Source organism: Pirellulales bacterium (assembly GCA_033762255.1).
In the GTDB taxonomy this organism is placed as follows: domain Bacteria; phylum Planctomycetota; class Planctomycetia; order Pirellulales; family JALHPA01; genus JANRLT01.
Map to the genome: position 1 here is coordinate 1 of JANRLT010000014.1, position 57671 is coordinate 57671.

The window sequence follows — 57671 nt, forward strand, 5'->3', positions numbered from 1 at the left end:
CTAGAGCGCTTTTCATGCTAGTGTCAAATTGTAACCACAGTGGCGTAGGTAGCGGGTACATTCTGCTGGCTTGAATTGATCTTCGATGAGTCCCACTCTATCCCACAAGCCTTCGACCGTTCTTTCAGCGGCGCTTGCTAGCAGCCATTTGATCTTGGAAAAAACCATTTCAATAGGGTTCAGATCGGGACTGTACGGCGGCAGATAAGCCAACTCCGCGCCGGCCGCTTCGATCAGTTGCCGCACTTTGGGCGACTTGTGGCTGGAAAGATTATCCATGATGACGATGTCGCCCGGCTGAAGCGTTTTCGCCAACACTTGCTCGACGTACGCCAGAAAGATCGTCGTATCGATGGGCCCGTCCACGACCATCGGCGCGGTGAGTCGATCATGCCTCAGCGCCGCGACGTAGGTGGTCGTTTTCCAGTGGCCGTGCGGAGCATAATCGATCAGCCGTTGGCCGCAAGGAGCACGCCCGTACCGTCGCACCATGTTGGTACGCAAACCGGTCTCGTCGATGAAGACTAAACGTTCAAGAGGTAGCCCACGTTGTCGAGCTTGCCACTCTCGACGTTGAACCTGTACATGGGCACGCCGTTGCTCGGCAGCGTAAAGTACTTTTTTTTGAAGGTGAATTTCAGCCGCCGGAGAGCACGCCAGAGCGTACTCACGCCGACGGCGAGGCCTAGCTTATCGCGTAGTTCTTTGAGCGTCGCGTCGGGATGCCGTTCCGCCAGTTGTTTGAGCTGCGGCAGTGCATCGTCGAGTTTGCCACGCTGTACGGTCCGTTGTTGTCGCGGGCCAAAGCTGCCCGTCTCGCGGCGCAGGCGTTTGAGTTTATAAATCCAATCCTTACTAACACGAAACTTGATGGCAACGTCTTTGACCAGCATGCCAGCATCCACGTCCGCCATCACGCGAACGCGTAAATCATTGGAATAAGCGTGCATCGAAAATCCTCCTTTTGGGATTCTACGCCCGGCACGCACATTTGGTCAAAAAAAACAAAGATGCTAGCAAAGGATTTCCGCCAGTTGTTAGCTAGCTAAAAAGCGCTCTAGTTCTTTGTGATTCACTGAGAACACTTAAACTATGCCTACTTATTTACGCAACGCATGGAAAGTTAAATGGATCAGTTTACAAATCCTTATGAAGCCCCTCAGTCAGATGTCTCAACCTCCTCAAGTGTGAATGTAAAGGCACTAGGAAGTCGAGGTATTTGGGTGACATTGAATGTTCTATTTGCGCTGAATGCAATTTTTCCAGTCTTTGATGGAGTGTTATTTTCAAATCATTACGCAAGATTCGGCGTAGTTGCCGGGCTGATTCTGCTGTACGGAATTGGTACTTATGTGTGCTTTCAAAAACCACGATTTAGAGCATGGCTGATAATTGGAGGCAAATTGGTCGCGGCAACACAAGTATTGCCATTACTTCAACTATATATAGTATTTATTGGTTCACATGCATCATCATACCTAGAGAGCCATTTAGTTGAAGAAGAGATTTTGTATAATGGCACTGTCCTAATTTCCCAAACATTCCTAACGGGTTTCGTAAAAACGATGATCTCGGGTGGCATGATTATGATGCTAAGCTTATGTATTGGTTGGGTTTACACTTACATTAAGCAACTGCGACGCGGCGCATAACCGCCCGCCGCACCCTGTGCCAAAATTCATGCAGCAGGTAGCACCGGTTGGCGCAGCCTACCGGTGTCGCGCAGCGACCAGAGGGAGTTGTGAGAGGGTAGAAACCTCAATCAAGGTTTATTCCCCTTTTTATTCCCTCTTGCGGCTGCGCCGCCGTGGTTGACAAGCCATCTGGGCCACCCGCGATGGATGTGGCCAAAAAACCAAATACCAGCAACCAAAAACCATTCTTCCATACTCCTGTCCCCTCACCCCGGCCCTCTCCCGATAAGAAGATTTTATTAATAGGGAACGTCGCAATCGGGAGAGGGGGAAGACAACCCTTCTCCCGCAGGGTGGCACTGACGATTTCTATATTTTATTATAGCCTTGCCCTGTTCTTGCTGACAGCTATTTTCTTGCACTCACAGGAACAGCCAAGCAAGTTGGCCATCTTGAAACACTGTCGAGTGCCACTGGCGTCCCGCCAGTGCTGAGACGTGAGCTTGATGAATTGAAACGGACGATACTTCGGAAAAATTTCGATTATAAATTTCCTAGCTAGTAGTTACTGCAGGCCCTTTGGCTAGCACTGTCGGAACGACAGTGGCACACCATGTTTGTCATAATGGATAGGTCTGGAGCAAGGAAAATGGAACCGGCAAGAACAGGGCGAAGGCTAGCTGAAAAGGGAAACTGCGAAAGTGCCACCCCACCATTATCTTGGTAGGCATGCAACCACACCCACACCTCAAAACCAGTTATCCATTTCCCTCACCCCGGCCCTCTCCCGATAAGACGTTATCACAAATGGGAAGCCACTGTCGGGAGAGGGAGAAATGCGGAAGGCAGAATTCAATTGCAGTAATTCTGACTTCTTCATTCTGAATTCTTACTTTGTCCCCAGCCCTCTCCCGCCTCCCATCTCCCCTCCTAGGGCAGTTCCTCGATTTGCAAATGGTCAAACAGCGCCGCGCCGCCGGTTCGACCGCTACGGATCAGCATGATGCGGCTCAAGGGGCCGGTGATTTCCCGTTCTAGCACGATTTCGTGCGTAAAGATTTTGCCGCTGCCGTTTCCCTCTTCGATGCTAATCAAAAATTTAACCTCTTGGTCCTTGAGTTGCCGGATCTCGAGCGTCATTTCGTGCAGCACATTCGGCGCGGGCGTAAAGCCCATCTCGACATTTTCGCTGAGGAAATGATGCGAATCATCCCGCTCCACCCGAAACAACCCCCCGGCCTGACCCGGATGAAATAAGAATTTGGCGTTGCCGACCGCCACCGCGCAGTGCCAGGCCCCGTTGCTATGTTCTTCGCCCCCTAGTTCCACCCGCACGCGGCTGTTGGTCGGCAACTCCACCCCGCCAAACAGGTCGGTCGCGGTGATCATCAGGCGTTGGTCGGTCTCGGGATGATCGCCAAACAGCCGCAGCCGCCCATCGACAATTTTGGCCGTGGTGGGGATCGGCGAAAGATACTCAAACAGGCCGTATTTTTTTTCGATTGTCTGGTCAAGTTGAAATTCCTCGACAAAAGCGGCCACATTTCCCCAAAAATAACGTTGCTGGTCCGGCAGTTGCAGAAATTTGGTGGCGGCGGTCAACTCGGCGATTTCCCGGCCCCAGGCTTCCGCCGATTGATTTCTTTTTAAGCGGGAAAACTGATGCCCAATCATCAGCGTCAAAAATTTTAGGCTTTCCTGCTTGAATTCCTGGTCGGCGGTGGCCGTCAGTTCCACCAGGACCGGCAGGCAAGCCCGCGGCTGCGAATTGCACAGCACGCGGCAGGCGGCCAGTCGTACCTCGGCACTGGAGTCCGCCAGGGCCGCTTCTGCCAGCGGCAAGTTTTGTTCCCGGGATAATTTGCACAGGCCCACCAGGGCCGCGGCGCGCAGTTCCTCGGGGGGGCCGCGCCAGGCTTTTTCTAGCAGGGGCAGGTCGGCGGGTTGGGCGCATTCATAAATGGTCTCTTGGGCGGCCCGCCGGAGGCTGGCGGACTCGAGATTGGGAAAAACCAGAATAGCCCGCGGGGTTCCGCCGGGGACGCGTTGCAGGGCCAATTCGCGAAAGACGGCTTTTAGCTGCAATTCATCAACCTGGCGGTTCTCTCCGGATTTTATGGAGCTAATAAGCAGTTTGGCCCGGTAGGTTACCTCGGCATCGGGGGATTTGGCCGCGTCATATAATCGGCCCAGCGCGAGCGCGCCCGCGGAAAGCAGGGTTTTGGTCGCGGCTTCTCGCTGGTCAAAAATCCCGCTCCCCAGATCCTGGATCGCCTGCTCTATTTCCGCTGCTTTGTCCGCGGTCATAACCCGCGTTTCCAGCCGGGCTAGCAAATCCGCGGGCTTTCCCGAGATGTCATAGGTTTTAAGCACTTGCTGCTGCCAGGGAGCCTGCGCGGCGGGGGAAGCGGCAAATATGGATAATGGCGCGAGCGCACACAAGGCTGCCGCAGCGAGTAAGATAACTATCCGCCAAGCGATCCGCATGCCAGAAATCCTGTGCGAAAACAGCAGCAGTAAATTCGATGAATCGCTCCTGATTGTAGCAGCGCGGAATACTGAATTACAAATTACAAATTACGAATTAGGTAGGCAGCATTGTCGATTGAACTACACTGCCAAAAATCAAAAACCAGAAACCAAACTCCATCCTAGCCCCTGTTCGGCGACGAATTCCCCTCCTACAGTCAAAGAAATTGCCGTTTTTATTGCTCCGCTGCGCGTCGCGGCTTTCCGCGTGCGCACTACGCACCCCCCGTCCACCCGCACCCCAGCCACTCTGCACCCATGCCTGCGCCCACGATAGTCTGGTTTCGCTTGGATTTGCGCTTGGCGGATAATCCCGCGTTGGTTGCCGCGTGCGAGCAGGGGGGCCCGGTGGTTCCGGTGTTTATTTGGGCGCCTGAGGAAGAGGCCCCCTGGCAGCCGGGAGGGGCCAGCCGCTGGTGGCTGCATCATTCGTTAGCCGCGCTCGAGCGAGAGTTGCAAGCCCGCGGCTCGCGGCTGGTGATTCGCCGGGTGGATAGCTCCACGGGACAGAGTAGCTTGACTATTTTGCAAGAATTAGTTGCTGACACCGGCGCGGCGGCCGTTTATTGGAATCGCCGTTACGAAAAGGAGATCATTGAGCGTGACTCGTCCATTAAGAGCGAGCTGCGAGGGGTGGGCCGAGAGGCGGAAAGTTTTAACGCGAGCTTGCTGTTTGAACCGTTTGAGGTGGCCAATCTGCAGGGCAAACCGTTTCAGGTCTATACGCCTTTTTGGAAGCACTGCGTCGCCCGCGCCGCGCCGCCGCTAGCCACGCCTGCGCCCAACGCGCTTCCCGCGCCCGTTGATTGGCCAAAGAGCCTGCCCCTTAAAGAGTTAAATTTGCTCCCGCGCATTCCCTGGGATCGTCAGTTTTATGCCGCCTGGCAACCGGGAGAGCAGGGGGCGACGGCCCAATACAACCGCTTTGTCGAGAACTGCCTCAATGAATATAAGGACGCGCGGGACTTTCCAGGGGAAGCAACCACGTCGCGGTTATCGCCGCACCTGCACTTTGGCGAGATCAGCCCGCGATCCATTTGGCATGAGATCTGGGGGATGATCCGCGAACAAGGGGGCGCCAAAACCTTGTTTGGCGCGCAGGCCGAGCATTTCCTCAAGGAACTTGTATGGCGGGAGTTTGGCTATCACCTGTTGTATCATTTTCCGCATACCGACTTGCGGCCCCTGCGTCCCCAATACGAAAATTTTCCGTGGAAAGATCCGCAGCAGGCCCAAACCGAATTGCGCGCGTGGCAGCGCGGCCAGACCGGCTACCCGATCATCGACGCCGGGATGCGGCAACTATGGCAAATAGGCTGGCAGCATAACCGTGTGCGGATGATTACCGCCTCGTTTTTGGTAAAGGACCTTTTGATCTCTTGGCAAGAAGGAGCCAAATGGTTTTGGGATACGCTGGTCGATGCCGACTTGGCTAGTAATACATTGGGCTGGCAATGGACCGCCGGTTGCGGTGCGGACGCGGCCCCGTATTTTCGTATTTTTAATCCGATCACCCAGGGTGAGCGGTTTGACGCGGCGGGGCACTATGTGCGGCAATATGTACCCGAACTGGCCCAACTTCCCGATGAGTGGTTGCATCGCCCCTGGGAGGCTCCAGCAGGGGTCCTATCCACCGCCGGAGTAACGTTGGGAAAGACCTATCCCCACCCGATTGTCGATCATAGCGCCGCGCGAACTGCCGCCCTGGCCGCATTGGCAACGATAAGTGCCGAAAAGTAACAGCCGTACAGTAGTTCCGCCAAATGTAATTTCTGTGAGACGTATTTTATGTTTTCGGATTGTCGGATCACGATCCGACCTACAAAAAATTGAAATTGCCTAAATTCGCTGAATTTGCTATTTACTCGCTTTAACGTTTGCAGGGACGTACATATTGATATCCCAGAACGAGCCAACAGCCCGATTCATGGCGTTGTCCGCCATCCATTCAAAGACACTTTATGGCGATCGAGCCTTGGCCCGTGCCGCATAGATTCGTAAACCCATGCTATCAATTTCCCTACCCCCGCAACCCCGATTCTTGATCGTGCGGCTCAGCGCTATTGGCGATTGCGTGCATGGACTGCCGGTGGCTTGTGCCTTGCGGCGGGCGTTTCCCGCCTGTCACATCGGTTGGGTGGTGGAGGGTCGGACGGCCAATCTATTACAGCGGCATCCGGTGATTGATCAAGTTTTGGCCGTTCCCCGCGGTTGGTATCGTAGTCCCGGGCAAATCTGGCATTTGCGCCACCTGGTGCGGGCGTTTGAACCAACCTTGACGCTGGATTTACAGGGTTTGACCAAAAGCGCGGCGGTGGCGTGGCTAAGCGGTTGCCGTACGAGGATCGGATTTGCGGGTGCCGAAGGGCGGGAACTCAGTCCCTGGCTCAACACGCATAAAGTTGCTTCCTCCATCACGCACGTGGTGGATAAAAATTTGCAATTGCTGCAGCCGTTGGGCATTGACCCGGCGCCAGTGGAATTTCAGTTGCCGCACGATCAAGCGGCGGCCGTGAGCATGTCCGCATATTTGCAGTCGCGGCTCACACCTTCTGGCGTAACGCAAGTTAAGAATGCGTTCGTTACCCCCCGTTTTGCCCTCTTGAATCCAGGGGCGGGTTGGGGATCAAAGCGTTGGCCCCGCGCGCGATTTGCCGCCGTGGCCCGGGAATTGGCTAGTCGTTTTGACCTAAAAAGCGTTATTGCCTGGGCACCTGGCGAAGAGCAGGGCTGGGCAACGGAAATCACGCGGGAATCGGCCGGAGCGGCGGTGCTGGCACCGCCAACGGACCTGCAGGAGTTTATCGAACTGGCGCGCCTGGCAACCGTGGTGATCAGCGGCGATACAGGCCCACTGCATTTGGCGGCAGCTGCAGGAACCCCCTGTGTCGCGCTTTTTGGGCCCAGCGATGGCCAGCGCAATGGCCCCTATGGCACGGGTCACATCACATTGCAAAAGACTAGGCTCATTGGTTCTAGCCGGGAAAGGCGTCATGCCGACGATGCGGCGATCCGCGCAATACAAGTGACGGACGTCATGGCGGCGTGTCAGCAGTTATTGGCGGTGGAGGCCACTATAAAACCAATCGCCGCATGAAGTTAGCGAGAATTCTTAGTTAAGAAAAAGCTTGTAACAACAGTTAACGAAGGCAGCTTAGCTGTTATTCCGGCTATCCTGTCTATCTCCGTTTTATCCTGTGCACATCCAAGCCGATTCGTTTCTATAAAAGGTAGCAAAGTTAACGAAATTTGCTTTTTGTGCTTAACGTGAGTTACGGGCTAAATCCACCCTGCTTTTTCCTTTCCTAATTTCCGTATTCCTCCTAGTTTCTCTTGTCAGGGAGGGGAAGTTTTTCTTACAATCCCGCTCCAATTTTTGGCCATTCCCCATTCACTGGCAGCCGCACTGGCGGACCAGGGTTATTTCCCATAGTTATTATGCCCACGATGATTTCGCGTTCGCGTTCGTTAAGTTTGATTGATGTGCGTTTGATTACATCACTGCATGCCACCACGGTAAAGCTGTGGCATCATCAAGCGTTGGAAAATACGCACCGTGATTTTTTGTTTCAGGTTTGCGAGCAGCACAAATACAATTTTTTGCTGTGGCACGAGGAAGACAAAGCCCGTTCCTCGTCCGCGTCGGATCTGGAGATCGCCGCGGTTAAGCGCGCGATCGATAAGCTGAACCAAAAGCGCAACGACGCGATCGAGCGGCTGGATGACATGCTCAAAGCGCTGTTGGAAGAGCGGGGCATCACGCCGCAACCAGGGGCCCGGCATAACTCGGAAACGCCAGGCAGCATCATCGACCGGCTCTCAATTTTGGCGCTGCGGATTTACCACATGCAGGAACAAGCCGACCGCGCGGACGCGACGAGTGAACACGTCGCGAAGGCCCAAGATCGGTTGGGCATCCTGCATAATCAGCACGACGATCTGACGACGGCTTTGGCGGAACTACTGGCGGACCTGCAAACCGGCCGCAAACGACTAAAGCTGTACCGTCAAATGAAGATGTACAACGACCCGACGCTCAATCCCTACTTGTACAAACGGGCGGCGGCATAAACGTGGTTTGTCCAGCGCGCCTTTGGCAAAGGATAAATAGCCGGGGGGAACCTCCCTTTTTACATTCCGCCTAAGGCCTGCTTTAAGTCGGAAATTTCCTGCTCGGCGGCGGTTAGCCGCTGGGCGAGTTGCGCGCACTCGGCGCGCAAATCCGCCAGTTCATTGCGCAGGGTGGATAGCTGGGCCAAGTCCGCTGACGGAGCCAACTCTGCCGCGGCGACGTTTCTGCCCGCCGAGGGGGACTGGCTAAGATCGTCGCGATCATGCGCCGCTTGCCGGAAAGGTGAGCCGCCCCCATCGATCTCACTCGCCCGCACGGCCCCCAATGAGGCGCGTTCCCTTTCTAGTTCGGCGGCGTCGTACAGGTTATGGGTGACCACCTGGCCCCGTCCGGCGGGGGTCAGTTCCACCAGCAGTTTACGCAGCCGCAGTTTTTCCAGATGTCCCGCCAAGGCTTCTTGGTCGGGGATGTTGTCCATGCGGCTGACCCGCGTGCGCAATTCGCCCAACGTTTGCGAGCCGCGCAAAAGCAACTCGGTCATAATCGACAGTTCGGCCTTGTCGACACCGAGCCACTCGTGGGCATAATGCCTGTACCGGGGAACGCGACCCCCTCCCTGGACTTCGGCAACGACCGCCATCGAGCGCAGGCGATCGACAGCACGGATCACCGCTTCTTCGTCCAGATCCATGATGGGATGCCGGTTGGATTTTTGGTTGCAGCCGGTGATCAGCGCATTCAGCGACAGCGGATATTGGTCGGGCGTGGTTTTGGCTTTTTCGATCAGCACGCCCAAGACCCGCCGATCGATGGCGTTCAGGGGTTTCCACTTTGCGGCGGGGGATTCTCCGGAAGTCATACGCGCGGGCCCTAGGGGAACAACGAAAGGTGGAATGTCAAGGAAGTTTTACTGTATCAAAATAGTTGGATTTTGCCCAGTAAATTACCGCCTACCAAAGCGGGGACTGTTTGTTAAGATAAATGGGGACTACGGGAAAGTTGCGGCTACTTTTTTTACCTGGACCTGCCATGCAGCCACTACTCGACAAACGTTTTTTGATGTTTGTGGATGACATTTATGAAGATCTGGAATTGTGGTATCCCAAGCTGCGACTGGAAGAGGCAGGCGCGCATGTGACCTTGGCGGGCCCCAGGGAAAATCATATTTATCAAGGAAAGCATGGTTATCCCTGCAAGTCGGACGCCGCCCTTGGCGATATGGTGGCCGCGGATTTTCATGGGCTGGTCATACCTGGCGGATTTAGCCCGGATAAGCTGCGCCGCGATCACAAGGTCTTGGCCCTGACGGGCGAATTTGCCACCGCCGGCAAGCTGGTTGCCGCGATTTGCCACGGGGGGTGGATTCCCATCTCCGCCGGTGTGTACCGCGGTGTGCGGGTAACGGGGTCGCTGGGAATCAAGGATGATTTAATCAATGCCGGCGCGATCTGGCAGGACGCGCCGGTCGTGATTGATCGCAACTTTGTCAGCAGCCGCAAGCCCGACGATTTGCCCCAATTTTGCCAGGGAATTTTACAGGTCATGCTGGGGAAGGGGTAGCAGCCTAATCACTGCGCTCAGGGGGGATCCACCGCAAATTTGGTGACCCGCCACTGGATTTCCCGCCCGGTGCTCCAATCAGTGCGCTGGTATTGCGCCGGAAAACCCCACTGGGGATCAAACGTGGCCCGCATGACGATGTTCGCTGCGGGCTGATCAAGGTCTTTATCCGCGTTGTGCGGCGGAGGGACAGCGGGAGGGGCAAAAGCCGATAGCTCGTCGTCGATCACGCGCAGTAGCCCCCCCACTGTCCAGTATTCCCAGGTGTGGCGACGCAGTTCCTGGCCATTGCGAGTGACGGAAACGGGCTTCCCCCCTGCGACTCGGGTTTGATATTCTCCCGCTTGTGTGCCTGTGACGGTCAATTCCAGCGTATAAGCCGCCGGATTGCGGGTTTCCCACAATTGGCGGGCTTGGTTCAGTTGCGCGCGGGTAAGTTCTGGCAAACGGGGGGGCCGCAGCATCCAGCCGGTAAATAACGCTCCCGCCACCCCGCACACAAGTATCAATGCCCAAAACCTCCACCGCTGGCTAATCGTGACACGGGAAGGGGGAGTTATTCGTGAATTGTCAGGATCATTTGTGCTTTGCATGATAAATTTTACTAATAGTGGCGGGACTATCCCCCAGACAAGAAAGAACTTGGATAAAAAGCAAACTTCCTCTCGCGAATTTTCGTGCAAGAAGGTAGTTTGATGATACTAGGTGCGCGGTATTTTGGCGAATCACAAATACCCCGCCCCTCCGCCGCGCACTCTATTCCCCCAACGCGCCTGGCGGCACACACGGATTGTTCATCACATTCGACCATCGTGGTCACGAAGTGGCAGACATTTTTTTGTCTCTCGTTTATCCGCATATTTTTTTGGTAAGGAACGGAAACTATGAGTACGGGGATACTGCCTTTGATCCAAACCCGCACAAAAATTGTCGCCACCGTCGGTCCCGCCTGTCGGAGCGAAGCGCTTCTAACCGAGTTGGTCCAGGCCGGGGTCGATGTGTTCCGCCTCAATATGGCCCACGCCAGCCGCGATGAGCATTTGGAAGTCGTCCGTTGGGTGCGGCAAATCAGCAAAAACATCGGGCGGCCCCTGGCTTTATTGGCCGACCTGGCAGGTCCCAAAATCCGCTTGGGGGAAATCCCCAATGACGTACTCGATCTGCGTGAAGGGCAGCAAATCCGATTTGTGCGGGGGCTGACTTCCGCCAATCCCCATGAATTGACCACCACGTATCAGCCGTTGGTGGATGAGTTGCAGGTGGGAAACGCCGTCATGCTGGCGGACGGGACCGTCGGCTTGGTGGTGGAGGAAAAAGCCGCCGATTCCGCGCTTTGCCGCGTCGTGCAGTCCGGTGAAATCCGTTCTCGGCAGGGGGTCAATCTGCCAGGCGCAAAACTCAGCGTCCCCTCGATGAGCGACGAGGATTGGGCCAATGCCGTGTGGGCGGCCGAAGTCGGCATCGACTTTGTCAGTCTCAGCTTTGTGCGCTCGCCCGTGGAAGTACGCCTGCTGAAGGAACTCTTGCGCACCCGCGGATCAAAGGCCAAGGTCGTGGCAAAAATTGAAAAACCCGAAGCCCTCGAACAATTGGAGGCCATTGTCGAGGCAACCGACTGCGTGATGGTGGCCCGGGGCGATCTCGGGGTCGAAATTGACGTGGCCCGCATGCCCATCGTGCAAAAGCAAATCGTGGCGGTTTGTCATCGCTATCAGCGGCCGGTGATTTGCGCCACGCAAATGCTGGACAGCATGCAAACTTCCAAGCGCCCCACGCGCGCGGAAGTGACTGACGTGGCCAACGCGATATTAGATGGCTGCGACGCCACCATGCTGTCTGGGGAGACGGCTATCGGCAAAAACCCCAGATTGGCCGTGGAAATGATGAACCGCATCGCCCAGGCGACGGAACAAGCGTTCTTGGGCAAATCCACGCTGCCCGATCCGGATAAGCTGCCAGAAGGGTTGTTGCAGGTCACTCAGGCGGTGGTGCGGGGAGCAGACTCCATCGCGCTGGAACTTAATGCGCGGCTGCTCGTGGCAGCCAGCAAGACCGGCGCCACTGCGCTGGCGTTGTCCAAGTTGCGGGGGGCCACGCCCATCATCGGCGTTAGCGATTCCGAATCCACCTTGCGGCAAATGTGCCTGTATTGGGGAGTTACACCGCTCAATGGCGTCAACGCCAAGGACTTTTTGCAAATTAGCGAACATGTCAGTAAATGGGGCTTACTGCAGGGGCGGCTAAAAACCGGGGACAAGATTGTCCTGGTGGCAGGGCACGGCCTCGGTACCGGCGGACATAATATGGCGATCGTCCACGAGGTGACGTAGGAGAAGGTGGAGTGCTGGAGTAATGGAGAGGTGTAAAAACCTGGCACAACTTTTGAAACGGATCATGTAATAGCGGGGTTCAAAATCTCAAATCTAAAAACCAAACACCAACAACTAAAAACCAATCTCACCCCCGCCAAAGCCGTACCAGCCAGCGTCTGGTCCGTTCCGCCAGCGATTGCCAACCGACGTTCATGCGGGCTTCTCCCGTCTGGCCATACACCAATTCCCCGGCGGGAGCGTCCAACTCAATTCGCACATAATAATGGGGGATCAGGGGTTGCGCGAGGCTGTTCCGGAACGGTTCGTTAGCGGCGAGGGAGGGAACATCTGTTTGAAACTTTGCTCGTTCCCGCCGTACCAGCTCGGGAGGGGGATCGCGAGTGGGGTTGTGGGAAATTTCGGCCACCGTGCCCAAAAAGATTTTTCCTGGATCTGCCGCCAGCATGACCTGCACGGCTTGGCCTGGCTGGACCAAGGGGACTTCGGACTCGGCGATCAGGCCCCAAAGCTCGGCCTTGATTCGTTGATCATCCGCGGATACCGCAACGACCGCCCCTAGGTCAGTTCCAGCCCGCAGCCAAGCTCCTAAATTTTGCTGATCCAACGGAAGTCCCTGCCATTCCAGGGAGTGATCGGTAGGGGCCGCGCGGGGCACGCCAGAACTTGAAAGGCCAAGGTTCTTTGGCCATGTGCCGCGGGGCGGGACCAAAACCCCCGCTTGGTCGGCTTTGATCGTCAATCGCTCTTGCTCGGTTTGTGCTTGCCGGAGCGCCGAGGCTTTTTCCCGTAAGGCGGTTTCGATCGCAGGCAACTGCGCTGTGGCCTGGGGATCGTGGGGTTGTCGTTTTAACACATCGGCGCGTTGTTGCAGTTGTCGCAATTCTCCCGCCAGCCGTTCCACGCTTTGGCGTAATTCGGGGTTATCCAGTTTGGCTAAAATTTGTCCCGCGGTTACCCGTTCGCCAGGCGTCGCGCTATAAAGTAATTTTCCCGCCACGCTGGTGACCACGGGCTGCGCGGCGGCGGTTTCAACATAGACCGTGGTGTATATTCTCACTGGCCAGGGAATCAATAAGATCCCCGCCAACAATCCCGCTAATATCGCCAATCGCCATCGGGCCCGCTGGCGTTGCGCGGCGGGGGAGGCTTGCTCGCTGGCGGCTAGTTTGGCGATCATTTGCAATGGCGGTCCTAAAAATAACACTAAAAACAGCCCCCCCAGCAACCACGCCACGCTACGAATACCCCGTGGAGCTAAATACTGGCCAACCAACCACACCATCCCCCACGCCAGCGTCCACCTGTAAACCGCGCTGGCCAAGCTATATAAGATTAGTAACATTCTGCCGGGCCAGGCATGCGCGTGCCACCAAGCCCGACCCCGCAAGTCGGGAGCATAGCCCAAGAATCCCCGCGCGGCGTGCCAGGTCACGCTGGCGGCTTGCTCACGCAGGTTGGGCAAATTCAAGCTGTCCGCCAGTAAATAGTATCCATCATATCGCAGCAGGGGATTTCCGTTCAAAAAGAGCGTGTTGACACCGGCCAAGAGCGCGACTTGCCACGCCAAATCCCGCATAAGTCCGGGGGTCAATGCGCTCCACAATAAAATCCCCCCTCCGACCAGCCACAGTTCCACTAAAATCCCCGCTCCATTCACCCACAGGCGGGTCCCGCGCGGCGCTCGCCAGAGGTGGTTGACCTGACAATAAAGGGTCGGCACGCCCAAGAGCAAAAGGACTCCGCATCGGCGGGGGGGGTAACCCAGTCCGGTCGCCACCAAGGCGTGTCCCGCCTCGTGCAATCCTTTGACAGCGGCCAACAGCGCCAGCCAGCCACCCCAGGACATCAAGGGCAAAAGGATCGTTAATCGTTGGGAATCGATCACCGCCGCTTCCCAATTTTTCCACAGGGCCATACTTGCCAGAATTAAACAGCCCAATAATCCCGCCAGCATGGTGGAAGTCGCAAAGGCCCGGCCCCATCCGGCCAGCGGTTGCAGCCAGGGGGTGGGGTCAAACCCCGGTCCCCGCCAAGCCAGAATGTTTTGCCACCATGGTCCGCGCTCGGTCGGCGCGGGTTCGGACCGTTGCCGCAGTAATTCAGAGACAAAGCCCGACTTGGTGGAACTGACCAGGCCTTCTTGGGCTAATTGGCCCAACCACGGGATTAAGGCTTCCGCCGTCAGTTTTTGCGGGGCAAATCGCCGTTCCCAGGCCCTTTGCAAATCCCGGACGGACGCTTCCGGCTGTAACAGCTGGCACAGGTGTGCTTCTTCTCCGCGCAAAATCCAGTGCCGTTCGGAAATGGGATCATAGACCATTTGCCAGACATCCCCCCCGCGGGCTGGCAACGCTTGCCACCGCAAATCGGGCCGCAACAGCAATCCTAGCGGCCGTTGATCCGAAGCTATTAGGCTGCCAGCGGGCATTTCCAGGTTTTAGTAAGGATATTTGGTGTTGCGCAGCCGCGCGGGGCCTCTGCCCGACTACTTTAACGGCGCCCGGACCGCGCGGCGATAGTACGCGCCTTCCACATGGCTTTTTTGATTATGCAGGGGAATCGTCCGAACCGCCAGCAGTTCCTTGTAGAGGCGGGAATAACCTTCGGCGTACGCTTCCCAGGCTTGCTGTCGGGGGGGCAAGCCGCCGATCTTGCTGGCGGCGGCACGCAACTGCGCGTATTTTTCGGGATGGGATAACAATCGGTAAAGCGCGCCGGCCAGTTCCGCGCGCATGTCGCTGCGGCACAAAATAGCGTCCACTCCGGGCCGGCACAGTCGGCGCAGTTCTGGCTGATCATGGCCGATAATGGGCAGCCCGGCGTCTTGGGCTTCCATGATCGCCTGCTTTGGTCCTAGTTGCGGATCAGCCGTGAGATAGAGATCCGCCGCCGCCAGGGGGGGATCCAAGTTCGGTTGATAATCTAAAAACCTGACGCGCTGATCAATGTGAAAGAGTCGCGCGTATTTGCTTATTAAGTCTCGCGCGGGACCCTCACCGACAATCAGCAAATAGACCTCCGACAGGACGCAATTCACTTGATCGAGCGACCAAAGCAATTCCACGATTCGTTTTTCCGCGGTCAACGGACCCACCGTCAACAGCACCGGGGCCGTGGGGGGGATATTCAGTTTTTGCCGCAGCAACAGCCGTTGCTCTGTGTGCGCCTGGTGGTTAGCTGCTGCGGAGTCGAGCCTGGGGGGGGCCGCCGCGGGGATCACGCGCACGGAAAACGCCGCTGAGCGTTGAATATTCTGGCCCGAGGAAATGTAGCGTTCCGCTAGGCACTCGCTTTCAATAGCCACTTCATCTGGCAAGTAGGATCTTGCCCACGGCCAGGGGACGCGTTTGTCCAATTGAGACAATTCCGTGGCTTGATTGCAGGTGGCGATGATTTGGACACCCGGAACGATCTGCCGGGCCAGCCAGATCGCCCGTGAATTTGTCCCTCCCCAAAAATGGATCAGATCCGGCCGTATTTTGCGCAAAATCTGCCCGTATCGCCACCAGGCGGTTCCGTCGTGTGTTCTATCGCAGGCCGCCCAGGTGGGTGCCGTTTGTAAAAATCGCTGTCGCCAGGGACCGACTCCCCGCCACGCCAGGAATTCAGGTTGGGGAAAGTCCCTGGTAGCTTCACGGGATAAGCCTAAAAGCCGGGACCCCATGCCACTGCAGCTAAACTGGGGCAGGATGTGCAAAATTCGATCTTGGCGGGAATCCGTTCGCACGTTCTGACTCCTGTTTCGTTCGCGGGGCGTCATGTATTGCCCTAACTGCTAGATATTACACAACTTACAGACGGGGGAATATCCCCCTTCGGTGGGGAATCCGGCACAAAATAAGCTAGTCACCGGGGGGGAAGTGGGGCTGTAATGACCGCATTTCATTTGTTCCCGGCTATTTTGTGCAAAACGAAGGCATTTTTGTGAAACTTGGTCAAACTTGGCAGGTATAGGTAAAAAGCGGATTCTGACAGGTAGTAACTGCTGAAATATCCACAGTTTGTGTCGCATGTCCCTGGTTACGAGCCCGCAATTTGTTAATAGTAGTGGCAGTTATGCCTTGCGCTTGGTGATGGCGAACTGCCCTGCCATCCACTCGTAAACCGTTTTTCAAGTATTCCTTGAGGAGTTTTTTGTGAAGAAGTTTAGCCTGTATGCCCTGTTGTGTGGCCTTTTTTGGGCGTGTGGTTTTCCCGCCGCCGCCGCCGATAAGCCCGTGGCCGTGATCACGCTAGCGGGAATTGACGCAATCATGTCGGATGTCGACTACATCGGCACCGTCACCAACAATCCCGTTGTCAAGGGAGAAAAGCTGGAGGGAGTGTTGCTGTTGCCGACCAATGGCATCGGCCTGAATGCCTTTGACAAAAGCAAGCCCTGGGGCGTTGCGGTGTTTGCCGCCGATGGAGAGTATTACGGCATTGGCATGCTCCCCATCAAAAGCCTGGATGATCTGATGACCGCTACCAAGAACTTTGTCCAGGGTCCCACGGATGAAGGGAACGGTGTGCAATCCGTGCAGCTTCAAAATGGCGCCACGCTAATGATTAAGGAAGTGACCGGCTATTTGTTTATCTCGGACAAGGCCGAGCATCTGGCTGATTTGCCCGCCGATCCGGTCGCTTTGCTGGGCACCCTGCCCAAGGAATACGACTTTGGCATGCGGGGCTTTATGCAAAACGTGCCCGAGAAAGACCGCGAGGAAATTGTCAGCCAGCTCAAGATTGGCATGGATCAAAGCCTGCAGCAGCGCGAAGGGGAGGACGACAACGCCTTTGAATTGCGCAAAAAGTACGTCGAAAAGATGAGCGCCGACTTTGAGCAAGCAGTCAACGAGCTAGAGACAATCACCATTGGCCTGAATATCGACAGCGCCAAGCGGGCCGCGTATCTGGACTTTGCCGCCACGGCCAAGCCGGGCAGCAAAAGCGCCCAACAAGCCGCCACCCTGGTCAATGTCACCAGCCTGTTTACCGGCTTTATTAATCCCGACGCAGGCATCACCGGCAATATGTCCAGCCAATTGTCCAGCGAGGATATCGAGACCGCCAGCATGCTGATCAAGTCCGGCAGCGAGGCCCTCAAGAAAGAACTGGAAAAGGATGGCGAATTGTCCGAGGACAAATTGGCGATGGCCAAGGAAATTGTCAACGAACTGGTCGAGGTCGCGATCAAAACCGTCCAAGGGGGCCAACTGGATACCGCGGGGAATGTGGCCATGGGCGAAAAATCGCTCTCCGTGGCCCTGGCGGGTTTGGTGGCGGATGGCACCGCCGTGGAAAATGTGGTCAAAAAAGTCGTGGACTTTGCCAAGGAAGACATTACCGATGTCAAACTGAACAGCGAAACCTACAAGGATGTCCGCTTTCACTCCTTGGGAATTCCCCTTCCCGAACCCGAATTGCAGGATGTCTTTGGCGAGAACATGCCGATTGTCGTCGGCATCGGACCCAAGGCGGTCTATTTGGGCGTGGGAAAAGATGGCGCAAAGCTGATTAAGGAAGGCTTGGATGCATCCGCCGCCGCGGGACCAAAACCGGTCGACCCCGTCGCGATCAATTCCGCGTTGACCCCCGTGGTCACATTTGCCCATTCCATGAAGCCCGATCCCATGGGCGAAGTGTTGAAGGAAACCCTGTCGAATTCGAGTGGCAAGGACCACGTGCAGTTCTATATCAAGGCCATCCCCAATGGCTCCCAAGGACGCTTTCAAATTGACGAAGGAGTGATCCAACTCATTGGCGTGGGGGCTAGCCAGGCCGCTGATTTGGCACCGGGTTTGTAATTTTATTGCATGTTTGTTACGGGAATGTTAATTCCCGTTACTATAATTAAGCGCGACGACAGGGAACTTGTGCCAACAAGTTCCCTGTTTTTGTTGAGGAATTGATTCGTTGGATGTAATACGCTTTCTAGCTAAACGTAGCGCGGCTAGCAATTTATGAAGGCATGCAGTATTACTGGGTTATTTCCGCATGACGCAACCGCGTTGTGGTAGAATTTTTTGGCTTGCGGTATTCCCAGGGTAGCCGCTTCGCGGCAACCCTGGGCTGAGTTATATAACCGCGTTGCGGTAGATTCCCTCACCCCGGCCCTCTCCCAGAGGGAGAGGGGGTACCGCGAAGCGGTTTCGGAATATAGCCCAGTGGTTACAGCGCAGCGAACAACCCTGGGAAAAGAACAAAACCAGTGAACTCCTACTCCAACGGAGTTGCGGAATCCTTTGGTAAACTGGGTGAATACCGCGCTATAATTACTTTAAATTAGTATAAAAAGCTAGTTTCTTCCATTAATATGTGGCATCCAGGCTGAAATTTGTGGTAAATATTCAATGACTGGTTGGGGAATGATTTTCGTATTCCCAAACATACTTGCCATCGCAATCGTGGTTTTTTAGGACTCATGCCCACATCGACTCCTCCGCAGCCTTCCTCGGCTCTTACCCAATCTTTTTTTCAATGGGCAGGGTATTTCAGCCGTCAACTTCCCAGCAAGCGCGTGCAAAAGGCGATAGTCGCCCGCATCTTGCGCTGGCGTGAATGCAAGCTGGATTTCCCGTTTTATTGCGCGGGGGCGGGCGTGACCTGGTCCGCCAGCGGATTTCCCGACTTGCTTACCCGCGTCATGCTCTTTGAGGGGGCCTACCAACAGGACGTGCTCTGGGCATTGCGGACGTTTATCCAGCCCGGCGACACGGTGTTTGATATCGGCGGTCATCACGGACTGATGAGCGTGGTCAGTGGACAGGCGGCGGGACCAACCGGGCGGGTGTTTACCTTTGAGCCTAATCCGCATGCGCGCGAACACATACGTCGGCATTTAGAGCTGAATAAACTGCGCAATGTAACGATCGAGGAAATTGCCTTGTCGGATCAGGTGGGGGAGTTTCCGTTTTACATCCAATCCGGCAATTTGTCGTGGAATTCGACCTTGGTCAAGGACTTTGCCAATTTTAAAAACCGCGAGGCGATCACTGTCAGGACGGAGCCGCTAGATGCGTATGTCGAACGGACGGGTCGCATCCCGCGCGTGATGAAAATTGACACCGAGGGGTCGGAGTTTATGGTGCTCCAAGGGGCCAGGGGGGCCATTGCCGCCCACCAGCCACTGATGATTATGGAGTTTAACCCGGCCTCGGCCACGTCCGCGGGCACCACCCTGGAGGAGTACGCGGAGTTTTTACGTTCGCTGGGTTATGCCCTACGCGTTCCGATTTACGCGGGAGGCCAATACTCGCGCGAGCGAATGGAAGAATTTTCGGTAGAGCGGCACACGGCGGATGATTTGGTTAATGTGATCTGCATTCCAGCGGCCACCCGGGGAAAGTAGCAACAGAACGCGAGGCGTATTAGCGGACGTTGGACCCGCGTCCCTTGTCCCTGGCTGACGCCTCGCCCCTGTCCCTTGCTGAAGTAATGTCCCTTGCTGACGCTGCGGGCTGAGTGGTGTCACTCGCCCTCGCCCCCTAGTCCCGTCCGGCGGACGAGACCTACTTTCCCTCGCCCCTGTCCCTGGCTGACGCTGCGGGCTTATTTGAGCTTGGACACATAGGCTAATAGCCCCTTTTCCACGGCGGAAAATTCCCCTAAATGTTTCGTGAATTCCTGGTGACGGATACCGGGTTCATCCCACAAAAATGGCTCTTTCTGGCCCAATGTCGCCAGATATGCCGCGTATTCCTTGGGCTTTTGCTTCAGCAGGTAATGATTGAGCGCCCAGGCTTCGGCATAGGCGGCCAGCGATTGCTTGGGCTGTAAAAAGCGCTGATTATCCGCGGTCAGGGTTTTGAGCGATTCCCCCGGCCGCGTCGGCAGGTACTCGCGAAATTGGGCCAGTCGCGCGTGATGCACCGCGCCGATCGTTTGCCAGCCTTTGGAACTGCGCAGGTCCGGCGACTCAAAAAACACCGCCAGCCCCTCGCTTACCCATAAGGGAATGTCCGCATAGCGTTGGTGCATGCCGCTATTATAAGCCAGTTGATGGGTCGCCTCATGAATGACGGTCGAAACCATAGGCAAAGCGGCTGGACGGGTCATGATGGCGTTGATCTGACCGACCGTGGACCGCTGGTCGCTGGCCTGGCGCAGACTGTCCACCCCCGTCAGGTCGTACAGGCAGACGCGATTGCTGGCCAAACTATAAAACGCGGCTATCTGGCGCGCGTCCCCCGCCAGTTCTGATTTGGTAAACGTGGCATAGCTATCCGCGTCGCTAAAGACCACCACGACCAGCGGCAACTCCGGCGGTTTCAGCTTTAGCCCCAGGCGCGTCCAGTAATTATAAAAGCCGGTATATAGCCGTTCCAATAAGGCCCCGCACCATTGTGCGTAGGCTTTGGTTGTGTTGTACATAATCACATAATGCGCCGTCGAATGCACCGCAAATCCGTCGGGCAATTCGCGCAGGATTTCTTCCGCGGCGGCAGCGGGCGTCAACGGCACAAATTCCCGCTCGTCGGTCGCGCGCCGCACAACCTCCGCCGCTTGGATCGTCCAAATCCGACCATCCGGCCCTAATAGCAAGATTCCCCCGTCCCGCGCGGTGCTCAATATTTTTCCACTGACGGTTCGTTCCGAATCGGCATTTTTCCAAGTGACGGTCTCGAGCGCGGCGACTGGCCCGACGCAAAGCAATAAAGACGCCAATGAGATGGCCGTGGTCCCCGCAAATCCCGGCCAACGACGGATGGCGGCAATCCGCGTCATGAGAAACAAGGAAAACATGATAAACCAGGTCATATGTGTTAAATCTCCCCCGGATAATCCCGCCCTTCGCGTGTCGCCCAGGCCAAAAGTCCAAAACCCAATCCGCACAGCACCACCGCCGCCAGATAGGGGTAGGCCACCTGCCGTTTGAGCAAGACCGCCCCCATGATCGGCCCCAAAATCCGCGCCAAAGAACTAACACTGGCCGACACGCCCAAAATGCGCCCCTGCTGGGTGGGATCGCTCCAGCGGGAGACCAGGCTGTTGAGTGACGGCGTAACAAACGAAAAACCGATCACGACGCCGGTGAGGGCGACAAACAGGATGATCCAGGATTGCGCGGTGATCGCGGCCATCAGTCCGCCGTAGGCAAGCATTTGGATCAGCACGCCGGCGGCGGCCAGTTTACTTTCCGCGACCAGGGGGGCCAGACGCCGGACGATCAGCCCCTGCACCACAAGCAGTGTAAATCCAACATACGCATAGCAAAGCAACACCTGCCCATAGGTTGCCTGAAAAGGGGAGACAAAACTTTCGCCGCGAATTTCTCCCTTGAGCAGCATCGATAACGTGCTTTCAAAGTTGGCGAACGCCAAAACACAAATAAGCAGCGTCAAGAGCAGCTTGCCCATGCCGGGAATTTGCCAGGCCGCCCGCCAAGAGTGTAAATTCCACCAGCCGCCATCCCGCCGGGAGTGATGATTTGCGACCAAGGATTCCGGCAAGAGATACCAGGCCAGCACTAACGCCAACGCCGACAAGGCCGCAGCGGCGTATCCCGGCCCGGGTCCCGGCAGGTCCTGCTCGTTGGTCACGGCAAAATATCCAAACAGGGGTCCAAACGTAAAACCTAGCCCAAACGCCGCGCCAATGAGCGCCATGCCCCGCGCGCGGCCCCCCAGGCTGGTGCAATCGGCAATATAAGCCTGGGCGGTGGGAATGGTCGCCCCGGCGATCCCCGCCCCGATGCGCGCGACAAAGAGCAGCCACAAACTGGATTGCAGGGTGGCCACGCTAAAGAGCGAGTACGAGACCACCGACCCAGCCAGACCAATCAGTAGTACCGGCCGCCGGCCAATTTTGTCCGACCAGCGTCCCCAGAGCGGGGCACACAGGAACTGCATCAACGAAAAGCTGGACATCAACAGCCCGATTAGTAAGCCGCTTTCGTCATGTTGAAATTGCCGAGCGTAATTGGGCAAGAGCGGCATAATCATGCCAAAGCCCAACAGATCGATAAACACAATCAAAAACAGCACCACCAGCGATCCGCGTGACGGTTCCGCCAGGCCGTCCGACGGGGAGGAGGCCACTGGGGCAATCTCGTCTGACAGGCTGGCCGGGAATCTGGGTTCCGCTGATTCCGTGGAAAGGCCGCCAATGCTGGTGTTCAATCGCTCGGTCATATGCAAATCTACCGGGGCCAAGCCCCGTAACCTGTGTCAAAAACTGGAAAAATACCAACCCCCGTGGAGGAATGTTGCCCCACATTCTATCATAATTAAAAGTTCAGGGTGGTGATTGCGGGCTATGTCCGCTTTTCTGGCGGGGATAATCGATGTTTGTTCCCGTTTGCCCGGTGTGTAGTCGCGGGTGATCGTTTTTCCGCGTGATCCGCTGTTGGTTTTGCATGTTTAAACCATGTCTGAGTTTGCCGCAAATTACGCCCAACGCCAAAGCCTGCGCAAGTTGCCGCGCGCGGATTTGAGCGCATTGCAGCTCACGCGGCTCAATCAGTTGCTGGCGGAAATATCGCCCCAGAATGTGTTTTACCGTCAAAAACTGGGGGAACCGCGGCTACCGCTTGCTTCCTTGGATGAATTTACCCGCTGGCCGACAACCCACAAAGAGGAATTGGCCGCTCCCCCCGCTCCCGGGCAGTTGGCCGTTAACCAGACCTGGCCCACGAACCAATACGCGCGCTACCATCAAACCAGCGGCACTAGCGGTCGCCCCCAAGCGGTGCTCGAGACCCGCGCCGACTGGCAATGGTGGATGGATGTTTGGCAAACGATCTATGACGCGGCGGATGTCCGTCCCGGCGATCGCGTGCTTTTGGCGTTTTCATTTGGGCCGTTTATCGGTTTTTGGAGCGCGTTTGACGCGGCGGTCGCGCGGGGGTGTCTGCTGCTACCCGCCGGAGGAATGTCCAGCGCCGCCCGCCTGGAAATGGCCCAAGCCAACCAGGTCAACGTCATTTTGTGTACGCCCAGCTATGCCCTGCATCTGGCCGAAGTCGGTCGGCGGCACCATCTGCCGGTAGCCGCGTTGGGCGTGCGGCAGTTAGTCCTGGCGGGCGAGCCGGGGGGGTCCATCCCCAGCGTGCGGGCTAAAATATCCGCTGAATGGCAGGCCGCCGTGCATGACCACGCGGGCGCGACCGAGGTCGGCCCCTGGGGCGTGGGTGATGCCGCGGGAGAAGGTCTATTTGTGATTGAAAGCGATTTTATTGCGGAGTTTTTTACTCCCGGGACGGATGAACCCGCACCAGAGGGGGAATTGGCCGAGTTGGTATTGAGTTGCCTGGGTCGCGCGGGCTGCCCGATTTTGCGCTATCGCACGCGGGATTTGGTCCGGCCCGTCTGGCGGCATGGCAAAGATTGCGGTTGGGTGTTTTTGCCAGGGGGGATATTAGGCCGGGCGGATGACATGCTGGTGGTGCGGGGCGTGAATATCTTTCCCAGTTCGGTGGAGGCGATCCTGCGGGAATTCGCCGGAGTGGAGGAATTTCGCGTGACGGTCACCACGGCGGAGGCCATGGATCAACTAGCTATCGAAGTCGAGGATGCCAACCAGCAACACGAAGTCATCGCCGAGACCCTGCGCAGCCGCCTGGGCCTCAAGGTGCTGGTCCATCCCGCCCCCGCCGGAAGTCTGCCCCGGTTTGAGGGAAAAGGAAAACGTTGGGTGGACTTGCGTGGGAAGAATAACACAAGTCTGTGAATGTAGCCATTCAAATCTTTGCAACCTGCAAGGATTATTCGTTGACTAAACATTTACATGCCAAAGGCGTTTAATTCTTTGCGGGCCACAGGCCCGACCTATCACAGCCTAGGGCAAGCGCAGCGTCGCCCTAGGTTGTTAGATAACTCAAACAGGAAGGGCCAACGGCCCGATTCAGACGCTTAGACAAACCATTAAACAGTCCCTTGGGTTTCGGGCTGAAACACGAACTACGATAGTAGTACACCGTTAGAATAAGGATACGCTAAATGGCCAACACGCCCACACCGATTGCGGTATCCCGGACGGAGTCCGGTGGTTTACAAATATCCTGGTCCGACGGCGCGGAGAAACGCTACACTATCCGGGGACTGCGCGAGGCGTGTCCCTGCGCGCATTGCCAGACGGAACGTCTACGGCCCAAGCCGGCGGTACTCTTGCCGGTGATCAGCGCCGCCGAAGCGCGGCCGCTGGCCTTGACGCTGTTTGAACCTGTGGGAAATTACGCCTACGCGATCCACTTTAACGATGGGCATAATTCGGGAATTTACACGCTGGCGCAGTTGTACGCGTGCGGGACGGGGTAGGATGCGATTTTTTAGCCACGGATGGTTGCTGTTATTATTTAGCCACGGATAAACACTGACGGAACACGGATAAATCATGTAATATCTCGCTATAATTTTGACGCATGTGTTTTCTATCCGCGATTATCCGTGCAAATCCGTGGCTCAATCCCCACCGCTGATTTTTTAGCCACTGATTAACACTAATGAAACACGGATTTATATCGTGTAGCGGCACGCAAGAATTTTGACACATAGAATTTTCATCCGTGGCGATCCGAGAAAATCCGTGGCTCAATTGTATACAAATTGCTCCTAGCGCAACCTTAATTCCCTTTTTGCAATCCTTCTTGCAATTGCCTTAAAATTTCGGGATTTAACCCCGGCGGCGGGGAAATGCCATTCAGTCCGTCGGCTCCGCCGAATCCCGGCGGCGCGCTCCCGTCCGCGGCATTCATCCCTTTCATTTGAATCAAGTCGTCTTTGGTGAGGTGGATTTGTTTGTAAACGTCATCGGAAATGACGTAATACCACTGGGCAAAGCGATCGTTGAGTTGTTTCGCCAGATTGCGCCCCGCTTGCAGTTCCTCGTTGTACTTTTTGAGCTTTTCCGCATTGCGTGCTTCGACTTGCTTGCGTTGCAATTCCCACAACTGCTCCGCCTCGGCGGAAGTTGTTTTCGCGGGTTCGGTGGTGGCCGCCGGAACGGGTGCAGGCGCTGTCGTCGCGGGACCTGTCGTCGCGGGCGCCTTCTCGGTATCTGGCGGCGCTGCCGTGGTCGTGGCGGGCGGGGATTTTTCCGTCGTGGTGTCAGTTTCGGCTTTGTCAGCCGCGGGGGTTTCTGTTTTGGGCTGCGCCGCGCTTTCCGCCTGAAACTTTACCGGTTGCAACCGCAGGCGGCGCGGCGCGACGGCCTGCTGATCCTGTTTGGCCTCCTGGCTTTTAGGTTGGGCGGGAGCTGGCTCCGTCGCGGGAGTTTTTTCCGTGGCAGGCTTTTCCTGGGTATTATCGGCGGCGGGCGCGGCCGCTGGTTTGTCATCTGTAGCGGTCGCGGGCGCATCCGCGGGGGGCTGGGGGGACGTTTTTTCTGCCGGGGGAACCGCAGGTGTATCGGTCATGGGAGCCGGCTCCGCGGGCTGCTCTCCCGGTTTGGGTGGAATCGGCTCCAGCTCGGGCTTTTTGATCAGATCCGGGTTAAAGCGGGTCGAGACCATGATCAGCCGCTGGCGAGTCGTGTTGGACGCCAGTGGATTCCCCTCGGCGCCAGCGTTAGTGGCCGCGCCGGTCCCCTCGGTGCGGGATTCGCCAAACCGCAAGATATATTCCACCCCGTTTTGCAAGCGGGCAATCACTTCGCCATCCTTGCCCCCCAACTCCAGGCGATTTTGCTCATTGGGTATGAGATAAAATCCCAAGATCGCCATATCCTCGGCGACGGCGGCGTGTTCGACCTCGTTAATCTGGGTGATATCCTTGGACTGCAAAATGTTAATTAATTCCTGCGGCTTGCGCTTGACGTCGATGATTTGCAAATTACGCAGGGCGGACTTAAGATCGCCCGCCTTGGCGGTGTTCAGCTCTTGATCCTCCGCTAGTTTGATCTCTTGTGGCTTGCCGTCGGTGTATTCGGTCGCGGAGCGAATCTTCCAGTCCGCCTGGGCGTCCGGCAAGTCCAAGACGATGGTGCTTTTCGCCGCCCGTTCCGGCTGGAGCAGCGTGACCCCCTGGTAGGGAATGCGCTTGATCGTGTAGTTGTAATCCTGCAATTCGACATTCGCCAATTTCCCGTCCCCAAACTTCAGCAGGTCGGTCTCGATCCAATCGACAAAGTTGGTCGTGAATTCGTCCGATTTCAGGTCCACCACATAGACCGGATCCTCGTCCTGAATGCGCACATAGCGCTGAGTGGTTTGCTGCGCGGTAAAGTCCAGGGGATTGGGCGTTTTGCCCGCGACATCCTGAACTTTGTTCCCCAGGATAATCTGTGCCAGGGGCTTGTTGCCCGCGTCGCGAATGACGACCAGCTTGCCCACGGCGGGGTCGGTGGGGGACTTGGCTGGGGAAAGCGCCGCTTTGGCGTCTTTGGCGTTGGCATCTTTAGAGTTGGCGGCTTTGCCAGCGGCGGTTTTATACAGCGCGAGCTGTTCCTGCAGTTTGGCGGAGTCGGTCGCGGGGTCCAACACGCCAAATTCAGCATGTTGTTTGGGATTTTCACTGGCGAGGCGCAGCGGCTCCAGATTGACCAGGCTGGTGGCGGCGGCGTACAGCCGCTCCTTACCATCGGCGGGATAATTATCCTTGGAAGGCAGCGTCCATTTATCATTGACGCGTTCGACTTTGAATTCGTCACGCTTGCCTTGACGCTCGTCAAAAGTCACCACCTCCAGGCTGGCGGCCTTATCGGGCTTGCATTCGGGAAAAAGGGGCTGGCCGATCTTGGAGGCTTGATCCACGCGCGGCGGCGCGGGAAGCGTGGCATAGCCTACGGCTAGCAGGACTAGGCCAATCGCGACAAAAGTGGAGGTGCGTAAAAGTTCGGGCATAACGGTAATCCTGATTGTCTTTTGGAAATATTCGTAAAAATTCAATCAACAAAAATCCACGCGGCCCAAAAATGCAACGCGGAACAGCCGCCTAGCGCAGGCGGTTGCGGCTGACACCTTCTTGTTCCTGGGCCTTGCGGCGGAAGTAAACAAAGAACGCCACCACCAGGGGAAAGATCGGCGGCAGGATGATCGCCATCGCCTTGTATTTGTTTTGGATCCCCTCCAACTGTTGCAGGCTCTTGCGTTGCAAATCGCCAATTTCGCGGTTGTACTGGCTTTCCAGTTGCTTAAACGTGGTCTGCGCGGCGTTGGATTCAATCCGATCCACATACTCCAACTGCTCATCCAGCGCATTCAGCTTATCCTGATATGCGGTCGGGTCGATTTGATTATTATCCAGTAGCGCGCGTAATTGTTTCTTGGCCGCGGTAATGCCGTCCACCTTGCCGCGAATTTCGTTGCGAATCTGGTTTTTGGTGTTCTCAAAACTCTCTTTGGCGGCTTCGGTCGCAGCTTTCATTTCATCGGCATTGGCCCGGTTTTGCTCCTCGATGGTCCGCAGCGTATTCGGCTTGAGCGTGCGCTTGCGCACATCGACAAAGCGGTCATCCCCGGCCAAATTGTCAACCATGTTGAGCGCGAGGGTGACATTATCCAGTTGCAAGTCGATCCCCGGAAAAACCTCGTTATTTTCACGGGTCGCAAAAAACAAATTGTGCAATAAATCCACGTCCGTCACCACAATCACATGCAACGGAGCGGCAGTCGCCGTCGCGGAATTGGTCAGCTTGTCCAGGGCCGCGGCGTTCTGGGCGGCGACCGCGTTGCCAGGGTTTGGCTCTGGCGTGGAGGCTGTTGGCGACATTGGCGGAGCCGGGGGGACCGCGTCGGCCGACTTACCCGCGGAATCAGCCGCTGGGGCCGAGCCATTCGCGGGCGTCGCCTGCGCCAGGCGAATTGCCCGCCGCGCGCGCTCGGGGGAATCCCGCCGCGCGCGCTCGGGGGAATCACTGTCCTCCATCGGCAGGATGGCGGCCCCGGACTGGCTTTGATTGCCGCGAATCATCGCCGCCACCACAAAAGCCCCCGGACGGGGAACCTCAAAGCGACTCAATCCCGATCCCGCCCGTCGCAGTTGCTGCTGCAACGCCTCCCGCGCGTCCCCCGCAGTGATATAGCCCCCCGCTTCGCTGGTTCGGACCAGATATTGCATATTTGTCGTCCCTTCTTGGTCCTTGACCAGCGAACCGACAAACGGCAAGAACACCTTGTCCAGTCCAGCCGTGACCGGACTAGCGGGATTGAATGGATTGTTGGCCGTTTGATCCTGGCTGCTCACAAATAGCATCTGGCGATAGATCTGATTGACCAGCCGCTTTTCCGGCAGGTAGTCGCTCCACACGATAAACGTGCCATCCAATAGCGGATCTTGCTTGCGCCGTTCCCGCAGTTGAAACGGGTCCGGCTCGTCCTGGGGCAATAAGTTGAATTCTTGCTCTTTTAGGCGTTTCTCCTTGGCCTCCACCCAGCCGGGGGGAGCGTTCTCGAGCCGCACGCCCAAGGTTTGCCAGAGGGTCTCGATCGGCTGATCGGCGGTGACCATGCCGGGATGCGTGCTTTGCAACGATCTGCCAAAATAAAAGGGAAAGGGATCCTCAAAGACGAGTGTTTTTTGGCCCGCTTTGATCGCCGCAGCCAGGTTGTCCATTTGCGGCTGGGTCAGGGTGGAGGGCTGAATGGCAATCAGAGCCGCAAACTTGGGCTCGCCGTCCAGCTTTAATTCGATCGGTTGCGTGGGATCGACAGAGATCACTTCGTACTGTTTTTTAAGCTCGTTGACGAACAGTTCAAAACCAGTCCCCCGTTGCGGGCCGCGTTCTGGCTGGGATGGGCCTAGCACCTCGGCTTGGGTCTTGACAATGCCGATCCGCTTTTTCTCTGGCTGGGTGACGGCGCTGATCGAATGGATCAGTTCATATTCCAGCGGCAGATCCTTGTCAAAAAAGGGCTTGACCAGTTTGCGCGGGCCGCAGGTAAACGCCATGCCCAAAAAGATTTCCTCTTCCTTGATTTTTCCCCGTTCGCGAATTTCCTGCAGCACGGGCCGAATGTCGTAGGTATCCTCCGCGCGGGCGGCTTCCTCGGTGTCGGGTTCGACGGTGATAATCCGGGTAGAGACCTTGCGGTCGCTGCGCTGTTCGATCTCGCGCAAAAAATTCTCTAGCGACAGCCGCTGCTGTTGATAGGCTTCGGGCAATACCGGACTGACAAAGGCCTCGACCAGGACCGGTTTGTCCCCCGGCAAGTCCCTCAATATAGCCAGCGTGCTGGCTGACAACGAATTGAGCTGTTTATCGCTGGCGTCAAACCGGCCCAGGGAATGGCCGGTAAAGAACAGGTTGATCCCCGCCACCGCCGCGGCCAGACCCCCAAAACGCAGCAAATAATGCCACCACAGCGACTGCCCGTCCCGCCCGCCGCTCCAGTGGCGGCGGCCAATCAGCACCATGCATAAATACAGTCCCAACACGGTGATGCCCAAAAAATAGACCATCCCCGGCAGGCTGACCACGCCCCGCCCAAAATCATGAAAATGATTGGCAAACGAAAAACTTTTGATTAGCTTCGCGGTGGTCTCGTCAGTGTTAAAGGAGTTGGCCCATTGGGCGATGACAAACGGAGCGTTAAACAGAGCGCCCAAGATAAACGACACCGTCAGGTTGTTGCTCAGGAATGACGCCACCATGCCGATGGAGAGCATCGCCACGCCCAAAAGCAGGTAGCCCAAATAATTAGTAAAGAACAGTCCGTAGTCCATGTAGCCGTCGGACAGCAGGTACAGCACCGAAAAGCTGCAAAACAGCGAAAACAAGAGCGACACGGCGTAGATTCCCGTCGCGGCCAGAAACTTGCCCATTACGACATCCAGATCCCCAGCGGGAATCGTGAGCAGCAGTTCATCCGTCCCCTGGCGGCGTTCTTCGGTCCAAATGCTCATGGTGATCGCCGGAATAAACACCAGCAAAATCCAGGGCATGTAGAGGTTCAATTGTTCCAGATTGGCCAGGTTGGCGTTAAAAAAATCATCCGGCCAAAACGCCGCAAAACTGCTCAGCAGCACAAACAGGCAGATAAAGACATATCCCGTCGGCGTGCTAAAGTAGCTCACCAAGTTGCGATTGAAAATTGCCGAGACGACGTTCCAGTTCATATATCAACACCTAATGGCTAACGTGGCTGGGTAAAAAACTGCCCGGGCCGCGCACTAACCGCGCGGCCCCCATAAGTTTTGTAAATGGCCTAGGCCCGCGCCCCGGCCAGGGGATTTGGCCCCTTGGTCCAGTTTTGCGCGGCGCGGGTCAGCGACAAAAACTGATCATCCAGGCTCTGGCCGCTGGCTTTGAGCTCTTCGACCGGGCCATCGAACATTTTCCGCCCCTCGGCGATAAAGATCACGCGATTGGCAATCGCCTCCACCTCTTGCAAAATATGCGTTGACAGCAAAATCGTTTTGTTCTGGCCCAGACGGCGGATGGCCTCGCGCACTTCGCGGATTTGGTTGGGATCCAGGCCCGCCGTTGGCTCGTCTAGTATTAGCACATCCGGTTCGTGCAAGAGCGCCTGCGCCATGCCCACGCGCTGGCGGTACCCTTTGGATAATTTGGAGATTGATTTGCCGATGACCGCCTTTAAGTCGCATTGCTCGATGACGGCGGCGATGCGGGCAGCCTTGTAAGAGCTGTCCAGCCCCCGCGCGTCGGCAAAAAACTCGAGCAGCGTCCGGGGGGTCATGTCGGGATAGAGGGGGCCGTTTTCGGGGAGGTAGCCCAAATGCCGGGCACCGGCCAGGCGTTCGGTCGCCATGTCATAACCGGCGATTTTGGCCGTGCCGGTGGAGGGGCTTAGGTAACCGGTCAGCAGCTTCATGGTGGTGCTTTTTCCGGCGCCATTCGGCCCTAAAAATGCCACCACCTCTCCTCGATTGAGCGTAAAGCTGACGTCCCGCGTCGCCGCAAAATCCCCATAAAATTTGGAGAGCCCCAGGGCTTCGATCATTGGTTGTTCGCGGCTGGCGACCATACAAAAAATCCCGCAAGAAAAAGATGAGCAATCCGGCAAAGGACGGTTTTACGTCCTTTTAGCCCGGTTTGCTTGTTCTACGAAGCAAAACCACAATTTGCTCAGTCCGGTGGGGCCTGGCATGTTCAAAACTTACACAGAAAATGGCTTTTTTTCTAGGGTGCGGGGGGCGTGCGGTTTGTGCCGCGGGTGGATTGGCCCGCGTGAAGGTAGAACTCTCATCATAAAGAGACGATCTGCCCGCTGGCCACGCTCGCTTCTTCCGCTTCGAGAATTTCCAGGCACTGCACTGGATCCTCTAGTGTTACCACCGTCGGTCGCTCCCCTGCGTGGATACAATCCACAAAATACCGCAATTCGCACAAATAACCGGTTTCCTCCGGCAAATGAATCGGCTGCAAAACCCCATTTTGGCTGACCTGCAGCGCGGGTGTACGACCCAGGCGATAATCCAAGGTGGCCTCCTCGCAATTAACGGTGTACGCCATTTCAAAGCCGAACCCCGGTGCCAGCGACCAGGACCCCTCCGCCACGACCAGTTCCGGGCCGCTTCCCGCCGGATAGAGATACTGTGTCACCAAATGATCCACCGCGCCGCTGGTTTTGCTATACCCCCGGCTAAACACGCCCGCCGGCCTGCCAAACAGATAATACACAAAATCGGTGTCATGAATGTGCAAATCCAACAGCGCCCCGCCGGAAAGCTCTCCCTTGCTGTACCAACCCGCGGGCATGCTGGTCACCCGTCGAAACGTGGCGCTGCGCACCCGGCCATAGCGATTGGCCGTGATGGCATGTTTTAGCCACGCCCATTCCGGCCAAAACCGCAGGCACATCGCCGTCATAAACAGCCCCGGACTGGCCGCGGCCGCCGCCACCATTTGCCGCGCCGCCGCCGCTGTGCGGGCGAGCGGTTTTTCACACAATACGTGCTTTCCGGTCGCCAGTGCCGCCGCCACCAACTCGGGATGCGTGGGCGTGGCGGTGCAAATATCAATCAGTTGCAGTTCGGGGTTATTGAACACATCCGCCATCTGGGTGGTCCCGGTGATGTTGGTCATGTCCAACCGCTGTATCCCCGCCCCCAGGACGTTCCCCTCGGTCCCGACCATATTGCCGCTGGCCCGCTGGGGATTGCGGTCGCAGATCATGGTGACCTGGACATTGGGCAGCAGTTGGTACGCCTCAAAGTGCGTGCGGCCCATCATGCCCATACCGATAATGCCGACGTTGATCATGGGGTGGTGGAGGATGGAGTTTAGAGGAGTGGAGTTTGGTTTTTGGGTTTGGGAGAAGAGGAGTTTTTTAAATCATCACCATCGTGGACGATTGTCAAAAAAGGACATTATGAGCGCAAATATGATAATAACAATAAGCGGTATTGTCACAGCCATCACAAATGAGAATACTGGCGACCATAAAGCGAGCGAAATATGCTTTTGTTCAGGGTCCACTTCATGGTCTGCTAGAAACTCGGCCTGATGCTCTTGTTTTAAATCCGACAACGGTGATTCATAGGGATTAAATTGCATGAGCAATGTTGCTAGGCGTTTGCCGCGGGCATGGCTCACTCTAAGCCGCCGCTACGACCTTTGCAATTTTATCCACCGCGGTGCGAATATCCGCAATGCGCTGGTCCCCCGCCTCACGTTCGATCATCAAGTTCCCTTGAAATGCCTGCCGTTCCAAAATGCCAAAAAACCCATTCCAATTGACTTCTCCCTGGCCCACGGGGACCTCGGTTCCCCATTCTCCCTTGACCGGCGAGCGGATCGCGTCCTTGATATGACAACTGCGCACATGGGGCAACAACAGCTCGAGCGCGGAGAGAGGGTCGCCACTGCCGTACAGGAGCATATTCGCGGGGTCAAAGTTGATCCCCACATTCGGCCGTTTTAATCGCTGTAAAAAAGCCAACAGCGTCTCCGCTGCTTCCTGGCCAGTTTCTAGGCAGATCACAATGCCGCGCGTGGCAAACAGATCCGCTACCTGGGTCATCCGGTCTAAAATTTTAGCATAGATCGGGTCGCCGGAATCAGGGGGAATAAAGCCCGCGTGCATCGTGATTTGGGTGATACCCGCCGAGGCGGCCAGCGGCAACACAGTTTGAAAATTCTTCCAACTGGCGGGCCAGGTCTCGTCGGGCAAGACGCCGCCGGTCCGGTGAATCGCCGCGATACTGCTATAGTCCTCACCCACGCAGCCGACCATGCCGCTGGCGATCTTGACTTCGGCCACGCGCAGGGCCTCCCAGCCGGTTTCCCATACGCGGGGTTGCTCGTGAAAGGGGTCCAGGGCTAATTGCACCTGGCCCAGGCCGATGTCGTGCGCGGCCTGAACCAAGTCCGCGGGGTGCCGGGGGCGAACCGACCAACTGCAAAAACCCAATCGTGGCTGTAACAGCATGAATTTGGTGTTCATAACTTTGTTCGGGCTTAATATGAATTTAACCGCAACGCGGTTATGGAACGTAGCCCAGGGTTGCCGCGCAGCGGCTACCCTGGGTAAGGATTGATATAAAAACACTATACCGCAATGCGGTTTCGGAAGTTCGTTGCAGTTCAAGCAATGCCTTGGGAAATCCTTGCAAGGCAATCACCTGATTAACCTACTTATCATAACGGATTCCAACCCGCCTGGTACAACCCCGCTAGGGCCAGCCAGCCGGCGCTTTCCGCCGACACCGCCCCGGGCTGGTCCCACGCGTCGATCCGGATGTGATTGACCAATTGATAGAGTAAGTTCGCCCGTATCTCGCGCATTAACTCATCCGAAAACGCCGCATACCGGGTAAGCTCGCTTACCAAAACCAGCCGATTGGGCCGCATAAAGTTGACCGCATTGGCGATGCCCATGGCCAACAGCCGCAGCATCTGCCGCATCCGTTCGTCCGTCGGCGAATACTGCGCCGCCCGGTCAAACAGCGCGCTTTGCGACGTGGTTTCGTTCGCCGATTCCCATTCTTTGTTATGCGCCGCTTGGCCATTGGCGCCGCTGGCAGGCTGGTTTGCCGTCAAAAACGCCGAACTACAGATACGCTCAAGGCAGCCGATATGACCGCAGTAACAAGGCTCGGTCTCGACCGGCAGTCGGGTATGTCCCAGCTCGTTCGCACCGGATAGACAACCGCGGTTGGGGCGACCGTCAATCAACATGGCCGCCCCCAAACGTCCATCCCCGGCATAGACCAACAGCACGTCTTCTCGCTCTTCGGCCAAATGCGTGAGCAACCACCGCACCGCCAAGGCGTGCATGTCATTTTCAAAGACGATTGGTTTGCCCGCCGCGGCCGTAAAAATCCCCTCTAAATTCAAAGGATGCGGCGTTCGGTTGAGCGCGCTAAAGAGAATCGATTTGTTCGCCTGGTCTAAAAAACCCCGGGAACTGATGCCTATGGCCAAGGTTTGGTCCTTGACCGTCTGTCGTAGCAGCCGGGCCGCGGTTTGCAGGGCTTCCTGTGGCAAGTCCGTCGCCTGGACCTGCGATTTTCCCAGCATCTGGCCCCGTAAATTTAACCTGGCCAGTTCCACCTGCCCCTGGCCAAACGACAGGCCCAGCACGTGGCGGGTGGCCATGTCAATTTCTAATGGAATGCGGGGCCGCCCCTGGCCGACTGATTCGGGGGAGCCTTCCTTGAGAATGCCCAATTGCAATAGGGCCGCCGCTTCGCTGCCGATGGCGTTGGGATTCACGCCGGTCCGTTCGTGCAGTTCCCAGCGGCTGAGGCGGCTTTCGCGCCAAATTAAGCGTAAAATTTCTTTTTGGCGTAATTCCAGCAGCATGCGAATTAAATCCCTGGTTTTGAATAAAGCCGCCGCAATTTTAGCAGAAGATTCGCAGAAAACCAGCACTTTATGCGAATCAGAATTGACAATTATTGTAAATCAATACAATAAACATTCGCATTTCAAAATTCCATTGGCGAATTCTTTGTGATTTGCACAATAAGGGTGGCCAACACCGCCACCCTGGGCCTATCTTTCTTTGCTGGAGCCGCACCGCATGTCCCAACTTCCCCTGGCCACCGAACGCATTCCCGTTCAGGTTTTTCCACAATCCACCGCCGTCAACCGCGCCGTGGCCGCGGAAATTGCCCAATTAATCCGGGAACGTGCCCAGGCGGGACGACAATGCGTCCTAGGTTTGGCCACGGGTTCCACGCCGACGGGCGTCTATGCCGAGTTGATCATGCTGCACCAGACAGAGGGGCTAAGCTTTAAAAATGTCATCACATTCAACCTGGATGAATATTACCCAATGCAGCCGCTGGAACTGCAAAGCTATGTCCGGTTCATGCGGGAACATTTGTTCGACCATGTGGATATATTACCGGAAAACGTGCATATCCCCGATGGGACCCTCCCGCGCGAGGGGGTCAACGAATTTTGCCTCGACTACGAACGCCAGATTACCGCGGCGGGGGGGATCGACATTCAAATCCTGGGGATTGGCCGGACGGGGCATATCGGCTTTAACGAGCCAGGCTCGGGCCGCGACAGCCGCACCCGCATGATCACGCTGGACGGAGTCACGCGGTTGGACGCCGCCAGCGACTTCTTTGGCGAACAGTACGTCCCCCGCCGGGCCATCACCATGGGCGTGGGGACAATTTTAGCCGCGCGGCGGGTCATCTTGATCGCCTTTGGGGAACACAAAGCGCCGATTGTCGCCACGGCGGTCGAACAACCGATCACCGATGCCGTGGCGGCCAGCTTCTTACAGCTCCACCCTAACGCCACGCTGATGCTGGACGAAGCGGCCGCGGCGGAACTAGCGCGGGTTAAAACCCCCTGGCGGTTTGGCGTGGTCGAATGGTCCCCCACCATGATCCGCCGGGCGGTCATTTGGCTAGCTCGATTGCTAAACAAGCCTATCCTTAAACTGACCGACGAGGATTACAACGAACACGCCCTGCAGGACCTGCTCGCGGATCATGGGCCGGCCTACCGGATCAATATCGATGTCTTTCGCACCCTGCAAGAAACCATCACCGGCTGGCCCGGCGGCAAACCCGACGAAAAGAAGCGGCCGGGGGATATTCGCCGCAAAACCGACACCATTTTTCCCAAACGTTGTTTGATCTTTTCTCCCCATCCCGATGACGACGTCATTAGCATGGGGGGGACGCTGATTCGGCTGGTTGATCAGGGACACGAGGTGCATATCGCTTATCAAACGTCGGGCAATATCGCGGTCTTTGACGCCGACGCCCTGCGATTTGTCGATTTTTCCTTGGAATTTAATCGCCTGTTTCATATCTCCCCCGAACATACCCAAAGGATTGAACGGCATATTGAGGAATTTCTGCGTAATAAGCAGCCCGGCCAAGTGGACAGCCCCGAAGTCCAGCAAATCAAAGGGATGATCCGCCGGGGAGAAGCCCGCGCCGCCAGCCGCGATTGCCGCGTCCCGATGGACAATCTGCACTTTTTGGACATGCCCTTTTATGAAACGGGCAAGGTCAAAAAGAAACCGTTGGGTGAGGAAGACATTCTGATAACCCAGCGTCTGCTGGAGCAAATCAAACCGCACCAGATTTACGCGGCGGGGGATCTGACCGACCCGCACGGGACGCACCGGGTTTGCCTGGCGGCGGTGCTGGCAGCGGTCGAGCGGGTGCGCGATCAAGAATGGTTTAGCCAGTGCGAAGTTTGGTTGTACCGCGGCGCCTGGCAGGAATGGGAACCGGAAAAAATTGAAATGGCGGTTCCCATTAGCCCCGAGGAACTGCTGCGCAAGCGGACCGCGATCTTTAAGCATCAATCACAAAAGGACCGGGCCATGTTTCCTGGCAGCGATAGCCGCGAATTTTGGCAGCGGGCCGAAGACCGCAACCGCGCCACCGCCCGCCTGTACGACCAACTAGGCCTAGCGGAATACGAGGCGATCGAGGGGTTTGTGCGCTGGCGCGGCTAATGTAGCAGGCACCGTCCCGGTGCCGTTTGGTTTTTGGGTTTTGGTGGAATAAAATTCCTACCGCAGCAAGATGGCTGGAATAGCTGGGTGGCTGGGGTCGAGCCTAGGCGAGCCCCCAGTTGGGGAGAAGTGTAGCTCCTGAGGAGAGCAATCTTTATAGTAAGATTAGTCAATATTAATTGATTCCTCCCCCTTAGCGGAGTGATATTGTAGCTGCGGACGCAAGTCCTCGGACAGCAATTATTACAACAGCAAAGCCATGTAATGCTGGGGCAACGCGCAGCGTGCCCCCATCTTGTGGCGAGTTTCTCTGGCGGAATGCGTTGCTGGTTTTTTGCAAATGGTTACACGCGACTCTTAGCGGCAAGTTTTACTCGCTGATTTGGAGTTTAAAAGCTTGATATATTAGTTTGTCCCCTAGGTCGCAATATGATCCGTCGTTCCCTGGATCCCGGTGCTGGTTTGTCGTTCTGGGTCAATACCCGGCGTTAATTCTAGGGGCCAATATCCTAGTGTAGTGTCTCTGAATTAAGTGAACCACAAATTATAACCGAGAACTGATTTTTCTGAGTACTGGACCGGGATTTCCAAATTTCTAAAAGTAGCCATCAGTGAGAGACACTACACTAGCCTATCCCAACCATAAGTCCCGCAGATAACAAATGCACTGATTCAGGGATTTAGTCTCTCAAAGAGAAAAGGGAATCATCAAGCCTCCAAAAATGATAAAAATACGCTATTCCTTGCTAGCATAATCTATGGCAACCAGCGACTTTATCGCTTGGGTAGTCTATGTTACCGCATTCCGTAATTTCAGCCCCACGGTGCATAATCTCCGATTAATATCAATAATAAGCCAAAAGGATTTGGCTCATAACATAAAATGGAGTTTTCCATGCGCTGGTTGACGCTGTGGGGCGGGGTGTTGCTGGCTTTGCACGGTGCGGCTACCGGGGCGCGGGCACAATCGTTCGGCGTAGAACTCCACAACACGCTAATGCCCGCTTCTGGCGGGATGGGGGGGGTTAGCATCGCCCAACCCCAAGACCTAACCAGCGCCATCAATGGCAATCCCGCGGCCCTAACTCAATTTCAGGGAACGCAATTTCTATTTAGCGGAGCCTGGGCCGAGCCGACTTTTAACCTGACCCAAACAGGCAATATTCCACCGGTTGGACCGCCACTTATCGAACCTTATTCGGCCAAATCCACCGCGCCCGGCACTCCGGTGGGGAATATCGGTGTAACCCAGGATCTAAGCGAATTGGGCTTGCCCGCCACACTGGGGATCGGATTTATCACGAGCGCCGGGGGGTTTGTGGATTTTCGCCAAATTCCCGAGAGCTACGGCACAAACACCGGGCAAGTGATTTTTAATCTGCCGGTCATGGTCGGGATGGACTTGACGGACCGGCTGTCGGTGGGCGGGGGGATGGGCCTGGGGATCGCGTTTTTTGACGGGCCTTTTGTAGGGGTGGGGGGAATGACCCCCGATTACGCGCTGCGGGGGACACTCGGGGCAAATTATCTGCTGAACACCACGACCACCGTCGGGGCGTATTATCAGACCGAGCAGTCCTACACTTTTGATAACGCGTTTTTGCTCAATCCCGGCCCGGGACAATCGGCGTTCGATGTCGACATGGACTTGCCACAGAATCTGGGATTTGGCATTGCCAATACATCGCTGATGGAGGGCAAGTTGCTCGTGGGGATGGACGTGTTGTACAAATTGTGGGACGAAGCGGATTTGTACCGTGCAATCTATGAAAACCAATGGGTGTTGCAGTTTGGGGCGCAATATACGCGCGGCAAATACCGTTTGCGGGCGGGCTATGTCTGGGCCGAAAATCCCCTTGATCAAGATCCTGGTTCCAATATTGGCGGTGTCGTCCAGCCCGGAGGGCTGCGGTCTGTACGTTACACGCAGGGACTCTTAGCCATTACCAGCCAACACCGGATCACCATGGGGATTGGCGTGGTCGATGTGCTACCCGGGATCGACTTGGACTTTATGGCCGGGGGAATGTTCCGTGACAGTGAGCAATTGGGAGACTTTACCCGGACTTCAATCGAAAGTTATTGGATTGGCACGGGGTTGACTTGGCGGTTTGGGCGCGGATCGTGCGAACGCCTGCCGGTCCCCGCCACCTGGAGCGGCTAATAGTGTTTGTCCGAGAAACGGTAAATGATAAACAGCGACGGGGCGGCGGATCAGGCCGACCGCCAGGCTCGCTTTTTTAAAAAATCCATAAAACCAGGGAAAAGCAGCCTCCCTCCCCTGCGCTATTTACCTTCTGCTGCCTGTTTAGCGGCTTCCTCCAATTGACGGATATCCGCCGGTGTTAGCACCGGACGATTGATCGTCAGTGTGATATCGAGAAGCTTTCCAGTAAAGGCAAATGGCACTTTGTAATCCGAGTCGTCCACGGGGGTGCCGGTGTCGGAGCCAACATCGAGATTTTCGTCCCATTGCAGGATGAGTGGTATTGTTCGTTCCATGGCATGTTCGGCCACGACATTGCCGTCCACCTTCAAGGTGCCGAAGCCGCCGCGTCCCACCCCGCTCAAACTATTAAACGCCAAGGTCTCCATACCCAGGCCATCATATTTAAAGTCGAATTCCAGCGTGTGCTTTCCTGGCGCGAGCGATTCTTTACCTTCCCACTTTACCCGCATTAAATCGACCAAATTCCAGGTAAAGACAGGTTTACCTTCCAGCAGATAAAATCCGTAACCGCCAAACCGGCCCCCTTGGGTGATGAGGACGCCGGAAGCCCCATTTTCGGGCACTTCGATCTCGGCCACAAATTTATAGGACGAGTTAAGAATACTGGGGGCGTCACCATTGGGAGTTCCCGTGAGGGGACGTTTCCAAGTAAAGACATTACGGCCAGCGGTGATGCTGGGGCGCGGGGTTATTAAGCGCGTGGCCACCGTGGAATCTAGCGGGAGAACATTGTACTTTTGCGCTTCTTGCCAAAAAATCGCTTGTAGTTCTTGTACTTTTTCCGGGTGCTTCTGGGCAAGGTCGTTTGACTGTGTCCAGTCACTTCGCAGGTCATACAATTCCCAGGGATACTCTGCTGGATTGGAGCCCACGCCTCCCATGACCACCCATGGTGGACGCATGACCTTGGTGCTGGCGATCCAGCCATCATGGTAAATCGCGTGGTCCCCCATCATTTCAAAGTACTGCGTTTTTCGCGCGGACGGGGCGTCGGCGTTTTTCTGGTCAAAGGTGTACAGCATGCTGACACCTTGGATCGGCCGCTGGGGAATGCCGTCCACAACTTGCGGTTGGGAAATGCCCGCCGCCTCCAAAATAGTGGGAACAATGTCGATAAAGTGATGAAATTGATGACGCAGGCCCCCTTTGTCCTTGATTACTTTGGGCCAAGAAATAGCCATTCCTTGCCGTGTCCCGCCAAAGTGCGAAGCAACCTGCTTTGTCCAAGAAAAAGGCGTGCAAAACGCCCAAGTCCACGGCACGGTCATGTGGTTGTATGTTTGGTCCGACCCCCACACGTTGTAAAACCGCGCTAATTGCAATTCAATGGGCACCTGCACGCCATTAAACATGGCCACTTCATTAGGCGTGCCAAAGAGTGTCCCCTCCGCACTGCTACCATTATCCCCGCTGATATAAATGATCAGGGTGTTATCCAATTTTCCCATGTCCTCGACAGCTTGGATCACACGGCCGATTTCGTGGTCGGTGTACATTAAATAGGCGGCATACACTTCCACTTGCCGCAGATACATTTTCTTTTCGGCTTCCGTGCACTGGTCCCAATCTTTGAGCAGATCTTTGGGCCAGGGGGTGAGTTTGGCATTTTGTGGAATGACTCCCAGTTTTTTCTGGTTGGCGAAGATCCGTTCCCGCAGTTCGTTCCAGCCGTCGTCAAACAAGTGCAGGTCTTGGGCTTTTTTGATCCATTCCTGGGTGGGATGGTGGGGGGCATGCGTTCCGCCCGGTACGTAATACACAAAAAATGGTTGCTCTGGCGTTAGCGTGTTTATCTGGTTCATATAGCTAATAGCGTCGTCAGCCATCGCGGTTATCAAATTGAAGTTTGGATTATCTTTGAATGGATAAATGTAGGTCGTATTGCGGGCCAGATTGGCCGGTTGCCACTGGTTGGTATCCCCCCCCATAAAGCCATAGAAATATTCAAAGCCCATGCCAATTGGCCATTGATCAAATGGCCCAATAGCGGTCGCTTGAAATGAAGGTGTGTTGTGGTTCTTGCCGAACCAGGAAGTACGGTAACCGTTATCCTTTAAAATTTTGCCGACGGTAGCCTGATCCCGCGTGATAATGCTGTTGTATCCCGGAAAACCCGTTGCTTGCTCCGCAATGACACCATATCCGACGGAATGGTGATTGCGGCCGGTGATCAGCGCGGCGCGCGAAGGAGAGCACAACGCCGTGGAATGAAAACAAGTATAACGCAAGCCGTTCTTGGCGATGCGGTCCAATGCAGGTGTGGGAATGACTCCCCCAAATGTGCTGGGTGCGCCGTATCCCACGTCATCCGTCATAATTAAGAGCACATTGGGAGCTTCCGCCGGTGGAACAATACGCGAAGGCCAGTAGGGCTTTGACTGGGCGGCATTCTTTTCGATCACACCTCCAAACGGGGCGGGGGGCGCGGGCAACTGTTGGCCAGAGATTGTGGTCGTGGCGTTAGGCGCGCCCGGTTGTCCGGTTGTTTGCGGCACAAACTTAGAGGATTGACCAGGCTCCGTTGTGGACTTTTCGGAAGTCACGGCGGGGCGCGATTTAGCCGGCAGTTGCGCAACAGCCTGTCGTGGGGGCATTCCCTGAAACCAAGCGGTGATCACGCCCAGCACCACACAGACTCCCACGAATGTCGTGCATTGTAATATCTTGTGTCTCATCAATGATCTCTTTGGTAAAAAGTGATTTCCTGAAAGCCGCAAATATACCTGAAAAAAATCAGCATGCTGTATATTTTAATTTTTTCAAATTAAAAATGTACTACCATACTCCAAATCTTCTTTCGCAAGTACGAGTTTTGGCAATCATTAAAAAGTAAATGTTACAATAACGCCATTCGGGAATATTGCAATAACTATTTAAAAGCCACATTCAATAAAATACAATTATAATAAAAAAGTTGTTCGACAAATGCGCAATGCATATCCTGGACTTTGTTTACACGTGCTAGAGGAACTGGTTAGTAGGGCGCATCATAGGGGGAAGGAAATACTTGCCAAAGTTCTTCACCCGGCATTCACGCAGCTTGATTTTTAGCCCCCCATTATCTAGATGCTATCCTGGTAATACAGTCCGGGCTAATAAGAGGCACCGTTGAGGGATAGCCCCGACTAGGCTGCAAAACCGATTTGCGATAGGAAGTCATTCAATCTAATAAAACAAAGCCCAGCAACTAATAGCTTTACCCACGCGTTCCGCTGCGCGGTGGCAGATTAGCGAAATCCAAAATTCCCGCGCTCAGTTCCCCATCCCCCGTTCCCTCCTCCTACCAAAAGAACACCACCGTCACCACCACAAAGATCGGGATGAGGATTCCCACTGAATACGCCATATAACCAAAGAAGCTGGGCATGCGCACCCCGTTTTCCTCGGCGATGGCCTTGACCATAAAGTTTGGCCCGTTGCCGATGTAGGTGTTGGCCCCCATGAGGACCGAACCGCAGGAAATCGCCATCAGCAGCGCCGGTCCTTGCGCAGTTTTTAATAGCTCGGCCAGGTACCCCGGCTGGTTGACATCGACGTGTAACATCCCGCTGGCCGCGGCGGCAAACGTCAGGTACGTCGGGGCATTGTCCAAAAAGCTGGATAAAATCCCGCTCGCCCAAAAGAATTCCCACGGCTGGTCCAGGCCCAGTTCTCCCCCTCGTACGCCCAGGATTTGCAGGGCGGGAATCATCGTGATAAAGATTCCAGCAAAGAGGACCGCGACTTCGATGATCGGCCCAAAGCCAAAATTATTTTTTTGTCGGATCACGGGGCTGGTGACCAAATAGGCGGCCACGGCGATTAATGCCATGAGTCCCTCTTGCGGGCCAAAACCCTTCCCCAATAAGCCGCTTCCCTTGGCAATGATCACGCCGACGATTCCTAGCAGAAATAGCACATTATGCAGGCCGATGATCCGCAGCGGCTCATTATCCATCAATCGTTCGAGCTGGCTTCCCTCGCGGGCTGCTTCCTCGCGATTGAGCGCGATCTGGTCCCAAATGTTAAACACCACCAGCAGGATCACATTTACCATGAGCCACTGCGGCCAGAGATGTTCCAATGTCCAAAAAAACGGCACCCCTTTCATAAATCCCAAAAAGAGCGGTGGATCGCCAATCGGCGTGAGCAAACCGCCGGCATTCGACACAATAAAAATAAAGAACACGACCACATGGACCATGTTTTGCCGCGGTGCGTTCGCGCGAATGAGGGGCCGGATGAGAACCATCGAGGCCCCCGTGGTGCCGATCACACTGGCGAGCAGCGCGCCTATGCCCAAGAGCGCGGTATTGACAATTGGCGTGCCGTCCAGCGATCCCTGGATGTAGATCCCGCCGCTAATGACAAAAAGCGCCCCCAACAAAATCAAAAACGTAATATATTCCAGCAGGGCCTCTTGCAGCAGCTCTCCCCCCGAATGGTGGTAACCAGTGGCAAATTGGGTGGCCAGATAGATAGCGATAGGAACGCCCAGGATTGCCACGATGATCCCTTTGTTGCGGTTGGCTTCCCACCAATGGCCCGCCGTCAAGGGGAGAATGGCAATACAGCCCAACAGGATGGCAAAGGGGGCGACGCTCCAAAGTGGCAGATCCGCGCCGACCTCTTTGGCATGTCCCGCCGCTTCGGCGGCCCAGGCCCCCGCGGGAAATGCAAAGATAGCCAATACACCCAGCCCAAAAGACCAACAACCCCGCGCCCCGATGCCAAACAGTTGCATGCCAACCCTCGAATTTGAAAAAAGACCCAGTGTTTTGCAAACTTTGCTCGCCTGTGTGTCGACGTTGGGCAGTCGTAGTGCGGTGTCAATATTTTGTTATGGATGAGCAATCGGGCGCAAGCCCGCGGTTGGAGCGGCAAAAACCGTGGGCATGCGCCCAGCGGCCGATCAGCCCGCTCAAATCTTTAACTATGACACAGCCTTAGGCTAAATGACGGCGCGGGGCCTGCCAAGGTCTAAGTGGGGGAGTGAGGAGGAAAAATTGAAGTTCGTGGTAAAATTCCAGTCTTTACGGACCTCGCTCGATTCTCGACAATCAATGCCAAAATGAGGTAAAGGGATTTTCCCCGTTCCTCCACTGATATTGGCGACAGATTAAGTACCGCCGATACCATTGGCGGCTTTGTTTATTACGCCCGTTCCATCCGGCGGACGGGACCTACTCGCCACCACCCCCCCTCTCCATCGCCCCATGGCACAAAACCGCAAATCCCGCCGCAAGAAAGCGTTTCAGCGCCGCACTCCCCCCGGAGCACAGCCGGGGACGATTGCCGTTGATCCGGCGGCGGGGCAGCCCGTGGTCGAAGTCTGGGCGATCGGGACCGGAAAGACGCTGGACACCACGGTTAAGAATTTGGACGAACTGCCGGAGATTGTGGCGCGGCACACGGTGACTTGGATCAATGTGGATGGTTTGGGGGATGCCCGGACGCTACAACGCCTGGGGAGTTTGTTTCGATTGCATCCGCTGGCTCTGGAGGATGTGGTCAATGTGCATCAGCGGGCCAAGGTCGACCATTATGAAAACTCGCTATTTATTGTGACGCGCATGCTGCGGCTGAATCGTCCAGAAGAGTGCGCCGTGGAAGGGGACGGATCTACTGAAACAGAGTCTCCCGATAGGTCGCAGCTTGATAAGCCTGCAAATGGCCACCACGAACCAGCCGCGCGCCTGGGGAACGAGCAACTGAGCATGTTTCTGATGGATAAGGTGGTGATCACGTTTCAAGATTCCCAGCCGGGGGACTGTTTTAGCGGCATTCGGGACCGCCTGCGCAAAGGGGACGAAAATTACGCCGCGCACGGGGCCGACTACTTTGCGTACCGGCTGTTGGACGCGGTGATCGATAGCTACTTTCCCATTTTGGAGGCGTATGGCGAACGGATCGAAAACCTCGAGGAAGAACTGCTGGAATCACAACAGCCCGTCAAGCTGCAAAAAATTCACGAGATCAAACAGGACTTGCTGCTGATCCGTCGGGCGATTTGGCCCGCGCGAGAAATGCTGCACAGCCTGGCCCGTGATATCAATCCGCTTATCAAGGAAGAGACCCGCATTTACCTGCGTGATTGTTATGACCACACGGTGCAAATTTTGGATCTATTGGAGACTTATCGCGAGTTAGGCTCCGACCTGCGGGATTTGTACCTCTCCAGCGTCAGCCAGCGGATGAATGAAATCATGAAAGTGCTGACGATCATTTCGACGCTGTTCATTCCGCTGACATTTATCGCGGGCGTGTACGGCATGAACTTTCAGTACGATCCCGAGACGGCTCCATTTAACATGCCGGAACTGTACTGGTACTGGGGTTATCCGGCCTTCTGGACGCTCATGATTGTTATTACGCTGGGCATGCTGTGGTACTTTGTGCGTAAAGGCTGGATTGGCAGCGGCTGGTGGCGGTAGGTCCTGTCCGCCGGACGGGACCTGGGTAATAAACAAAGCCGCCGATGGTATCGGCGGTCTGTGGGGGGGAGCGGTGGGGCAGGGGTGCGGAGGGGCAGGGGTGCGGAGGGGCAGGGGAGCGGAGGGGCAGGGGTGACTCCAAACTCAATCCTCCACTACTCCAAACTCCATTTCTCCACTACTCCACCCCTAGTCGTTGTTCCGTTAACTCGATCGCCTTGAGCACGCCGCGGGCCTTATTCAATGTTTCTTGGTATTCCAGCTCCGGCACGCTATCGGCCACGATCCCCGCCCCGGCCTGCACATACGCCTGGCCATTGCAAATGACAATCGTCCGCAGGGCAATGCAGCAGTCGAGATTTCCTGTGTAGTCAAAATACCCCACCGCGCCGGCGTACGGTCCGCGACGATGCGGTTCTAACTCGTCGATGATCTGCATCGCCCGCACTTTGGGCGCGCCCGAGACCGTCCCCGCCGGCAGGCACGCGGCCAGCGCGGCAAACGCGTCTTGTCCCTCCGCCAGTTGTCCGGTGACGTTGCTGGTGATGTGCATGACATGGCTGTACCGTTCGATCACCATGACATCGCTTAGTTCCACCGTGCCAAACCGCGCCACCCGGCCCACGTCGTTGCGGCCCAGATCGACCAGCATGACATGTTCGGCCCGTTCCTTGGGATCTGCCAGCAGTTCCTCGGCCAATTCGCGGTCCTCGTGTTCATCGGCCCCCCGTTTGCGCGTGCCAGCCAAAGGCCGCACGGTGATTTCGCCATCGACCACTCGCACCAGCACCTCGGGCGAGCTCCCCACCAGCGTGACGGTGGGCATGCGTAAAAAGAACATAAACGGGCTGGGATTGACCACCCGCAGCGTCCGGTAAATTTCCAGTGGCGGCACCCGCGCGGGCAAATTCAGCCGCTGGCTAAGGACCACCTGAAAAATATCCCCCGCGCGGATATATTCCACGCACTTTTCCACCGCAGCGCAAAATCCCGCTGGGGTAAAGTTTGACTCATACGCAATTTGGGGGTCGCCGCTGATGCTAATCTCGTCGAGCTTGGTCGCCGCCAGGGGAGATTCCAGCCGCTCGGTCAACTCTTTGATGGCGGCCTGGGCCGCTTCATACGCCGTGCGGGCATCCACCCGCGTTCCATCTTCCCGGACCAAGCTGGCCAGCGCGATCACTTCGATTGTTTTGCGAATATTATCAAAAACGACCAAGCGGTCAAAAAAGCCAAACGAATAATCGGGCAATTCCCGGTCATCCGGGGGGGAGTTGGGCAGATGCTCGGTAAAGCGGACCACGTCATATCCGGCATAGCCCACGGCTCCGCCGGTAAAAGGGGGCAATCCGGGAATTTTGGCCGCTTGGCGCGCTTGCACCCGGGTCCGCAGGGTGGCAAGCGGGTTTTCCACGGTGATCCGTTCGACCACAGGCTGACTGGCGGCAAAGCGGGTGATGGTCACCTCCGTCCCGCGGGCCTCCCAGATTTCCGCCGGGTCCGCCAGCAAAAAAGTGTACCGCCCAATTCGTTCTCCCCCCACCACGCTTTCAAAGAGTGCCACGCCGTTGCCGGTGTCCAGCTTTTGGAGGGCGGTGACCGGCGTCAGTTGATCGCTCAGCAGACTGCGCGCGACGGGGATCAGGGTGGCCGTGGCGGCCAAACGGTCAAATTCCGCAAAATCGGGTAGGTTCGGCATAATAAATGGTAGGGGGACGGTCGGCAATGTGCCACGGCACTGGCGGCGGGTTTGGCCGTAGGGCGCGCGGTCAAATCCGTTGTAGATTAACACTCGGATCGGGAGGGGACAATTGCCCGTGGGGACTTTGCTTTTGGGGGAACACGCTCTTGAGCGGCTGGACAAAGTTCGGGAAATGCCACATCCCGGTTAGCGTGAGGGCCATTTGCCCGCCAAGTTCGCTTGACAGGCCGACCAGTGGGGATAGAATCCCTTGGGCCGCTTGAGTTTAGGGGATTTTATCGGCATCTTGGCCAGCACATTGCCCCTTTGGCTCAAATACGTGAAAATAGGTAGGCCGGCTCAATTTTTGTCCTGGCCCGGTTTGATAACTCCCCCGATTGAATGTGGCAACCATGAAATGCCAAAAGTGTGAAAAACCGGCGACGTTTCATATCACCGAAATCGAAAGCGGCAAGCACCGCGAATTGCATTTTTGTGAAGAATGCGCCCGGCTTTACCTGGCTCCCCAGGCTGCTAGCGAGCCCGAGCCCGCAACCTCCCTGGCGGGAGCCTTGGCCCAGCAATTGGCGTTGGGTCAGACCGCCGAGGAACTATCCAAGATCGATCAACTGACCTGCCCGGTCTGTGGGATTTCTTTTTTGGAATTTCGCAACCAGGGGCGTCTGGGCTGCCCGCATGATTACGTCAGCTTTGAAAAAGAGCTAGAACCGTTGATCATGAGCATTCACAATGAAACGCGGCACGTGGGCAAAAAGCCCGCCCGCTATGCCGAGGGGACCGAACCCCTGACCGACCTGATCCGCCTGCGCCGCGATATGAAAGAAGCCGTGACCGCCGAAGATTATGAACTGGCCAGCCGCCTGCGGGACCAGATTCGGCAGATCGAGGAAAAGTCGCGCAAAGCCTCCCCCTAATTTTCCGCCTGAACCGATAATCAATCCGGCGCGCGATTCGCTTAGCCTGATTGATTCCAGCCGTTTTTTCCTGGGCATAAATTATCGTGAACTTGAACGAAATGACACAACGCCTAGGTGAATGGCTGCGGGCCAGCGGTCCGGAGTCGGACATTGTCATGAGCAGCCGGATTCGTCTGGCCCGCAACCTGGCCGAATTTCCGTTTATCAGTCGCGCCAGCGATAGCGACCGGGCGGAGATCGAAAAGCTGCTCCGTTCCGCCATCTTGCGGACGTCGTCGGCGGGCCCCTTGGAGCATGTCAACGTGACCCAGCTCGAGGCGATTGATCGGCAGTTTTTGGTCGAGCGGCAATTGATTAGCAAGGAATTGGCCGAGGGGCGGGGGCAGCGGGGGGTGATCATCAACCCCGCCGAACAAATCAGCCTGATGGTCAACGAGGAAGACCACCTGCGAATCCAATGCATGCATAGCGGCCTGGACCTGCATGGCGCGTGGCAACAAATCAATCAACTGGACGATGAACTGTCAGGGATGATCAATTACGCCTATCACCCCCGTTGGGGTTATTTGACCGCCTGTCCCACGAACGTGGGGACCGGCGTGCGGGTCAGCGTGATGTTGCACTTGCCCGCTCTGGCGATCACGCGGCAAATCGAAAAGGTCTTTCGCAGCTTGCAAAAAATCAGCCTGGCGGTGCGTGGCCTCTACGGCGAAGGCTCGCAGGCGATGGGGGATTTTTACCAGATATCCAACCAGATCACATTGGGAAGCAGCGAGGAAGACCTGGTCCAAAAAGTCAGCGATGTCGTGCCGATACTGATTAGCTATGAACGGCAGGCGCGCGAATTTTTAGTAAGCGAGCCGCAGCAAAATTTGCACGATCAGGTCAGCCGGGCGTATGGCATCTTACGCACCGCGCAGACGATCAGCTCGGAAGAGACCATGCATCTGCTGTCGCGCGTGCGGATGGGGATCAACCTGGGCCTGATCCGCGAATTGCAAATACCCGACCTGAATGAGCTGTTTTTGCAAACCCAGCCCGCCCACCTGCAAAAGCTGCGCGGGGTGGAGCTGGACACCGCCGACCGCAATATCGAGCGTGCCCGATATTTGCGGTCGCACCTGAACGGCGGCGGGCAACGGGGCGAAAAGAACTAGGGCCATAAAAATGCAGCTAAGCCTGAGTTTTGCCGCAAATAAGCAAGAAATACAAGAATAATTTTAATGTAAAACTTTTTTCTTTTTTTGCGGCTATATAATTAAACACTATTCTTGCAGCTAACGCTTGCATGCTGCACATTGCGACCTATTGCGCATTGGCTTTTGGCGGCACACTTGCCATGGGAGCGTCCATAGCGGCTGCTGCGGGATTTACTGCATCGGGATTTTCTTGCGGCGGATTTAACTTTGGCGCAGGAGCCGTGGGCATTTGCCCCGCCTTGGCCTCGTACAGTTTGTCGTACAACGGCATGTGGCGGTAATACACCTCCAGCATGTAAATACTAAAGCAGGTTGTGAACAAGCGTCCCCCGTTGGACCCCCATTCGTCCCCGTCGGGGTCCCAGCTCCCTTTTTCAGCGCCGGTCTTTACCTGCGCCGACGGCAACGCCTGCCGCATCACCGCGTTCCATTCCTTCCAATAATCCCCCTCCATGTGGTGGCACACCTGAGTCGCATAATACCAGTAATAGACGTTCATCTTTTCCATGCTGACCGGATTTGCCACCAGCCGCCGCACGCCATTCACCAGCCGCTCGTCATCCCGCTGCCAACCCAGGTACTGCCGCATGAGCAGCCCCTCCGCGGTCATCGCGGCGGTCGGGCTGCCATAATTTGGCCGGTAATGGTAGGTGCTCCCCCCGTCACCCTGCGCGGCATCCAGATAGCGGGTGATATTTTGAAAAGCGGACTCCGGCACATCCAGCCCAGCGATTCGCCCGCTCATTAGCCCCATGAGCAGCCAACCGGTAACGGAGGTGTCGGAATCGGGGGTCAAGGCATAGCGCCAGCCCCCCGCCTGGGGGTCTTGGTTTTTTACGGCGTAATCAATCGCCCGCTGCGCCGCGGCCTTGTATTTGGGATCTTTGGTCATGGCGTACATTTCGCACACCGCCATCAGGCACTGCCCATGCGTGTAAAAATGCTGCTGATTGCCATTGTCGATGGCGGCGCTGGTAAACAGCCCCTCCTCGGTCTGCATTTTGAGCAGTGCGTTCCACCCTCCGGCGACCACGGGGGTAAATTCCTTGCTGTATTCGTTAGACAAATCGGGCTTATCGGTGATGCCAAATCCCTGGAACGCCAAGAGCGCCATCGCCGTGGCGGCGGTAGGATTTTCAAAGGTGCCACCCCCTTTATAAGGTCCCACCAGACTCCAAGCCTTGGTTTGGGGATTTTGCTGCCGCACAAGCCACCGCAGCCCGGCAATGACGGCCTCCTCGGTGGTTCTATTTCCGCCAAAACGTGCCAGCAAACCCTTTTTACTTCCCACTTGGCGGCCATCGGCAATGCCATTGACCGGGGCAATGATCGAACTGGTGGCCGTTACGCCATCCGGCACAATCTCCATCGGGGTGGGAGCGGCAAAGGGATCATCCACTGGCGGGAGGTCGTTGATCGAAATATCTTGTTCGGTGATTTCGGGATTTTTGGGACCTTCGATAGTTGTCTCGGCAATCAGCTGATCCCCTAGGGCCTCGGCCCAAATATCCTCGGGCTCCTCCACACTGACCTGAATTTCGCGAAATTTTGGCAACTCGATCGTGGTGATGCAAAGCGCCAATATCAGCACCAGCGCGATATGCAGGACCATGCTGATCAAAAACGGGGGCGTATTGCGAATCAGCACCTTTTGAGGTTCTTCTTCTTGTAACTCCTCTTCGGTGTGATCGCGCACGATCTCCGTCCCGGCATCTTTTTTAACCGGGATCGGCTTGGCCGGAATGGGGACCGGTTTTGGCACGGGCTGGGGCTTTGCCGTTTTGCCAATCGATGCCTGGATCTTTGGTATGCTGACCGGTGCCTGCGGATTTGCCACTGTGGCTATCGTGGCCCCGGTGGCTATCTTGGGCACAGGCAGGGGGACCGCCGCTGCGGGGCTGCCACTTTGGGGAAAAACTGGCACCGGTTGAGAAGCATTTGACTGCGGAGAATCTGGTTGTGGATAGGCTGGCACCGGTTGGGGATAGGCGGGATGCGCCGTCGCGCTGTTGCCGGCTGAAAATGTTGGTTGCCCGGGCCACAGGGGGGAACCTGTTCCGCTTGCCCCTCCTGACACGGGAAAAGGGGCTCCCTGCGCGGGATATGCCTGCCCAGGAAAGGAATTTCCACCCGGAGCATAAACTTGACCCTGGGGAAATACTGGCACGCCGCCAGTTGCGGCCTGCACGACCGGAACAGGGAACTGCCCCGGCTGGAGTGATTGCGGGGAATGGCCCAATGGCGTGGGTTGACCCGTCTGCGGCGGAAATTGGGGATTGGGGGGATTCATCCTAACTTCTCACCGAAAAGTACGGCCAGGTGGCTTACGTTGACTGCCAAACTAGATTTTTACCCTACTGGCGAGGCAAATACATTACAAGCGACTGGGCGAGGACCTCCCTCATTGCTGCCGACGATAGGTGAACCATCGGAAATAGGGCCCAGGTTCATATTGAATTTTAGCTGGGGAAAAGGGGTGGAGCAACAGAAGTGTATACAAATTCACAAGTTACGGGAAATTGCCGCAAATTGGGGGCATTTCCGGCGGTTGTGGAAAAGCGGACAAGTTGGGGGGGTAATGAGATCGAGATGAAGCGGAGGGAGCAGTCTGGTGGATGCAGCCTTGTATGCTAATTCGCCAAAAGTGGCCAGGATATTCCGCAATGTCGCTGCAAACGGTGGAAGCAGCACTGTAGGGATTCGCTAGCGCGTTACCCAGATCGTCATCCGCCAGACGGCCCCTGATCAGCCCTATTTCTAAAGCGTAATTCGTATCAGTAAATTGATTTGGCAGCGAAAGTATTGTGTGGGAAAGATAAACTTATTGAAAAAATTTGCGAACCTTACCCGCCGAACATTGCACTTTACTTCATGAATTACAATTCATCATTCTGCCTTCATCATTCCGCATTGGAGAGCCCCCCTAGCCAGCGCTAGGCCAGACTGTTAAGATTGGATTTACTGACGCGGGGTGGAGCAGCCCGGTAGCTCGCGAGGCTCATAACCTCGAGGTCGCAGGTTCGAATCCTGTCCCCGCAAATAGAATCGCTAGTAGCAATAATTTGTTACCCACAGTTTAATCGTGAAGCCAACATCATCCGATGTTGGCTTTTTTTTGTTAGAACGCGATTACTTTGTGGGAGGTTACGATGCGAGTTAGTGCACATGGCTTGGAATTGAGACACTTAAGAGACTGCCGCGGGTAATCAGGTTGCCAACTCGACTGATCCAATCGAGCAAAGTCCAAGCTGTCTCTGTCCTTGCTAATTGCTACGGTTTAAGAGTTTATTGCCTAGTTAAAAGTGAGATTTGAAGCTGCAGGGTATGGTAGCTTGTGGGAAAAAATTAAGCGGCACGTGGCGAATGCGAAATTTTCTGTGCAATTGAGTGTAATTTTTGAAATGGCTTAGAGGATCGAGTAGCAAAATGCCCCAAGATTTGCCAAAGATGAGCTTGCTCATGTGTCAACCATACGTTTATTAGGGATTTATTTCTAAATGGATTTAGTTGCTTTTTCTTTAAAAAAAAGTAATATGAACTACTAATATCCATCAAGCATATAGGTTCATCGGCCTCTTTCCCAGCTCATTCTTAATTTAAGGTCAAAAAATGCAACTCTATCGTCATGGCGATTTGTTAGTACAAAGCGATCATCACTTGCCCTCTGAAGCCAAGCGATTGCAGCACTTGGTCTTGGCCGAAGGTGAACTGACAGGGCATTCGCATCGGATTGCCGAAAAGGATGCCGCTGTACTTTATCGCACAGAGCTAGGAGAATTGTTTTTGCAAGTGACCGCCAAACAAGCCACCTTGGTCCATCAAGAGCATGGTCCGATCGTGCTTGGGACGGGTATCTATTCCATTTGGCGTCAACGCGAATACTCGCCTCGCGAAATACGCGTTGTTCGTGACTAGGCTTATTTCTGAGATGGGCAACTATGTCAGTTCATACGATCACATCAGAAACTGCCCAAACACGTTGGCGGCAAGGTGACTTCACATCACATCAAGTCGTGAGTGGAATCATCGACTATTCCGTTGATAAGGGTGGTGAATTACCTCCACGTTTCCCTGAGTACTTAACGGTTGATGTACTAAATCTGTCAGGCCGTAGCCAAGTCGTCTTACCCAAAGGGTTGACCTGTTATGAACTTGATCTAAGCCGTACGGATATTGCGAGTTTGCCCGATGATTTGAAAGTGGAATCGCGTCTTAACTTAAGTAATTGCGAGAACCTTGAGAAATTACCTCACGGACTTACCGTCGGGACGTTGATCCTTCGCGGTTGCACTGGATTAAAAGTTTTGCCGGAGGGACTTGATGTCTGGTTTTTGGACATGACAGGTTGCTGGGCCTTTGAGTATTGGCCTCAGTTCGCGCGGATTCGGACGGGCCAATTACAATTGCGCGGTTGCACCGCCATGCAAAAATTGCCAAAGTATCTGCAAAAACTCTCGGCTCTAAATGTGCGCGATTGCCCGAATTTGACCAGTCTACCAACTAATTTGTGCGTCAGCGGGTGGCTGGAGCTAGGACACAGTGGCTTAACGCGCGCAGAGCAATTACCCGTAGGCTGCCACCAAAGTCAACTGCGTTATGCGGGTGTCAATGTAGACAATCGCATCGCCTTTCATCCGGAAACTATTCGCGTAGATGAGGTACTGCAAGAAACTAACGCTGAACGTCGCCGGGTGTTATTAGATCGCTATGGATTCAGGCGGTTTTTAATCAACGCCGGGGCGGATATCTTGGATCGAGATACAGATCCCGGTGGGCAACGCGAATTGGTACGACTGAAATGGGAAGGGGACGAAGAGCTGGTCGCGTTATCATGTTTTTGCCCTTCGACCGGTCGGCACTATATGATTCGAGTTCCTCCGACGACCCCCACGTGTCGTCATGCGGCGGCATGGATTGCTGGCTTTGACGACCCCGACCAGTACCGACCCGTTCTAGAGACTTAATCCATTTGTTAATTTTGCCGAATCTTAACCTTGAATTCCAAAAGGAAAATTCATGTACTCAAACTTGTTGACAAATTTTTGCGGCTTGCCCGTGACAGATTTCAATGATGTTTCTGATTGGCAAGGGGTCGAAACAGCGTATCGCTTGCGCTCTGAATACAATGACCAAGAAAGCATTGCCGACCGCCTCAAAAAATTGCTCTCGATCCCGGAATCAGCACAGCTTAAAAGCCTAATCATTGGTGCCTGGTCGGAAGCTTATGAAAGTGGTAGCAATAATACTATTGATATACTAATTAACGCCGCTCCGAAGCTGCCTAACTTGCGCTCGATATTTATGGGGGATATCACTTATGAAGAGTGCGAAATCTCGTGGATCAATCAAGCCGATATGTCGCCACTGCTGTCAAGCTTTCCGCAGTTGGAAGTCTTCCGCGTGCGCGGCGGGACGGGTTTGGCTTTTTCTAAGATTAAACACGCTCATTTAACCGAGTTGGGCGTTGAAACCGGCGGCTTATCTCGATCAACTATTCGAGAGATTTTTCAATGTGATTTCCCTGCCTTGGAACATTTGGAGTTGTTACTCGGTGAACCGAACTATGGCTTTGATGGCGGTGTCGAGGACCTGCAACCGCTGTTGTCGGGAAAACTCTTTCCAAAACTCAAGTTCCTCGGCTTGATGAACAGCCAGATCGCCAATGACATAGCCGCCGTGGTGGTGAACTCGCCGATTGTCGAAAGAATCGAAATTCTTGATTTATCGATGGGGACCATCGACGACGAAGGAATCAAGTCGCTACTAGGTTTGGCCGAATGTACGAATCTGAAACAACTCAATGTGTCGCACCATTATGCCACCCCGACGACGATTGAAGAACTCAAGAAAGCCCTACCTTTTCCAGTTATCGCCGATGAAGCCCAGGACCCCAACGAAGAATGGAGATCGGTAGTCCATGCCGAGTAGTCCAGCGAGGTCGTTGACCATCATCGGTATTCCGGAGACTCGTCGTATCCAATCGATCCAGGCAGCGGCGACGCGGATGGGGTATGTTCAAGTGCAAGTCCTGAGCTATCTGGAACTTTTTGCGGATGCCAGTCGGTTGCAACTTTGCGAGGGATGGATTCGACTCGAGCCTCCAAACGAATGTTGGGCCACTACCCGTTTAATTCTCCAAGCAGGCATTGCCGCTTGCCAAGCCGGGAATCGACCGTACTTAAGTCTCGCTGCATTGGAAACGTTAACCTATATTAAAGGCCAGATGCTAGCCCCGTGGCAATGGTATCACGGTTTTTGCCACTGGCTGCATATATTTGCCGCGGAGACACCGCATTTACAATGGCTGAATCATCCGCACCATATCATGATCGCCTTTGATAAACTACAAACATTAATAAGCTGGGATAAGATGTCGCTACCTACTCCGCCCCGTTATCCAGTGATTAGGGGTTATGACGAATTACGGTCACTGATAAAAGTGCGCCACGCGCGCCTTTTTTTAAAGCTGCGTTATGGTTACACGGCTTTAGGTGCGGTTGCCTTGGAATGGCACAATGAGAAAATCCGCGCATTGACCACCATGGAAACAGTTGAAACTGGCGGTCAAAAGAGATTATTTTTAAATAAACGCGTCCAGCGGTTGCGCGATGAAAGCCAGATCGCCTGGCTGGTTGACCGTCTAGCGCAAGAGGAGCTGCTGGTCGAGGAGTGGTTGCCCAAAGCTCGCTACCAAGGTAAAAACTTTGATTTACGGGTGGTTGTTTTTCAAGGTCGGCCCCAACATGTCGTTGGTCGAGCAACCGCAGGACCGTTCACAAATCTTAATTTAGATGGCGTGCGGTTGTCGCGTGAGGATGTCCAAGCATCGCTCGCAATGATATGGGGTCAAATCGAGGCCTTGGCCGGGCGGGCAGCCGACCAGTTTCCACTTTGCAAGATGCTCGGACTCGATATTTTAATTCATGCTGATTGCCAGCGCTGCTTCTTGTTGGAAGCGAATGCTTGTGGTGACTATCTACCGGGACTTTTGCATAAAGGCGAAACAACCCATGAGATGGAAATGCGTGAATTGCTGGCGACTCACGGGAGTCACAACTGATGCCAACCGCAAACTTGCAAGACATTTTGATGATCACGTTTGACGCCCTGCGTTATGATGTGGCGGTCCAGGCTTGGGAACGGTGGCAGACACCATACTTACGCGGTTTGATACCAGCGGGTTGGGAGCAAAGACACAGTCCCGGCAATTTTACATTCGCTGCACACGCGGCGTATTTCGCGGGATTTTGGCCTACACCATTGCAACCTGGCAAGGATCGCCGACCGTTTACGTTACAATTTCCGGGGATGCGTCCAACGTTGGCCGAGACGATGGTACTGCATGGTCCGCATATTATTGAGGGTTTGCGACGCGTAGATTATCAAACCATTTGCATCGGCGGAGTAGGTTTTTTTAATCCCAGTACGCCATTGGGGAGTCTCTTTCCCAGTTACTTTGAACAGAGTTATTGGCAACCAGAATTTAGTGTAACAAATTACTCCTCGACCGCAGCGCAAGTACGCATGGCGTGCCAAACCTTGGAATCCGCGGACCGTGAACGTCCCGTTATGCTATTTTTGAATGTTTCGGCAACGCATGCTCCGACGGTGGACTATGTGGCGGGAGCAAAGGCGGAATCTTGTGACACCCAAGCCGCGGCTTTAGCCTATGTAGATCGCTGCTTACCCGCTTTATTTGCCGCAATCCAAAAGCGTAAGCGCGTGGGAGTGGCATATCTGATGTCGGATCATGGTACGCTTTTTGGCGAAGATGGTTGGGTCGGCCATCGTGTCAGCCATCCTTTGGTCTGGAATATTCCCTATACAGAATATCACTGGGAACCGCAGTCTTGACTATGAGCCTTCTTCAAACGACGACGTTGGGTGAGTTCGCGACTTACGCCTATTCTTATCCGCATAAATCGGCCTATGGTCGTTTAAGTCCGCCTATCAGTATAAATCAGATTTGGCAAGCAGAATCGACAGAGCAGTTATCGCTATACTTACACATGCCCTTTTGTGAAATGCGATGCGGCTTTTGCAATCTATTTACTCAGTCGCAGCCGGCGGGGGATCAAGTCGCTACATATTTGAAAGCCTTGGCTGTTCAAATGTCAGTCGTGTCGGATCAAATTCCAAATTTGCATTTTAGTCAATTCGCGATTGGCGGTGGCACGCCCACATTTTTAGCAGCAAATCAACTAGAAACGTTGTTCGAGCAATTGATTTATAGACTAAAGCTTGATTTTGCGCAAACACCTACTTCGATCGAAACTTCACCAGGGACCGTTACGAAAGAACGTTTGCAGCTACTCCGTGCTTACG

39 protein-coding genes and 1 tRNA gene (1 of these 40 running past the window's edge) are annotated in these 57671 nt (G+C 55.4%); 22 read left to right on the forward strand and 18 right to left on the reverse strand.

The window, feature by feature from the left end; genetic code table 11:
* Positions 1–12: 12 nt before the first annotated feature.
* A protein-coding gene (locus tag SFX18_03670; GenBank protein MDX1962226.1) for an IS630 family transposase occupies positions 13–950 on the reverse strand; the annotation gives its coding sequence in 2 pieces (ribosomal slippage) (positions 13–624 and positions 627–950; 936 coding nt in all).
* A gap of 177 nt (positions 951–1127) precedes the next feature.
* Between SFX18_03670 and SFX18_03675 the strand changes: the two genes are divergently transcribed.
* On the forward strand, positions 1128–1652 hold the full coding sequence (locus SFX18_03675; protein ID MDX1962227.1) for a hypothetical protein: 525 nt from the start codon (positions 1128–1130) through the stop codon (positions 1650–1652).
* 912 nt (positions 1653–2564) lie between these two features.
* Here the strand turns inward: SFX18_03675 and SFX18_03680 are convergent.
* Entirely contained in the window at positions 2565–4121 is a 1557-nt protein-coding gene (locus tag SFX18_03680; GenBank protein MDX1962228.1) for a HEAT repeat domain-containing protein, read from the reverse strand.
* Positions 4122–4421: 300 nt separating this feature from the next.
* On the opposite strand from SFX18_03680, the gene SFX18_03685 reads away from it, so the two are divergent.
* The 3 genes from SFX18_03685 (at position 4422) to SFX18_03695 (ending at position 8234) form a co-directional block, all read left to right on the forward strand.
* The gene (locus tag SFX18_03685) at positions 4422–5903 is read left to right on the forward strand and encodes a deoxyribodipyrimidine photo-lyase (protein MDX1962229.1); all 1482 of its coding nucleotides are present in this window, start codon (positions 4422–4424) and stop codon (positions 5901–5903) included.
* Positions 5904–6168: 265 nt separating this feature from the next.
* Positions 6169–7260 (forward strand): glycosyltransferase family 9 protein, encoded by a 1092-nt coding sequence (locus tag SFX18_03690; protein MDX1962230.1) that lies wholly within the window; start codon positions 6169–6171, stop codon positions 7258–7260.
* Between the two features lie 341 nt (positions 7261–7601).
* Positions 7602–8234, forward strand: coding sequence for a DUF4254 domain-containing protein (locus tag SFX18_03695; GenBank protein ID MDX1962231.1), 633 nt, complete (start codon positions 7602–7604; stop codon positions 8232–8234).
* A gap of 59 nt (positions 8235–8293) precedes the next feature.
* Here SFX18_03695 and SFX18_03700 read toward each other — a convergent pair whose 3' ends face one another.
* Entirely contained in the window at positions 8294–9094 is an 801-nt protein-coding gene (locus SFX18_03700) for a DUF480 domain-containing protein (GenBank protein MDX1962232.1), read from the reverse strand.
* A gap of 170 nt (positions 9095–9264) precedes the next feature.
* Between SFX18_03700 and SFX18_03705 the strand changes: the two genes are divergently transcribed.
* Positions 9265–9795, forward strand: a complete 531-nt coding sequence (locus tag SFX18_03705) for a type 1 glutamine amidotransferase domain-containing protein (protein ID MDX1962233.1) — start codon at positions 9265–9267, stop codon at positions 9793–9795.
* A gap of 17 nt (positions 9796–9812) precedes the next feature.
* On the opposite strand, the gene SFX18_03710 is transcribed toward SFX18_03705, so the two are convergent.
* Positions 9813–10388: a DUF6174 domain-containing protein gene (locus tag SFX18_03710; GenBank protein MDX1962234.1), complete on the reverse strand. Its 576-nt coding sequence runs from the start codon at positions 10386–10388 to the stop codon at positions 9813–9815.
* Between the two features lie 291 nt (positions 10389–10679).
* Between SFX18_03710 and pyk the strand changes: the two genes are divergently transcribed.
* Positions 10680–12125: a pyruvate kinase gene (gene pyk / locus SFX18_03715; GenBank protein MDX1962235.1), complete on the forward strand. Its 1446-nt coding sequence runs from the start codon at positions 10680–10682 to the stop codon at positions 12123–12125.
* Positions 12126–12252: 127 nt separating this feature from the next.
* Here pyk and SFX18_03720 read toward each other — a convergent pair whose 3' ends face one another.
* Both SFX18_03720 and SFX18_03725 read right to left on the reverse strand, forming a co-directional pair.
* Positions 12253–14556 (reverse strand): hypothetical protein, encoded by a 2304-nt coding sequence (locus SFX18_03720; protein ID MDX1962236.1) that lies wholly within the window; start codon positions 14554–14556, stop codon positions 12253–12255.
* A gap of 57 nt (positions 14557–14613) precedes the next feature.
* The gene (locus SFX18_03725) at positions 14614–15855 is read right to left on the reverse strand and encodes a glycosyltransferase family 4 protein (GenBank protein ID MDX1962237.1); all 1242 of its coding nucleotides are present in this window, start codon (positions 15853–15855) and stop codon (positions 14614–14616) included.
* 409 nt (positions 15856–16264) lie between these two features.
* Here SFX18_03725 and SFX18_03730 point away from each other — a divergent pair, with 409 nt between their 5' ends.
* Both SFX18_03730 and SFX18_03735 read left to right on the forward strand, forming a co-directional pair.
* Positions 16265–17914: a hypothetical protein gene (locus tag SFX18_03730; protein MDX1962238.1), complete on the forward strand. Its 1650-nt coding sequence runs from the start codon at positions 16265–16267 to the stop codon at positions 17912–17914.
* Positions 17915–18531: 617 nt separating this feature from the next.
* Complete coding sequence (locus SFX18_03735; protein ID MDX1962239.1) at positions 18532–19458, forward strand: FkbM family methyltransferase; 927 nt, start codon at positions 18532–18534, stop codon at positions 19456–19458.
* Between the two features lie 200 nt (positions 19459–19658).
* On the opposite strand, the gene SFX18_03740 is transcribed toward SFX18_03735, so the two are convergent.
* The gene (locus SFX18_03740; GenBank protein MDX1962240.1) at positions 19659–20852 is read right to left on the reverse strand and encodes a DUF1570 domain-containing protein; all 1194 of its coding nucleotides are present in this window, start codon (positions 20850–20852) and stop codon (positions 19659–19661) included.
* Positions 20853–20872: 20 nt separating this feature from the next.
* Positions 20873–22240 (reverse strand): MFS transporter, encoded by a 1368-nt coding sequence (locus SFX18_03745; protein ID MDX1962241.1) that lies wholly within the window; start codon positions 22238–22240, stop codon positions 20873–20875.
* Between the two features lie 235 nt (positions 22241–22475).
* Between SFX18_03745 and SFX18_03750 the strand changes: the two genes are divergently transcribed.
* Both SFX18_03750 and SFX18_03755 read left to right on the forward strand, forming a co-directional pair.
* The gene (locus SFX18_03750) at positions 22476–23777 is read left to right on the forward strand and encodes a phenylacetate--CoA ligase family protein (GenBank protein ID MDX1962242.1); all 1302 of its coding nucleotides are present in this window, start codon (positions 22476–22478) and stop codon (positions 23775–23777) included.
* A 269-nt stretch (positions 23778–24046) separates the two neighbouring features.
* Positions 24047–24364, forward strand: coding sequence for a DUF971 domain-containing protein (locus SFX18_03755; GenBank protein ID MDX1962243.1), 318 nt, complete (start codon positions 24047–24049; stop codon positions 24362–24364).
* A 305-nt stretch (positions 24365–24669) separates the two neighbouring features.
* Here SFX18_03755 and SFX18_03760 read toward each other — a convergent pair whose 3' ends face one another.
* The 6 genes from SFX18_03760 to SFX18_03785 form a co-directional block, all read right to left on the reverse strand.
* Positions 24670–26886, reverse strand: coding sequence for a DUF4340 domain-containing protein (locus SFX18_03760; GenBank protein ID MDX1962244.1), 2217 nt, complete (start codon positions 26884–26886; stop codon positions 24670–24672).
* 91 nt (positions 26887–26977) lie between these two features.
* Positions 26978–30100, reverse strand: coding sequence for a Gldg family protein (locus SFX18_03765; protein MDX1962245.1), 3123 nt, complete (start codon positions 30098–30100; stop codon positions 26978–26980).
* An 89-nt stretch (positions 30101–30189) separates the two neighbouring features.
* Positions 30190–30969, reverse strand: a complete 780-nt coding sequence (locus tag SFX18_03770) for an ABC transporter ATP-binding protein (protein MDX1962246.1) — start codon at positions 30967–30969, stop codon at positions 30190–30192.
* 221 nt (positions 30970–31190) lie between these two features.
* Positions 31191–32207: a Gfo/Idh/MocA family oxidoreductase gene (locus tag SFX18_03775; protein ID MDX1962247.1), complete on the reverse strand. Its 1017-nt coding sequence runs from the start codon at positions 32205–32207 to the stop codon at positions 31191–31193.
* A gap of 334 nt (positions 32208–32541) precedes the next feature.
* The gene (locus tag SFX18_03780; protein ID MDX1962248.1) at positions 32542–33390 is read right to left on the reverse strand and encodes a sugar phosphate isomerase/epimerase family protein; all 849 of its coding nucleotides are present in this window, start codon (positions 33388–33390) and stop codon (positions 32542–32544) included.
* Between the two features lie 194 nt (positions 33391–33584).
* On the reverse strand, positions 33585–34751 hold the full coding sequence (locus SFX18_03785; protein MDX1962249.1) for an ROK family protein: 1167 nt from the start codon (positions 34749–34751) through the stop codon (positions 33585–33587).
* Positions 34752–34971: 220 nt separating this feature from the next.
* Between SFX18_03785 and nagB the strand changes: the two genes are divergently transcribed.
* Positions 34972–36885, forward strand: a complete 1914-nt coding sequence (nagB, locus tag SFX18_03790) for a glucosamine-6-phosphate deaminase (GenBank protein MDX1962250.1) — start codon at positions 34972–34974, stop codon at positions 36883–36885.
* 895 nt (positions 36886–37780) lie between these two features.
* A complete protein-coding gene (locus SFX18_03795; protein ID MDX1962251.1) occupies positions 37781–39049 on the forward strand; it encodes a hypothetical protein in 1269 nt (422 codons plus the stop codon).
* Between the two features lie 122 nt (positions 39050–39171).
* Here the strand turns inward: SFX18_03795 and SFX18_03800 are convergent, their stop codons facing one another.
* Entirely contained in the window at positions 39172–41790 is a 2619-nt protein-coding gene (locus SFX18_03800; protein MDX1962252.1) for an arylsulfatase, read from the reverse strand.
* Positions 41791–42395: 605 nt separating this feature from the next.
* Entirely contained in the window at positions 42396–43838 is a 1443-nt protein-coding gene (locus SFX18_03805) for a sodium:proton antiporter (protein MDX1962253.1), read from the reverse strand.
* A gap of 472 nt (positions 43839–44310) precedes the next feature.
* Here SFX18_03805 and corA point away from each other — a divergent pair, with 472 nt between their 5' ends.
* On the forward strand, positions 44311–45528 hold the full coding sequence (corA, locus tag SFX18_03810) for a magnesium/cobalt transporter CorA (protein MDX1962254.1): 1218 nt from the start codon (positions 44311–44313) through the stop codon (positions 45526–45528).
* Between the two features lie 178 nt (positions 45529–45706).
* Here the strand turns inward: corA and trpE are convergent, their stop codons facing one another.
* Positions 45707–47227, reverse strand: a complete 1521-nt coding sequence (gene trpE / locus SFX18_03815; protein ID MDX1962255.1) for an anthranilate synthase component I — start codon at positions 47225–47227, stop codon at positions 45707–45709.
* A gap of 395 nt (positions 47228–47622) precedes the next feature.
* On the opposite strand from trpE, the gene SFX18_03820 reads away from it, so the two are divergent.
* Both SFX18_03820 and SFX18_03825 read left to right on the forward strand, forming a co-directional pair.
* On the forward strand, positions 47623–48144 hold the full coding sequence (locus SFX18_03820) for a UvrB/UvrC motif-containing protein (protein ID MDX1962256.1): 522 nt from the start codon (positions 47623–47625) through the stop codon (positions 48142–48144).
* A gap of 86 nt (positions 48145–48230) precedes the next feature.
* Positions 48231–49304, forward strand: a complete 1074-nt coding sequence (locus tag SFX18_03825; GenBank protein MDX1962257.1) for a protein arginine kinase — start codon at positions 48231–48233, stop codon at positions 49302–49304.
* Positions 49305–49452: 148 nt separating this feature from the next.
* Here SFX18_03825 and SFX18_03830 read toward each other — a convergent pair whose 3' ends face one another.
* Positions 49453–51636 (reverse strand): hypothetical protein, encoded by a 2184-nt coding sequence (locus tag SFX18_03830; GenBank protein ID MDX1962258.1) that lies wholly within the window; start codon positions 51634–51636, stop codon positions 49453–49455.
* Positions 51637–52311: 675 nt separating this feature from the next.
* Here SFX18_03830 and SFX18_03835 point away from each other — a divergent pair.
* The 7 genes from SFX18_03835 to SFX18_03865 form a co-directional block, all read left to right on the forward strand.
* A tRNA-Met gene (locus tag SFX18_03835) sits at positions 52312–52385 on the forward strand.
* A 570-nt stretch (positions 52386–52955) separates the two neighbouring features.
* On the forward strand, positions 52956–53261 hold the full coding sequence (locus SFX18_03840) for a hypothetical protein (GenBank protein ID MDX1962259.1): 306 nt from the start codon (positions 52956–52958) through the stop codon (positions 53259–53261).
* A 23-nt stretch (positions 53262–53284) separates the two neighbouring features.
* Positions 53285–54310, forward strand: a complete 1026-nt coding sequence (locus SFX18_03845) for a hypothetical protein (GenBank protein MDX1962260.1) — start codon at positions 53285–53287, stop codon at positions 54308–54310.
* Positions 54311–54362: 52 nt separating this feature from the next.
* Positions 54363–55274 carry an STM4015 family protein gene (locus tag SFX18_03850; protein ID MDX1962261.1) on the forward strand — a complete coding sequence of 304 codons (912 nt, stop codon included), beginning with the start codon at positions 54363–54365 and terminating at the stop codon, positions 55272–55274.
* Positions 55275–55287: 13 nt separating this feature from the next.
* Positions 55288–56406, forward strand: a complete 1119-nt coding sequence (locus tag SFX18_03855; protein MDX1962262.1) for an STM4014 family protein — start codon at positions 55288–55290, stop codon at positions 56404–56406.
* The gene (locus SFX18_03860; GenBank protein MDX1962263.1) at positions 56406–57200 is read left to right on the forward strand and encodes an STM4013/SEN3800 family hydrolase; all 795 of its coding nucleotides are present in this window, start codon (positions 56406–56408) and stop codon (positions 57198–57200) included. The genes SFX18_03855 and SFX18_03860 overlap by 1 nt, the downstream gene beginning before the upstream one ends.
* Before the next feature lie 2 nt (positions 57201–57202).
* Positions 57203–57671, forward strand: partial view of an STM4012 family radical SAM protein gene (locus SFX18_03865; GenBank protein MDX1962264.1) — the start only. The gene runs 866 nt beyond the window's last position; 469 of the gene's 1335 nt are visible here — the first part of the coding sequence; its start codon is at positions 57203–57205; its stop codon lies beyond the right edge, outside the window.

Excerpts from the sequence above, each read along its gene's own strand:
- SFX18_03830 (MDX1962258.1), bottom strand. The coding sequence starts at position 51,636 with ATGAATCCCCCCAATCCCCAATTTCCGCCGCAGACGGGTCAACCCACG.
- SFX18_03860 (MDX1962263.1), top strand. The coding sequence starts at position 56,406 with ATGCCAACCGCAAACTTGCAAGACATTTTGATGATCACGTTTGACGCC.
- SFX18_03740 (MDX1962240.1), bottom strand. The coding sequence starts at position 20,852 with ATGTTTTCCTTGTTTCTCATGACGCGGATTGCCGCCATCCGTCGTTGG.
- SFX18_03845 (MDX1962260.1), top strand. The coding sequence starts at position 53,285 with ATGTCAGTTCATACGATCACATCAGAAACTGCCCAAACACGTTGGCGG.
- SFX18_03760 (MDX1962244.1), bottom strand. The coding sequence starts at position 26,886 with ATGCCCGAACTTTTACGCACCTCCACTTTTGTCGCGATTGGCCTAGTC.
- SFX18_03735 (MDX1962239.1), top strand. The coding sequence starts at position 18,532 with ATGCCCACATCGACTCCTCCGCAGCCTTCCTCGGCTCTTACCCAATCT.
- nagB (MDX1962250.1), top strand. The coding sequence starts at position 34,972 with ATGTCCCAACTTCCCCTGGCCACCGAACGCATTCCCGTTCAGGTTTTT.
- SFX18_03795 (MDX1962251.1), top strand. The coding sequence starts at position 37,781 with ATGCGCTGGTTGACGCTGTGGGGCGGGGTGTTGCTGGCTTTGCACGGT.
- SFX18_03700 (MDX1962232.1), bottom strand. The coding sequence starts at position 9,094 with ATGACTTCCGGAGAATCCCCCGCCGCAAAGTGGAAACCCCTGAACGCC.
- SFX18_03775 (MDX1962247.1), bottom strand. The coding sequence starts at position 32,207 with ATGATCAACGTCGGCATTATCGGTATGGGCATGATGGGCCGCACGCAC.
- SFX18_03695 (MDX1962231.1), top strand. The coding sequence starts at position 7,602 with ATGCCCACGATGATTTCGCGTTCGCGTTCGTTAAGTTTGATTGATGTG.
- SFX18_03680 (MDX1962228.1), bottom strand. The coding sequence starts at position 4,121 with ATGCGGATCGCTTGGCGGATAGTTATCTTACTCGCTGCGGCAGCCTTG.
- SFX18_03785 (MDX1962249.1), bottom strand. The coding sequence starts at position 34,751 with ATGCTGCTGGAATTACGCCAAAAAGAAATTTTACGCTTAATTTGGCGC.
- SFX18_03820 (MDX1962256.1), top strand. The coding sequence starts at position 47,623 with ATGAAATGCCAAAAGTGTGAAAAACCGGCGACGTTTCATATCACCGAA.
- SFX18_03780 (MDX1962248.1), bottom strand. The coding sequence starts at position 33,390 with ATGAACACCAAATTCATGCTGTTACAGCCACGATTGGGTTTTTGCAGT.
- SFX18_03755 (MDX1962243.1), top strand. The coding sequence starts at position 24,047 with ATGGCCAACACGCCCACACCGATTGCGGTATCCCGGACGGAGTCCGGT.
- corA (MDX1962254.1), top strand. The coding sequence starts at position 44,311 with ATGGCACAAAACCGCAAATCCCGCCGCAAGAAAGCGTTTCAGCGCCGC.
- SFX18_03750 (MDX1962242.1), top strand. The coding sequence starts at position 22,476 with ATGTCTGAGTTTGCCGCAAATTACGCCCAACGCCAAAGCCTGCGCAAG.
- SFX18_03745 (MDX1962241.1), bottom strand. The coding sequence starts at position 22,240 with ATGACCGAGCGATTGAACACCAGCATTGGCGGCCTTTCCACGGAATCA.
- trpE (MDX1962255.1), bottom strand. The coding sequence starts at position 47,227 with ATGCCGAACCTACCCGATTTTGCGGAATTTGACCGTTTGGCCGCCACG.
- SFX18_03765 (MDX1962245.1), bottom strand. The coding sequence starts at position 30,100 with ATGAACTGGAACGTCGTCTCGGCAATTTTCAATCGCAACTTGGTGAGC.
- SFX18_03690 (MDX1962230.1), top strand. The coding sequence starts at position 6,169 with ATGCTATCAATTTCCCTACCCCCGCAACCCCGATTCTTGATCGTGCGG.
- SFX18_03805 (MDX1962253.1), bottom strand. The coding sequence starts at position 43,838 with ATGCAACTGTTTGGCATCGGGGCGCGGGGTTGTTGGTCTTTTGGGCTG.
- SFX18_03840 (MDX1962259.1), top strand. The coding sequence starts at position 52,956 with ATGCAACTCTATCGTCATGGCGATTTGTTAGTACAAAGCGATCATCAC.
- SFX18_03685 (MDX1962229.1), top strand. The coding sequence starts at position 4,422 with ATGCCTGCGCCCACGATAGTCTGGTTTCGCTTGGATTTGCGCTTGGCG.
- SFX18_03710 (MDX1962234.1), bottom strand. The coding sequence starts at position 10,388 with ATGCAAAGCACAAATGATCCTGACAATTCACGAATAACTCCCCCTTCC.
- SFX18_03800 (MDX1962252.1), bottom strand. The coding sequence starts at position 41,790 with ATGAGACACAAGATATTACAATGCACGACATTCGTGGGAGTCTGTGTG.
- SFX18_03770 (MDX1962246.1), bottom strand. The coding sequence starts at position 30,969 with ATGGTCGCCAGCCGCGAACAACCAATGATCGAAGCCCTGGGGCTCTCC.
- SFX18_03720 (MDX1962236.1), bottom strand. The coding sequence starts at position 14,556 with ATGCCCGCTGGCAGCCTAATAGCTTCGGATCAACGGCCGCTAGGATTG.
- SFX18_03850 (MDX1962261.1), top strand. The coding sequence starts at position 54,363 with ATGTACTCAAACTTGTTGACAAATTTTTGCGGCTTGCCCGTGACAGAT.
- pyk (MDX1962235.1), top strand. The coding sequence starts at position 10,680 with ATGAGTACGGGGATACTGCCTTTGATCCAAACCCGCACAAAAATTGTC.
- SFX18_03675 (MDX1962227.1), top strand. The coding sequence starts at position 1,128 with ATGGATCAGTTTACAAATCCTTATGAAGCCCCTCAGTCAGATGTCTCA.
- SFX18_03705 (MDX1962233.1), top strand. The coding sequence starts at position 9,265 with ATGCAGCCACTACTCGACAAACGTTTTTTGATGTTTGTGGATGACATT.